This window comes from Balnearium lithotrophicum (assembly GCF_900182585.1).
Classification (GTDB): Bacteria; Aquificota; Aquificia; order Desulfurobacteriales; family Desulfurobacteriaceae; genus Balnearium; species Balnearium lithotrophicum.
The window spans coordinates 1-57,185 of sequence record NZ_FXTM01000010.1; the positions used below are offsets into that span (position 1 = coordinate 1).

The following is a 57,185-nucleotide window of genomic DNA, read 5'->3' on the forward strand; positions in this document are numbered from 1 at the left end:
ATCTGAGGTTGTCTTACTCTGTGAGGTCTTTTGTTTCTGTCTTTGAGGCCTTCTAAACCGTACTTTTTGTATCTATTTTTCCATTTGTAGAAGGTGGTTGGACTTATTCCGAAGTATCTGCAGGTTAGTCTTGCATTTTGGTGTTTTTCGTAGTGTTGAATCCATTTAAGTCTTTTTCTCACGTTTGGGTCTTTTGTTAGGTCGAGTTTGGTTTTGATTTTCGTTCCTCTTTTGATTGTTTTTTTGAAGGGTGTATTTGATATGTGCAGGGATGCACCTTTGAATTTCTTTAATTGTTTCATTGGTGGACACCTCCTTTTGTTGGAGTTCAAATCTTATTTTAGGGTGTCCACCTTCTTTCTGAACTTCAACATCCTATTTCTGGTTTAAGAAGAATTTTTTCGATAAAAACTTTTTTTGAAACAGTGAAAAATACATTGAAACTTTCTATTGCTATACTGGTAGGTTATTTTGTTTCCAAGTACATACTTAAAGATTTTTATTCCTTTTCCTTCATGTCTTTAAATAACCAGATAGAATTCCTAGTAAAAGGATTAATTCTTTTATTTTTTTCGTTTGGTTTATTATCAATTCCAATAGCAGGAGCTGATTTTCTATTTAGAAAGTGGGAATATGAAGAGAACCTAAAAATGTCTAAGGAAGAGATAAAGGAGGAGAGAAAACAGTATGAAGGACATCCCATAGTGAAATCTGCTATCAGGAAAAGGCAGAGAGAAATTGCCATGAAAAGAATGATGGCTGAAGTTCCCAAGGCAGACGTTGTTATTACAAACCCAACCCACTATGCTGTAGCCTTAAAGTATAAAAGGGGAAGGGATAGAGCTCCAAAAGTTATAGCAAAGGGGGTTGATTCTATAGCTCTAAAAATAAAGGAAATTGCAGTAGAAAACGGAATATTTATCGAGGAGAACCCTGAACTTGCCAGAACTCTCTACTACTCTTGTGATATTGGAGACTATATCCCTGAAGAACTATACAGAGTTGTAGCTAAAATCCTCGCTAAGGTTTATCGTTCAAAGAAAATTTTCTAATATTTGTAAGTATTTGAACAATTTTATCTACAACTTTTGGGTCTACATAGTTTAAAATTTCCCCTGCTTTTCTCGTTTTCATGTTGTACAAAATGTAAGCTGCCTCTGTTGGGTCAGTAAAGGCAGAGAGTTTTTGCCCTGCCAATTCAGGGTCCATTTTAGAAAATATCTCCGCTAGTTTTTTAAATCTTTCACTCTTAATCCTTCTTTCCTCTTCCCTAAGAGATTCTCTCTCCTTTCTTAAAAGCTTTCTCTCCTTTTCTATTTTTTTGAGTAACTCTTTATTTTTCCTTATTTCTTCCTCTACTTTAGACTTTAGTTGAGTTAGTTTTTTAATCTCTTTGTTAAGTTCCTTACATGTGACTTTCTCCTGGGAAAAAGAGTTGGAGTATAATAAACTAACTACGGTTATAATTATTATAAACCTCATTTAGAAACCTCTCTAATTGAATTTCCTCGTACCTTTCCTTCTCTTTTATCCTCTTTTCTTTAAGTTTTTCTATTATCTCCAATTCTGCTTTCTTTTTTAGAAACTTTTCCTTTTCAATTTCTAACTTCTTCGAAAGCTTTTTAACATTTTCCTTAAGATTGTTTACTTCTTCTAGTAGGAAGTTGGCAAATAGGAACTTTTGCTTATATTCTGAAACATTCTTTGAGGTTAAGAAATTGATTTCCCTTAGTTTGCTTTGCACTATTTCTATTCGCTTTTCTAGATTACTAATCTCAAGTTTAATATCTTTAATTCTCTTTTGAATCTCGTAAAGTTCGTATGTTTTTACCTTTAACACTAATTGAAATTTTCTCAAAAGCTTAACCTCTTAGCTTTGTCGATAGTTCAGCCAACTTTTGTTGTTCCCTTTTAACAAAATCTTGAATAAACTTTTGTTCCTCTGGAGTTAAATTCTCAAACTTTACTCCGTAGCATGTAGAATATCTATACGAATAGATATTGACAACCTCTGAAACAACATGAAAATTCCTATTTTCCAGTTTAAATTTAAGTTCCAACTTTGTTAATGGCTTAATCTCATTTGGGTAATCCTCCAGAGAAATACATACCTTAGCTCCACCAGCTGAGATGTCAACAATCTCGCCTTTAATCCATGTTAAACCATCTTTTATAGGAATTCCTACTTCAACAGGAAGTTCAACATCCACCCTTGCATATTCCCTTCTCTGATATCTGGTAAATTCAAAAGTGTGTGGTATTTTTAAAATTTGTTTTCCATTTTCAAAGTAAGAATCCACAACTTCTCCCTCTATTTTATAAATGCCATCTCCTTTCCTTATAAAAGAAATAGTAATCTTTTCCCCTTTAACGTTAGGAATTCTTTTATCATCTATTACTGCCCAATACATGAAGTATTCGTCCTTATCAAATAGGGAAACTTCATAAGGTTTATTCTCTTCAGTATAAAGTTTACCTGTTTGAAATAAATCAATATCCTTTGTAGAGACAATAGGTACGAAAGAAGGAACAAAATCGAATCCCAGCTTTGTCCTCATGTCCTTTACAAGATTTTCATCCGCTTGAGGGTCACTTTTTAAATATAAGTCAACTACCTTTTCAAAAGGAGCTTTAAACTCAATGCTGAGAAAAGGGTCTCTTCCCATTTCCAAAGAGTACTTCCAGAGAATCTCCACTTCTTCTTCGGTCAATCCCCTTTCAATGGCCTCTCTAAAGAAATATTCTTTAAGTCTTTTCTTCTTAATATATTCCCTTAAAAATCCAAGTAGTATAAAGAATATAATGAAGGATAGAACTACTATTATGAAAGTTATAACAGTTGTTATATTAGCCGATGGGAATTTTAAAAAACCTAATCTATTCATTTAAAACCTCTTAAGAATTTTGCTTATTGTAACAAACTTGTGAAAAAGTACATTCTTCACAGAGTGGCTTCTTTTTACATTTCAATTTACAGTGAATTACTATTAAAGCGTGAAACTCCTTGTAGATTTTAATATTTTCCTTTATCGGTTTAATCTCTTTTTCAACTATATCTTGAAGATTTTCATAAGATATTTTGCTGTTTTTAATCAATCCTAATCTTAAAAGTAGTCTTTTAGTGTAATTATCTACAACAAAAATGGGTTTGTTAAGAGCATAGAGGAGTATTGAATCTGATGTTTCTTTCCCTATTCCTTTAATCTCAAGGAGCTCGTTCCTTAATTCTTGAGTTTCTAAAGATTGTAAGCGACTTAAACCTCCTTTCCTTAGTAGAAATTCTGAAAAATTCTTAAGGTATAGAGCTTTTTTTCTGTAAAATCCCACAGGTTTAATTGCGGCCTGAAGTGTTTTAATGTTTACAGAAACCATTTTCTCTGGAGAGAGTAGATTCAGTAGTTTAAGATTTTCAATTGCCCTCTCAACATTCTTCCAGTTTGTGTTTTGGGTTAATATGGCTCCTACACAGACCTCAAAGGGAGTTTGGGCAGGCCACCAGCTTTGTTCTCCGTAGAAATTGAACAAAGTTTGGTATATTTCGAATATATTTACCATAGTTTAAATTTTACATAAGGGAGACTTCAAATGATAGACCTTCATACTCATACGATTTTTAGCGATGGAGAGCTCATTCCCAGTGAGCTTGTGAGGAGAGCTGAATCGATAGGTTACAGAGCTTTGGCTATAACTGACCACGTTGACTATTCCAACTACTCTTTCGTTTTGGAAAGGCTTTACGAAACTTTAGAGGTTTTAAATGAAAATACCTCTTTAGTTGTAATTCCAGGAGTAGAGATAACCCACGTTCCTCCCGTTAAAATTCCAGAACTTATAGAGAAATGCAGAGAGGCTGGTGCAAAAGTTGTTGTTGTTCACGGTGAAACCGTTGTTGAGCCAGTTTCTCCCGGAACAAACAGAGCTGCAATTGAGGGAAAGGCTGATATACTTGCCCATCCTGGGTTAATCACAAAGGATGAAGTTGAACTTGCAAAGGAAAATGGAGTGTACTTAGAAATAACAACGAGAAGAGGTCACAGTATTACCAATGGATACGTTGCTAAATTGGCATCCGAAGTTGGAGCTCCCCTGGTAATAAACACGGACTCCCACTCCCCCTCAGATTTGGTACCAAGGAGCTTTGCAATAACTGTAGGTATCGGGGCAGGTTTGAGCATTCAACAGGTGGAGGAGTGTTTCTCCAACAGTGAAACGTTAGTCAGAAAGTTGACAGGAAGGAAACTAAGATAAAATTTCCTCATTGGAGGCGGACGGGGGCTGGTGTCCCCCCCGGACTTCAAATCCGGTGGCCTCGCTTGGAGCGGGGTGGTGGGTTCGATTCCCATCCGCCTCCGCCAATCAAATCAGAACTTTCTCAGGAATCTGAGAGAGGTGTTTAATGTCCCTCAGAACTTTGAATCCGTTTTTCTGAGCTTCCCTTTCTCGGAGCTCCTCTAATTTAACCCTTCTAATTTCACCGGTAAGTCCCAACTCTCCAAATAGAACTAAGTTCTCCCTTACAGGCCTATCGAAGTAGCTTGAGACAATGGCCGTAGCGATTGGGAGGTCTATTGCAGGTTCATCAACTTTTACACCGCCAACTACGTTCACAAACACATCAAAGTTTCTAAGAGGGATTCCCAATTCCTTTTCTATCGTTGCAACGATTATAGAGAGCCTATTTACATTTATTCCTTTTGCCCTTCTTTGAGGAGTTGAAAAAACTGCTCTTGTAACAAGGGCTTGAACCTCTAAAAGGATAGGTCTGCTTCCCTCCATTCCTGCAAATATGGCTGAACCGGCCTTTCCAACAGGTCTTTCCGAGAGAAAAAATTCAGAGGGGTTAGGAACTTCCTTTAAACCTGCTTCTGTCATCTCAAATACGGCCAACTCTCCAGTTGAACCGAACCTGTTCTTTAAACTGCGAAATACACGAAAGTTGTAACCCTTATCCCCCTCAAAATGGAAAACGGCATCAACTATGTGTTCAAGAACCTTTGGTCCTGCAATTGTTCCTTCCTTTGTAACGTGACCAACTATGAAACTTGTTATTCCCCTACTCTTAGACATGTTTGTTATAAATGCTGCACACTCCCTTACCTGTGAAACCGAACCGGCTGCCGATTCAATGTAGGGAAGGAAGAACGTCTGAATTGAGTCGTAAATGGCCACTTCTGGTTTTATTTTTTCTAAATGTTGGGAGACCTTCTCTAAATCGTTCTGAGATAAAATCAGGAGGTTCCCCTTTAAAGCATTTAACCTTTTAGCTCTAAGGGCTATCTGCTCAGGTGATTCCTCCGCAGTAACGTAGAGAACTTTTCCTTTGTCTGCAAAGATACTTGCTATCTGGAGTAAAAGTGTTGACTTTCCAATTCCAGGTTCTCCGGAAATCAGGGAAACGGAGCCTTTAACAACCCCTCCTCCCAAAACCCTGTCAAACTCCCTGAGTCCGGTTTTCCTCCTCTCCTCCTGTTGACTTCCTATCTCCGTAATCGGAATTGGCGTTTCCCTTTCGTGTTTTACCCATGAGGAGCGGGGATTAGAGGATTTACTTGTCCTTTCCACCTCCTCAACAAAACTTCCCCATGAGCCACACTCAGGACACTTACCCACCCACTTAGGCGACCTGTAGCCACAGGATTGACAGACGTAAAAGGTCCTCTTTTTAGCCAAGAAATTCTCCTAAATTTGATTCAACCTAAAAGATAAGACTTCCTAAGTGGTAGGCCATAAATGCCATAATCCAAGCCGTTGTAAGCTCTATCAGGATTACTAAGGAGACGAACTTCCAGCTTCCACTCTCCTGCTTTATTGCGGCCATCGTGGCAACACAGGGAATGTAGAGAAGGGTAAATACCACGTAGGCTAATGCACTCTCAGGGGTAAATGTGCTTTGGAGGGAGCTAATTAGTCCAGATTCTCCTGAAGCGTAAAGAGTTCCAAGTGTTCCTATTACAACTTCCTTGGCAAGAGCCCCAAACATCAGTGCAACTACAGGCTTCCAGTCTTGAATTCCAAGGGGGGAAAACACAGGAACTAAAATGTTTCCTATCCTTCCAATAACCGTGTTTTCTCCTGCGTATTCTGTTCCAGAGGGAAGAGAGGCTAAGAGCCAGATAAAGACAGATACGGAGAAAATAACGGTTCCTGCCTTAGATATAAATTCCCTTACCTCAATCCAAGTTTGATTGAGGACAACGTTCCAGGCAGGTAGTTTGTACGGGGGGAGCTCTATGAAAAACTCCTCCTCCTCCCCTTTAGTTAGAAACCTTGAGAGAACTTTTGCAAGTAGAAGTGCAAGGAAAACTCCCAACATGTACAGACCTAAAATTACAAGGGATTGATTCTTTTTGAAGAAGGCAGCAGCAAAGAGTGTAAAAACAGGAAGCCTTGCACTACAGGACATCCAGGGAATAATTGCCATCGTAATCAACCTTTGAGTGGATGAGCGCATTGCCCTTGTAGCGTAAACTGCAGGAACGTTACACCCGAACCCGAGTATTAGGGGAATTACCGATGCTCCACTGAGTCCAAAGATCTTCATAAAGTTATCCCAGAGTGCAGCAGCCCTTGCCATGTAACCTGTATCCTCAAGGATTGACATTAGAAAGTAGAGAATTCCTAAAAGGGGAAGAAAGACCACGACTGCACCAATTCCCGATAGAACTCCATCGTTAATCAGTGAAAGGACAGAGTGTGGCAGAAATCCCAACTTACTCTTTATCAAATTGGGTAGAAAATCACTGAAAATTCCATCAATCCAGTCAGAAATTGGAGAACTTAGGTCGAAGGTTAGTTTAAAAACGAGCCACATTATGAAGAAGAAAATGGGAATACCGGTTATTGGATTTGTGATAAATTTGTCTATCCTATCGCTTAACGTCTCTTGAGGGAGCTCTACAATTCCGCTCTTAATTACGCTCTTAGCAATATTTGAAGCAAAGAGAAACCTCTCCCTTGCAACCAAACAGGGGAGTTCCGTTTTAAATTTATCCTTTGCTTCACCCTCTATTTTCTCCACTTCGGTAAGAATTTTCTGATAGTTTGGGAAATTTTCCTTTAAAATTTCAACTATTTCAGGGTCTTTTTCAAGAAGTTTTATTGAAAACCACCTGAGATTGTAGGGGAATCTTTCCGGAAGTTCCTTCTTCAGTTTTAACTCAATTAAATTAATAGCATTTTCAAGGAACTCCGAATAGCGGGGAACAATCCCCTCAAATTTTAAATCCCCAGAGGCTACTCTTAAAAATGTTTCTGACAGTTCCTCAAGTCCCTGCTTCTTTATAGCTGATACTTTAACAACGGGAAGATTGAGCAGTTCCTGAAGTTTCTCCGTATCAATGGAGTAACCAAAATTTTCAAGCTCATCAATTTTATTAAGAGCAATTACCGGTTTTAGCCCCATTTCTAAGAGTTCTATCGTTAAGTAGAGGTTCCTTCCAAGAAGCGTAGCATCTATAACGTTACAAACTACGTCGTAATCCCCCTCAAGTAGAAAGTCCCTTGCAACTCTCTCCTCCAACGTGTAAGAAGAGAGGCTGTAAATACCTGGTAGGTCAATAAGCTCTATCTCAAATCCCCTAAAGTTGTACGTTCCCGTTTTCTTCTGAACGGTAACTCCGGGCCAGTTTCCTATCTTTTCACTTGTACCTGCCAGAGCATTCAGTATTGCAGTCTTTCCAACGTTCGGATTTCCAGCGAGGGCAACTTTTACCTTTTTCATACTTCCTCCACTTCTATTTTGGCAGCCATTCCCTTTCCTATAGCAATTCTGCTCCCAGCAACCTCCAATATCATTGGCCCAGGTGGACGCTTAACAACTTTAACAATCCCTCCAGGGTATATCCCGATAGAAACAAGTCTATTTTTAAGCCCTACTCCGCCTTCAACGTGGGTTACTCTTACAGTTTTACCCTCTTCAACGTCAATAAGTCTCATCCTGACCTCCCTGAAGTTAGATAATATTAACTTTCTTTGTATGTGTCAAGTTAGACCCTTTTGATTATAATTCCCAAAAATAAACTTTGGGAGGTCAAATATGGATATAAAGAAAATCCCACCGGGTAAGAACCCACCTGACGACATCTTTGCAGTTATTGAAATACCTCAGGGGTCAAACGTTAAGTACGAGGTTGACAAGGAAAGCGGAGCTATTTTTGTAGATAGGTTTCTCTTTACACCAATGTTCTACCCGGCAAACTACGGCTTTGTCCCCAACACACTTGCCGACGATGGAGACCCTATCGACGTTTTGGTAATTTCAAGACAGCCTGTTGTTCCGGGAAGCGTTATAAGGTGCAGGCCCATAGGTGTATTAGTTATGGAGGATGAGAGCGGTAAGGACGAGAAAATTCTTGCCGTTCCGGTGGACAAGTTGGACTTAACATTTAAGAACGTTAAGGAGATAACGGACCTTCCTGAGGCAACCCTCAACGAAATTAAGCACTTCTTTGAACACTACAAGGATTTAGAGCCCGGTAAGTGGGTTAAGGTTAAGGAGTTTAGGGGAAGTGAAGAGGCTAAGGAGATGATAAAGAAAGCTATTGAAAATTTCTAAGTTAGGGCTATATTTTTCACTGCAAGTGGCGACGTGGCTCAGGTGGTTAGAGCGGGCGGCTCATACCCGCCAGGTCGGTGGTTCGACTCCACCCGTCGCCACCAATTTTTATTTCTTTAGATGGAAAACCTTAGAGATAAAGTTTTAAAAACGATAGATAAGTTTTCCCTCATTCACAAAGGTTCAAAGGTTCTTGTTGCCCTTTCCGGTGGTCCTGACTCTGTAACCCTCCTTCACTTGTTAAATCAATTGAAAGATAGATTATCCGTTGAAGTTGCAGCTGTTCACGTTAACCACATGTTAAGGGGGGAGGAGTCTGAAAGGGACGAGCAGTTTGTGAGAGAGCTCTGCAGAAGCTGGAAAGTTCCACTGTTTGTTGAAAGGGTAAACGTACCTGGAATATCCAAAGGAAAGAACGTCGAAGCTGTTGCAAGGAGGGAAAGGTACAGGAAGTTTAAAGAAGTTCTTGAAAGTTGGAAAGGGGATTTAGTTGCTTTAGGACATACTGCTTCAGACTTAACAGAAACTGTCCTCTTAAATTTAACAAGGGGAACGGGTCTTAAGGGATTGAGGGGTTTCCTTCCTAAGAGGGACGTTTTTATCAGGCCTTTATTTGAAGTTAAGAGAGAAGAAGTCGAGAACTATATTAGAGAGAACAAAATTCCCTTTGTTGTTGATAGCTCAAACTTAGAAACGAAGTACGAAAGAAACCTTTTGAGAATTGAGATTGTTCCCATTTTGAAGAAAATTAATCCATCTCTTGAAGATGCCATTTTGAGAGAAACTGAAATACTAAGGGAGATAGAGGACTTTGTCTCTTCCGAAGTAAAAAATTTGGTTTCAGCCTATTTAAAGAAAGAGAAGTTTTGCATTCCTATAAGTACTGTTAAGCAAATTCATCCATTCCTTTTTTCTGAGGTACTTAGAGAGGCTTACAGAAGAATTTCTACAAAGGAGCTCTCCTTTGAAAAGGTTCAACTTGTAAGAAAAATCCTTGAAAAGGAGGGCTACAGGGAAATTTTTCCCCACAGGGGATTTAAAATTTACAAGGAACAGGAATTCTTTTGTATAGAAAAAGAAGGAAAGTTTGAAAAGTTTTCCTTTAAAGTCGATAATCTGCCAACCACTGTTGAAACTCCCCTTTACAGGCTTTCATTCTACAAAAATAGAGGAATTCCTATCCTTACCGTCCGAGAGTTTGAAAAGAACGGTTTAATTGTTCGAAGCAGATTGCCAGGGGACAGACTAATGTTTAAGGACTTTTCCAAAAAGTTAAAGAAGTTTCTCATAGAAAAGAGAGTTCCATTTTCAATTCGGGATAAAATACCTATTGTTGAAACCTCAGGAAGAATTATCTTTATTCCTAACCTTTACGCACGAAGAGTCAATTCGCCAGAGTTTATAGGAGTTGAGTTTGAGGAGAAGGCTGAGAGTTCTAATTCCAGAGGAGAGGATTCGAAAGAGAGTTGAGGAGCTCGGAAGGGAAATTCCAAAATCTATGGATTCTCCAGTTATTACTGTTGTTTCCCTATTAAAGGGAGCTCTCATGTTCACCTCAGACCTAATAAGACACTTAAGGGCTGAAACTGAGGTTGATTTTTTTAGGGTAACGAGCTATTCAGGTAAAAGGAAAGGTAAACTTCAAATCACTTATAGACCTGAAATTCCATTAAAGGGGAAGCACGTTTTAATAGTTGATGATATATTTGATACGGGAGAAACTCTCCATGCAGTTTACAGTGAAATCCTGAAGGAAAAACCACTTACTGTTAAAACCTGCGTTCTACTCGACAAGGAAGTCAAAAAGAGAGTAAATTTAAAACCTGACTTTGTAGGTTTTAAAATACCAAACTACTTTGTTTTTGGTTATGGACTGGATTTAAACGAAATGTACAGAGACTTACCCTACATAGGATACTTTGAAGGAGATGGAAATGAATAAGTTCAAGGAAATAGGAAAGAACGTAGCCCTTTGGCTGGCAATTGCCCTTATGATTATCTTAGCCTTTAACTTCTTCAACTCAAACAGTTTTAAGAGACCTGTAGAGCCATTCTCAACATTTGTAACTCAAGTAGAAAAGGGAGAGGTTAAAAAGGTAGTTATTCAGGGACAAAAGATTGTAGGAGTTACAAAAAACGGAGAGACCTTTGAAACGTACCTTCCTCCCGGCTACAACGAAATTGTAAAGAAGATGACCAACAAAGGCGTTGAGATTGTTGTAAAACCTGAGGAGGGAAGTCCTTGGTATATAACAGTTTTAGTTTCATGGCTTCCTATGATTTTCCTCATCCTCCTCTGGCTCAGTATGATGAGGCAGATGAGTGCAGGAAGCAGCAAGGCGCTATCCTTTGCTAAGAGTAGGGCAAAAATCTTCATAGACAACAAGCCTAAAGTTACTTTTAAGGACGTTGCAGGAATTGAGGAGGTTAAGGAGGAAGTAGCCGAAATTGTCGATTTCCTGAGAAATCCGAAGAAGTACCAGCAGTTAGGGGGAAGGATTCCTAAAGGTGTTTTACTTGCTGGAGCTCCCGGAACCGGAAAGACGCTCCTTGCAAAAGCCATTGCAGGGGAGGCCAACGTTCCATTTCTATCTGTCAGCGGTTCTGAGTTCGTTGAAATGTTTGTAGGAGTTGGAGCTTCAAGGGTAAGGGACCTCTTCGAACAGGCGAAAAAACACGCTCCTTGCATCGTCTTTATAGACGAGATAGATGCAGTCGGAAGAAAAAGGGGAGCTGGAATAAGTGGCGGTCACGACGAGAGGGAGCAGACTTTAAATCAACTGTTGGTTGAAATGGACGGTTTTGAGAGCTCCGATGGAATAATTGTTATTGCAGCTACCAACAGACCGGACATTCTTGACCCTGCCCTCTTAAGGCCAGGAAGGTTTGACAGGCAGATTTACGTTCCACTTCCTGACGTTAGGGGAAGGTACGAAATTCTGAAGATACACACGAAAAACAAGCCCCTTGCTGAGGATGTTGACCTTGAAGTTATTGCCCGTTCAACTCCTGGATTCTCCGGGGCAGACCTTGCAAATATAGTTAACGAGGCAGCTCTCATAGCAGCAAGGAAGAACCACGGAAAGATAACGATGGAGGACTTTGAGGAGGCAAAGGACAAGGTTACGATGGGGATAGAGAGAAGGAGTATGGTTCTCTCTGAGCAGGAAAAGATAACAACTGCTTACCACGAGGCAGGTCATGCCCTTGTTGCAAAACTTCTTCCAAATGCAGACAAAGTTCACAAGGTTACGATAATACCAAGGGGTAGAGCTCTTGGTGTAACCCAGCAGTTACCTGAGGAGGATAGATACACGTACACCAAGGAGTACCTACTTGACAGGCTTGCAGTCCTCTTTGGAGGAAGGGTTGCAGAGGAGTTAGCCCTTGGAACGATTTCAACTGGAGCTGGGAACGACATTGAGAGGGCAACAGAAATTGCAAGGAAGATGGTGGCTGAATGGGGAATGAGCGAAAAAATAGGACCACTATCTGTTAAGTTGAAGGAACAGTTTGGAGAGCCTGTTGAATTTGTAAGTGAGGAGATGAGGAAGCTGATTGATAGAGAAGTTAAGAGAATAATAACTGAAACCTACAACAGAACAAAGGAAATACTCTCCCAGAATATGGATAAGTTGGAAAACCTTGCTAAGGCCCTTCTTGAGAGAGAAACTTTAACTGGTGATGAGATAGATAGGGCTATAAGGGGAGAGCTCTCAGAAACCCCAAAGGAACCTCCGAAGGGGGGAGGCTCTTTGAACACTGAAGGAAAGCAAAAGGACATAGGCAATTTAGGTCTTAATCCACAGCTGGAGGCTTAACCTGTGATAGATAGAGAGAGAATAGAAAAGGCTGTTAAGGAAATCCTCATTGCAATAGGAGAAGACCCAGACAGAGAAGGCCTTAAGGAAACGCCTAAAAGAGTTGCAAAAATGTACGAAGAAGTTTTGTCAGGTTACAGCGATAACCCTGAGAATCACCTGGTTTTATTTACGGAGAAGTACGATGAGATGATAATCGTTAAGGACATTCCCATCTACTCAATGTGCGAACATCACATGCTCCCGTTCTTTGGAAGAGCTCACGTTGCATACATTCCAAACGACAACAAGGTTACAGGGCTTTCTAAAATTGCAAGAATTGTTGATGTTTACGCTAAGAGGCTTCAGCTTCAGGAGAGGATGACGGAGCAGATAGCAAATGCAATTATGGAAAAACTCAGAGCAAAAGGGGTAATGGTTGTTATTGAAGCACAGCACCTCTGTATGATAATGAGGGGAGTGAAAAAAACAGGCTCTTACACGGTAACGAGTGCAGTGAAGGGCGTTATGAGAAACGAACCTACAAGAATGGAAGCCCTATTCCTGATAAAGGGTAGGCAATGAGAAAGTTTCTTCCCCTTTTTTTAATTGCTTCTTTTCTCCTATCTTCCTGCTCGTCAATCTTTGGAAGTTCAAAGGAAAGTGGGGTAAGAAAAGCTTCTCCCGTAATTCCTGAGGAAGTTAAGGAGAAGAAACCTACAAAGGAGGAGAAAGCGGAAGGGTATTACCAGATTGGCGTTTCCTATCTAAAGTTAGGTGAAATTCCCCTATCCCTTAACTACCTATTTAAAGCAAGGGAACTAAAACCTGACGACCCCAAAATCTACAATGCAATTGGCTTAGCCTTCATCGAGAGGGGGAACTTAGATAAGGCGGAAAAGTACATAAAGAAGGCCATTTCAATGAAGGAGGACTTCTCGGAGGCATGGTTAAACTTAGGTATTCTATACGAGGAGAAAAAGAAGTTTCAGAAAGCTAAAGAGTGTTACGAAAAGGCACTTTCAAATCCCCTCTACCTAACTCCAGAGGCGGCTTACTACAGGTTAGCTCTCCTCTATGAGAAGGAGGGAAATCTTGAGATGGCAAAGAGGGAACTTTCTCTGGCAATTAGAAACAATACAGATTTCTTTCCAGCCTATGTTGAGCTTGCAAAAATCTTAGAGAGGGAAGGAAAGAATGAAAAAGCTAAGGAGATTTACTACAACTTGATAGAGCTCTTTCCAAACAATCAGTATCCTTATTGTGCTCTTGGCGAACTTTACAAAAAGGAGGGTAAGTACAGGGAAGCAAAGAAGTATTTAGGTAAGTGTATTTCTATAGCTCCAAAATCTCCCCTATCTGCGAAGGCCAGAGCTGAGTTGGAGGAATTGGGTGAGTAGATTCTTTTTTTACATTCTAAGTTTCTTACTTCTATTAGTAATCTTTGTAAATTCAGTTATTTACATAAAGTTTTCCTCCATCGATAGGTCGTTTTCAAAAGACTTAACTTCGAAGGGAATTTTTGTTAGGCACTTAAGGAATAAATCGGCCTCTTTAGAGTCTCTGGAGAATGGAACAGAAAAACTTCCAACTTATGTCCTTAGACAAGTTTCCAATTTGGAAAATGTAATTTCAAATTACTTCATGAGGATAAAAAATGGAACAGATTACGTTTTAGCTCTTCCCTTTGATTTTGTACAATCAGAAGATTCCTATGCCTACTCCCTGTTAACCTTCTATCCTTTGGAATGGGAATTTGCAAAGCTTAACATTCAAGGGTTTAGTTTCTATCCTAAATATGTTCTTTACTGTAACGGATTTTTTCTGATAAGTTACAAATTAAAGGGGGTATTCCCCCGTCAAATTGAAAAAGGCAATTTAAACGAGTACGGGATAATTGCAGTACCGGTCTCACAGAATAAGGTTGAATTAAAACCGTTTGATTCGAATAAAGGTTGTTTAGAGGACGGGTTCGTATTTAACCTTGATGGTGACTTTTCAGGAATCTGTACAGGTGATAAATTTTTATCCACACAGGAAATTTATGACTTACTCAATTCAACGTGTAAATTAATTTACGGGGAGGGTGACTATGGCGATTTATAGAGCCAAAACTGACAGCTGGTACGTAGAGAGAATAACGTCTTTTCTTGCAGGCTTTTTCGTATTCTTCAGCGTAATTTTGGGACTTATTACTGGAAACAAGTATTTCTTCTACTTTACAGCTTTTGTTGGCTTTATGCTTATGTTTTATGCAGTCACAGGGATATGCCCATCATCCATCCTCATTCACAAGTTGGGAGTTCCTTCCCTTTTGGAAAGGTACTGTGGAAAAGAGAAGTAACTTGACAACGGATAATTCAAAAGTATTTAATCTTATTAAGCTGGCGTAGCTCAGTTGGCAGAGCGGGGCACTCGTAATGCCCAGGTCGGGGGTTCAAGTCCCCCCGCCAGCACCAGCTGTAAACCAAGGAAAATCCCTCTCTCTCAAAGATTATCCCGCCAAAACTCCATTTGGAATTACTTGGAATCTTTTTGGAATTATTCGGAATTTTTGAGTGCAGTTTTGCACCCAATTTGCACCCAGTTTTATGCCTAAGAGCTTTAGGAAGGTAGTGTACGATATTTTGTGTAAGAAAGAGAAATGGAGTAACCTCCTGGGGAATAACTCCGAAAAACCTAACCCCCCAGGAGGTAGAGATGAATCTTCCAGAGATTTTACCAGACCTTATTAAGGAAGTTGTAAAGCAAACGTTGGAAACCATCATGGTGGCAGAAAGAGAGGTGTTCATTAAAGAACACGGAGGAACGAAAAACGGGTTTTACGAGAGGAATCTGGATACGGCTCTTGGGAAGCTTGAAAACCTAAAAGTTCCAAGAGACAGAGAGGGAAGATTCAGAACGAAGCTGATAGAGCCGTACAAAAGAAGAGACATCAGCCTTGAGGACTTAATCCTCGGAATGTTTGCTTCAGGAATGAGTGCAAGGTCAGTAGCTCAAGCCCTTGAGAGCATATTTGAGCTTAAGTACTCCCCATCAACAATTAGTCAAATATCCCAAGTAACAGTAGAGGAGATAAACAAATGGAAGCAACGCAAACTTAAGAAGAGGTATGCAGTAATAATGCTTGACGGGATGTGGCTATCGGTCAGGAGGGACACAGTTGAGAAAGAAGTTGTTCTTTTCGTTCTCGGCATAGATAAGGAAGGATACAGAGAGATACTTGACTTTGATGTCAATCCGTCTGAGGGAGCCGAGAGCTGGTTGGAGATGATAAGAAGGCTTTATGAACGGGGAGTGAGAGAGGTTCTCCTTTTTGTAGCAGACGGAATTACCGGACTTGAGGAAAGGATAAAGGAGTACTTTCCGAAAGCTGACTTCCAGTCGTGCGTTGTTCACAAGGTCAGGAGCACTTTGAACAAAGTGAGAGCGAAGGACAGGAAGAAGATAGCAAAGGACTTGAAAAAGATATACCAGGTTTCTACAGAAGAAGAAGCTTTGAAAGGATTTGAGAAGTTTAAGAAGAAGTGGGAATCAAAGTATCCCAGAGTTGTGAAATCCTGGGAGCGGGAGATTTATAAACTCCTTACGTTTCTTAGGTATCCTGAGTCTGTGCAGAGAGTGATATATACAACGAACCTGATAGAGAGGACGATAAAGGAGATAAGAAAGAGGGTTAAGGTCATAGGAGCTTTACCGTCGGTCAGTTCTGTTGAAAAGTTTGTTTACTTAAGAGTAGCAATGCTTAACGATAGATGGTCTAACAGAGTGGTAAACGGCTTTCTGGAATCCAGAGAGGAGATTCAGGAGATGTTCCTCAGGAGATACTCCTAATGGCTTACACAAAATTATTGACACAACCTTTAGGAATCTTTACGAAAGTTGATGGAGCTCTGAGCTACGTTTAGTAGGCTCGGCGACGACACGACAAAACTTGGAGCAAAATTCGCTTGTTTTTTGCGGTTCTCCCACCCGCAACTGGAGGCTTCAGGAAGGACCCGCTTTATGTCGCAAATTTGCCGCTAAAATGTCGTTAATCCCGTTTTTAGGGAATAGACGACATTAATGTCCGTTTTTTGTCCGAGAAGTGTCCGAATCCTCAGTTGTTGTCATTTACAACGGAACTGTGGACCAGAAGCCCACAGTTGAAATACAACTTTCTCTCCTTTCGTTTCATAACCGTTGCATTAGCGTTGCAAATAGAATAAACGGTTAAGGATTTCCTCTATATTAGCCTTTCTCTTCTTATTAGGTATAAGACCTAAGAGAACAGCCGATATTCGCCAAATTCTTAAACGATTTAAGGACTTGATGGAGCTCTGCCTTTGCTAAATACCTATCAGCTGAGGAATAGACAAAATTGCCCAAATTTTGCCCGAAAATTGCCAATCCTCTACTTTCCCTGTTTTCCTAAGCTAACCAAATAGTGAACTACCTTCTCAGTTCCACACTTTAAGCACTTGCAGACAATCAGGATTTCATTTTCTAAATCAAGAATGTCAGCTCTTTCACACTTCTTAACTTGCACTTAGGACAGGTGAAGTCTAAATCGGAAATCACTGGAATCCCTTTGCTATCTCAGAATTACTAAAGGAAATTTTATTATTGTTGATTAGCTTTATTTTAGTCAACTTTAGCTGATAGGAGAGAAAACTAAGTTAATTCTCAGAAAGATAGTATTGTTTTATTCACTGTCTAATTATTTCCTCCCCTTCTTCAAGCTCCTGCATAGTTCTTTTAACTTCTTCCTCACTTATACTAATCCCTTCATTAGGGTTGTTAAGGGCTTCTAAGAGCTCCTCTATCTTCTCCTCATCCTTTAGAACGTGCCTTATGTAAAAGCTCAAGTTTGCCATAATAGAACCCTAAAGCTCATTAGCTTAGTTTATAGTAAAACCTAATTAACTCTAATTCGTGAGAGCTGAATTCATATAGTTCTCTAAAACCTATTTCTATATAGTGTTTTACCAGCTTTTTGTATTCACCTTTCTTAACCACGTCTAAGATTACTATTTTTCCACCTACTATCTTTGAAGCCTCCTGTATTTTTTCTAAAGCCACTTTTACAAGATAACCACTCAGTTTTTCAACTTTAGGAGCTTTTCCTACCTGACCTATGAGATAAACTGGAACTTGCTTATTATGTTCTCCTAAAGGAAATCCTTTAAGAAGGTCATCTAAGACTTTATTATAAGATTCACCTGCAGTTTCTTCTATGGCTTTAAGAACTTCCTCATCAAGAGAGAGCTTTTAGAGCTATCGTAAAATAGGCTACCACTTGGAGAGGTTCTTCTAAATACCAAAGATAAGTCCTTGCTAATCCCGTTAACTCAAACTTTATTGCTCTATTGTGAAGAAAACTTTCTATATCGTCATTTTGAGGGCATTTAAAGGTCTTTAAAAACTTCCTAACCTGAGTTTTAGAATAACGGACAAGAAGAGAGGACAGAGAAATAAACCGTACATCTTTTAGAGAAATCATAGTTTTTCAAGGAGCTCTCCAAGTTTATCAATAGAAGCCTTACCAGCTTTTTCCTGTTTTCTAAGTAATTCCCTTTCCTCTGGTGTTAAGCTAACAGGAGCTCCAGAATCTTTCAAAGCCTCTAAAACCCTTAGAGCTTTTTCCTTGTCTTTTATCTCAAATCCTGCAAAGAAACTTATTGTTGCCATTTTTGCCTCTCTAAATAATCAATTGCTTAATTGTAAAATATATTTAAGCCTACAATCAGGTGTTCTCGTTCAATACATGGTGGACACCCTGGAGTTTTTTAATATATTCCTCAAACTTCTCTACTGGAGTCTTATAACCAAGACTTTGATGAGGCCTAACGAAGTTGTAAAAGCTTAGATACCTAAATAGCTTTCTGTTCATCTCATCAACTTTCGGCTCAGTTCCTTCTATCATCCACAATTCCTTCTCCACCGTCTGTATGAACCTTTCAACGTGTGCATTGGTCTTGGGAGACCTCGGATAGCTGAAGTAGTGTTCTATTCCTCTCTCCTTAAGGTAGTCCTCTAACTCTCCTATAAACTCACTTCCGTTGTCAGTTTGAACCTTTTCTATTTTGAAGGGAAGAAACTTTTCAAGTTCTTGGAAAAATCGTTTCCCACTCCTGCTGCTTTTTGTAGAATAAACCTTAGCAAAGCCTATTCTGGTGAATTTATCTATTGCTGTGAATTGGTAGAAGGTTTTTCCGCACCAGTAGAGGTATTTGACATCTATGAGGATTGTTCCGGGTTTATCGGCTCTAAGTCCTCTTCTGGTGCGGTTCTTTTTCCCTATTTGTTTTCTTTTCTTAAAGTTCCATGTGAGTTTTCTGGTTCTTTCTATCAGATTGTTTCTCTTTAAAACTCTGTAGATGGTTGAAGGAGAGACTTTTATGTTGAGGTATTTTTCTATAAAGACTGATATTTTTTCTTTGCTCCAGGTAGGGAATTTTTCCCTTACTGTGATTATGAGGAATTCAAGTTCAGGTTCTATCTGAGGTTGTCTTACTCTGTGGGGTCTTTTGTTTCTGTCTTTGAGGCCTTCTAAACCGTACTTTTTGTATCTATTTTTCCACTTGTAGAAGGTGGTTGGACTTATTCCGAAGTATCTGCAGGTTAGTCTTGCATTTTGGTGTTTTTCGTAGTGTTGAATCCATTTAAGTCTTTTTCTCACGTTTGGGTCTTTTGTTAGGTCGAGTTTGGTTTTGATTTTTGTTCCTCTTTTGATTGTTTTTTTGAAGGGTGTATTTGATATGTGCAGGGATGCACCTTTGAATTTCTTTAATTGTTTCATTGGTGGACACCTCCTTTTGTTGGAGTTCAAATCTTATTTTAGGGTGTCCACCTTCTTTCTGAACTTCAACAACAACACAAACATAGTTAAAATGAAACTACAGAACGTCCTTTATCCTCTTTAAATAAGAGTGAATTTCGTCTATGGAAAATACTCCAGCCCAGCGATTTATCTCCCTTTCTCCATCAAGAATTAGAACGGTAGGTACTGAAAAGACAAGGAATTTGGTGGATACTTCTGGATTCTTTTGAATGTCAATAACTTCAAGAGGAATACTAAACTCTTTTGATATCCTCTCAATTTTGGGCTTAATGGATTGGCAAATACCACAGCTTTCAGAGGAAAAAAGTATGAGTCTTAACACTATTTTTCTCCTTTTGAGGATTTTCTCTTCTCATCGAGTAGTTTCACCGTTCCATAAACACACCTGTTGTAGGGAACGGGAATACCCTTCTTCTCTGCTTTTCTAATGAGAGCTCCGGTTATCCCCTCAATCTCTATAGGTTTACCCTTTTCAAAGTCTAGGAGCATACTTGTTTTGTAGTTCATAAGGTCTGGTGTTGATTTCAGGTAGTTTTCCATAGTCCTCAGCTTCAACTTAACACCGTAGGCCTCTGCAACCCTGTAGCACTCTAACATCAGATTTTTCAATATTTTGTACGTTTCTGGAAAGGAGAGCATCTCTCCGACAGTAGCTCTGGTTATTACAGAGTAAGGATTGAAAGCCACATTCCAGACCAATTTTTTCCAGAGAGTATAGTTAATATCTTTTGAAGCCCTTGCCTCTATTCCACACTTTTTCATCTCTTCAACTAATGTTTCAACCCTTTGTGATGGTTCTCCAGAGAGCTCTCCAATCTCTAAAAGTCCAGCTGCTTCGTGGACAACTACTCCGGGCTCAGAAACGTAAGTTCCGACAAATGCAGTTGCCCCTAAAACGTGTTCTTTCCCAAGGTACTTTGCCAAAATCTCCTCGTTCTCAATCCCATTCTGGACAGAAACAACTACAGTATCCTCCCTCAGCATTGGCTTTATCAGAGGAGCCACTTTTTCTGTATCGTACGATTTAACGCAGACCAAAACGACATCTGCCTTTCCTGCCTCTTTTGGATTATCTGTAAACTTGACCTTTTCATTTCCCTTTACGTTAAATTCACCGTGTTTAAAGCTCTTAACAGTTAATCCTTTATCCTTCATTGCCCTTAAGTGTTCACCACGGGCTATAAAAACAACCTCGTGACCGCACCTTGCAAGCATTCCGCCGTAAAAACCACCAACTCCACCAGCTCCAAATATTACAAACTTCATTGTAGTCTCCTCGACATTAAACTTTTAAAAATTTCGGTATTTTGAACTTTACTATTCTGAAGTATAACCAGACATAGATAACTATAAAAACAACTGTAAACAACATAAGTAAGTACTTATTGTTCCAAAAGAGCAAAGCAGGAATAGTTGCTACCATCTGAAGTAACCATGGGTAGAATGATGTAAAGGAATTTCTGATTCTTTCGTCTATGTTTTTAAATTTTGGTTTTACTATTCTTTTATAGACAAGCATATGGAAGTGTATAGCATCAGGTTCAAACGGATTCAAGTTACGAGCAAATTTCTTTCTCCATATGGAAAAGAGGGTTTCCCAGATTGGATATATTAACAGTAAAAGGGGGAACCAGGCAGAAACTTGAGGATGTCTGTTGACAAGTAGAATACCGTTTAATCCTGCAAAAAATCCTAACGTATATGCTCCGCCGTCTCCTAAGAATATTTTTCCTAATGGAAAATTCCAGAGGAAAAAGCCTACTACAGCGGCAAAAATTACCAAATTAAAGTAGAGTAAAAATTGGTCTCCTAGTAGAAATGAAAGGTAAGCGTAGGATAGGAAGATAATAACACTAATACCTGAAGCAAGTCCGTTAAAACCATCTATAATATTCATAGCATTGGAAATTCCTGCAAGGGCAAAGGCAGAAAGAAACATTGAAAGAATAAATGAATCCTTTAAAATACTATCTAAAACTGGTATATCTAACCTAATAATATTAGCTCCTAAGAGAAAACAGGATAGAACTCCCGATAGAAACCCCAAAGATAGGCGAACCCTTGGGCTTACCTTTTTAGTTATATCCTCAAGAGTTCCTCCTAAAAAGACCGGTACGGCAGAAATGATTAAAAGGACAACCTCTTTTGTGAAACTCTTCTTAGCTATGTAGAATGCAACAGAAACTACAACCAACGAGAAGAATATAGCAATTCCTCCAGTCCTTGGAACGTCCCATGTATGGAACTTCTGAACTCCTTGAGAAATATCCATAAATTTTTCCTGTTTCATTCTTATGAGAATCCAACACATAATGAAAGTTACTGAAAATGCCAGTATCAGGTATAACATTTCTACCTCTTACTGATGAAGAACTTCTTCTATCAACTCTACGTATTTCTTCAAAATTATCTGTTTACTAAATTTTTCTAAAATTAACTTTCTTCCAGATTTTCCCATAAACGTTCTTTTTTCTGGCGGTAACTTCACCATTTTTTTCATGGCTAAATATAGTTCCTCAGTATCCCTTGGTTTTACTACCAAACCGTTTAAACCGTCAAAGCATACGTCCTTACATCCTGGAACATCGGTCGTTATTATAGGTTTCTCCATAGACATAGCTTCTAAAAGTGTTCTTGAGAGACCTTCTCTGTACGAAGGTAATACGACACAATCGCTACCACAGATGTAGGGACGAACGTCCCTTGTAAATGGAAATATTTTTACAAAGGGAAATTTACGCAATTCTTCTAAGTTACTTTCTTTCAAGGAAGCAGGATTCCCCCTATCTACTCCTCCTAAAAGCCATAGCTGAAAATTTTTGTTATCGTTGTACAGCTTTTTTGATGCCTCTATAAGCTCAACTATCCCTTTGTCCTTGAGAAACCTTCCGATAAATAGAAATATAAATTTTCTCTTCTCTTCCCTTTTGCAAATATCAGGAGAAAAAAAGGAAGGATTCACTCCTTCGCCCGGGATTACAATTCCTTTACTTCCTGTTATATTCTTCAATTCTTGTAGGTCGTGCTTGTTTAAGAAAACAACATATCTATTGCATCTAAAAGCAGCCAAGTATAAGGCTTTAACCAAATTTTTCATAAAGCTTTTTCTAAGGAAAACGTATCCTAATCCAGAAAGAACGCTTATACTTGGTATACCTAAAAGTTTTGCTGCTATGGAACTGTAAATGTTAGGTTTAATAGTAAAGTTGATAACTAAATCAGGTTCTATTTCTCCATAGAGTTTTACAAACTCCATAAATAACTTGAAATCTTTAAATAAATTTGCCCCTTTTCTGTCAAGGTTCCTTAGATTGTAATGTCTGAATTCTCTTTCAAGATACTGTGAATAGTCATCTTTAGGAGCGACTGTGACTACATCAAAACCTGATTCTCTCAATGTACGCATAAGCTCTAAACGGAAGTTCCACAGCGACCAAGAAGTATTGGAAACAAAAACCAATCTTCTTTTCTTAGTAGCTACATCCATCTTTCCTTCCACATTTCAAATACAAACAAAAGCCAAAGTTTGTTATGGTTAACGCCTCTATCATTCAAGTAGTCATTTAGGAGTCTATTAACCTCCTGATGATTAAAAATACCTTCCCTTTTAATCCTTTCAAAATTTAGGTATTCCCTGTACAGCTCTTTAAGCTCACTTTTGAACCACTCGTAAACTGGAACTCCAAACCCCTGCTTAGGCCTATCAACAAGTTCCTTAGGAACGTATCTGTAGAGTAGCTTCCTTAAAAGATACTTACTTATACCGTTCCTCCACTTAAACTCCACGGGTAGACGTGAAGTCCATTCCAATATTTTATGGTCTAAGAAAGGTTCTCTTCCTTCAAGAGAAACAGACATTGTAGCTCTATCTACTTTTACCAGAATATCGTCAGGCAGGTACGTTTTAAGGTCGTAAAGCATCATAAATTCCATTGGATTATCAGGGTATACTTCAAGAAAGTCCAAATTGGTTGGATATCTCCCTTCAAATTTAACACCTAAATCACCTAAATCTTCCTCAAGGAAAAGTTTATTTGATATATCGTACTGTAGTCTGAAGTCCTGATAGGCTTCAAGTACTTTCCTTAATTTTGAATATTTATCCTTAAAGTTGTTCCACTTTGGGAACATAAAACTAAACGTTCTGTAAATCTCTGCAGCAAGACTTGGACTGATTAATCTAAAAGCACCCTTTAGAAGTGAAATAAAAGGTAATCTTGAAAGTTTCTTTATTCGCTCTCCTACTATCCAGTACCTTGTATATCCACAGAACTGTTCATCTCCACCATCTGCAGAGAGAGAGACTTTTACCTGACTCTTGGCAAGTTTTGAAACGAGGTACGTGGGAATTGCTGAGGAATCTCCAAAGGGTTCATCGTAAATTTCTGGAAGTTTATGAATTATATCAAGGGCCTCTTTAGGGGTACAGTAGAACTCTGTATGGTCTGTACCTAAGAATTCAGCTATTTTTTTTGCGTAGGGAGCTTCGTTGTAAGTTTCTTCGTAAAATCCTATAGTGAACGTTTTCGGTTTTACACCTTCCTTTACAAGGAGAGCCGAAACAATTGTTGAATCTATTCCTCCGCTTAAAAACATACCAACAGGGACATCAGAAACGAGCCTCAATTTGAAGCTATCTGTAAGGATTTCTTCAAGTTCGTCTATCAACTCCTCTTCAGGCCTGCTAAGCCACTTTTCCCTTTCCTTTTCTCCTTTAATAAAAAGTGACTCTACATCCCAGTACTTTGTTGTTTTTATATTTCCTTTAGAATCAATAGTGAGAAAGTGGCCTGGTGGTAGTTTGTACGTATTTTTAAAAATACTGTAGTTTCCCGATATGTACCCGTACTGCAGATATAGAGCAAGGGAGACTTCGTTTAGTTCCTTTCTAAATTTAGGATGCCTATGGAAGGACTTTATTTCGGATGCAAACATAAAAGTTCCGTCTCTATAGTAGAAATAGAGAGGTTTTACTCCTATTCTATCCCGGTATAGGTACAGTTTCCTTTCTCTCTTGTCCCAGATGGCAAAGGCAAACATTCCCCTAAACATGTGAACGGCATCTGTGCCCCACCTGTGAAAAGCCTTGAGAACAACTTCCGTATCGGAGTTGGAGGAGAACGTGTATCCCTCAGCTTCTAAATTTCTTTTTATTTCTGTAAAGTTATAGACCTCACCGTTGTAAACGATAACGAGGTTGTCAAACTCCATAGGTTGATGCCCTGAGGGAGAAAGGTCAATTATGGAGAGTCTCCTATGGCCTAATGCAAGGCCTCTTTCCGGTTCTAAATAAACTCCAGCATCGTCTGGACCACCATGGGTTAAGCTGTCTCTCATAGAGACAGCTACCCTTTCAAGGTCATAGTTTCCCCTGTATGTTAAATCCCAAAACCCTGCTATACGGCACATTCTAAACTTCCCTTAGTAATTTTTCCCAGTCCTTAACAATATTTTCGACATCAAAATCCCTAGCTCTCTCTAAAGCCTTTTTTGAATACTTCTTTCTTAATTCTTCATCTTGTAGAAGTTTTCCTAAAACTTCAACCCAAATTCTTTCCCTTTTCTCCAAAGGTTTATTAGCCTTCTTGAACTCCACATCAAACGGAGGCATGAGTACCCCGTACTCTGCAAACTCAGGCTCTTTAGTTTGATAGTTGAAGTCCGTATCTGGAGATAGAATCTCCCTTGGGCCACTTCTGCAGTCAGCTGAGACTACAGGAATTCCACAAGCCATAGCCTCAACTAAGGCATTAGGGAATCCCTCCCATAGGGATGGAAAAACAAACAGTTTTGAACGGGATATGTACTTAAATGGATTTTTTTTAAATCCCAAGAAGTAAACGTCAAAATCACCACTTAGCTTATCCCTATCCCATAGGTAGGTTCTAAGGCCTAAATTCTCTGATAGCTTTACCAAGTAATCCTTTAACTCACCATCTCCAAGTAGAAGGAGTTTTAGCTCTGGAAATTTCTTCTTCAGTTCTCTGAAAATTCTTAGTAAATACCATTGACCCTTTGGCTTTGTTAACCTGCCGACGGTAATAATAAAGGGAGCTCCCTCGAAAATTCCCTCTACAGGCTCTTCTGATAAATTCTGTATTAGATGAATGGGATACGGATTGTAAATTATCTTGATTTTCTCCTCTGGAACTCCAAGCTTTATAAGGCTGTTTTTTACTCCTTGGGAAACTGCTACAACAGTATCTGCTTTTGGATATAAAATTCTAACTAAAAATTTATTAACAACTCCAAATCCCCTGTGACCTTCTAATTGATTCATTCTCACCGATATTACAGTTTTGTGCTTTTTAAATAAATTTGAAACTATGTTAACAAAGTTTGCCCTTTCTAAGAAGGAAATGACGGTATCCTTATTTTTTAATTGGGAAGCCAGCCTCCATGAGTAAACAGGAATAAACAGCGTTTTATACAGCGAATTAGTTTTTATTGTATGTTCAGATAAAATAAAAATTTCTTCTTTGGAAACTTCAAACTTAACACCTTTTTCTAACAAAAATACCTTTTCTACATTTAAAAAAGGAAGAAGTCTTACTAAAGCTGCCTCTGCTCCACCACCTTCAAGAGAGTTAATCAGAAATTTTAAGGACATTAACGATTCTCCCGGCACATTAAAATCCCTTCCCAGTCCTTAACAATATTTTTAACATCAAAATCCCTAGCTCTCTCTAAAGCTTTTCTTGAATACTTCCTTCTTAGTTCTTCATCTTGTAGAAGTTCTCCTAAAACTTCAACCCAAACCTTTTCCCTTTCCCCTAAAGGTTCATTAGCCTTTTTGAATTCCACATCAAAAGGTGGCATAAGTACTCCGTACTCCGCAAACTCAGGCTCTTTAGTTTGATAGTTGAAATCCGTATCTGGAGATAGAATCTCCCTTGGGCCACTTCTGCAGTCAGCTGAGACTACAGGAATTCCACAAGCCATAGCCTCAACTAAGGCATTAGGGAATCCCTCCCAGAGAGATGGGAAAACAAAGACCTTCGAACGAGATATGTACTTGAATGGGTTCTTTCTGAACCCTAAAAAGTAAACGTCAAAATCTCCACTTAAGTCATCTCTATCCCATACGTAGGTTTTAAGGTTCAGGTCCTCAGATAGTTTTACCAAGTACTCCTTTAACTCTCCATCTCCAAGCAGGAGGAGTTTCAACTCTGGAAACTTTCTCTTAAGTTCCCTGTAAATCCTGAGTAAGTACCATTGTCCCTTTTGTTTTGTTAATCTACCAACTGTCGCTATTGTATCTCTGTTTTCGAAAACAATTTCATCGTTGTTAAGTCTTTCTTTGCTTAACTTTTGAATATTCTCAAAATAAAAGGGATTGTATATGGTAACAGTTTTTCTCTCATCAAGTCCAAAATTTTCTATCAAGTCACCTCTTGCGTTGTTTGATATTGTTACCATGAAATTGGCTCTGTTGTAAATGTGTTTAAACATAATCTTGTACAGGAAGACTGTGATTTTTCTCAGTAAACCTTTACCAAGAAAGGGGTCATTCTTCAGCGTTTCTGTATAGTTAACGCGAAATGAGGTTATACATAATTCTTTTCCCTTAGATAGAACGTTTATCAGGTTTGCTGGTTCAAGAAAACTTATGCAAACATCTATGTTCTTTTCCTTTTTTATTTTTTTAGTTAGATACACTCGTCTAATTAAATTTAGAAACTTTGTTCTTAGACCTTTAGACGGTGGAGCTCCCAAACATATTATTTTTTCCCTCGGGACATCGTAAGCTATGTCACTATCATCAAAAACTATTAAGTAATCGAAGTTTAGAGCTCTAAAGAGGTTTACAGCTACCCTCTCAGCTCCTCCCTTAGCCAAACTGTTAATCAAAATTGCCTTAGACATTCCTCAACCTTGCCTGAAAGTAAAGGTATATCCCTCTTCCCTTCAATTTGTAAGAGTATGCTAATGTCATAGGAAAAAGTAGTTTATTTCTGAAGCCTTTTAGTAGTTTTAAAATCCTATAGTAGGGTGATGGATTAATTTTATCCATATCCTCAACTTTTACTGCATTTGCAAGTTTTTGATTTTGCAGAGCTTTTCCCTTCAGGATTACTTTTAATCTATCAATACCACTTCCAAAAACTTTTTTTTCTATGTAGGCAGGGAGTTCTTCCTTTGGAAAGTCCAATTTATAAACCTCTACATTTGAGAAGCCTACTAATTTGAGGGTATTTTCGAGAGCTCCCTTTGAAAAACGAAGAAAGTGGTGGGGAGGATAATCACCATTGAAATACTTCCAGTCAACTTCACTAAACAGTCTTTCCCTATTTGGAACAGAACCGGCAATATATCCTCCCTCCTTGAGTAAACTTTTAACCATTTCTAAAAAATTCCTCAGTTTGTCCTGGTGTTCAAGAACCTCAAAGAACGTTACTACGTCAAACTTTACGTTTTTTTCTTTTGCAAACTCACAAAACTCCTCAAGACTCATAGGATAAACTGTCTCAACCCCTAACGATTTCTTTACTACCTCAACACTTTTTTTATCAAAGTCGATTCCCCAAACTTCAAAGCCATGTTTCTGGGCTTCTCTAAGAAAGATTCCATCACCACACCCAATGTCTAATAGTTTTCCTTTTATTTTCCCTGGAAAATACTTTAAAAAAGCTTTGTGATTTTGACCTATCTTTGTCCTGACTCCCTCATGAAAGGAGGTATACAAATTGAAGACGTCATTTTCGTAGAATTCTGGAACCATTCTAAGAGGTTCCCACCACTGAAGTTCACACTCAGGACACTCGTAAAGTTCGTACTTTTGATTATTAAAGGGTGATTCGTATGCCTCAATGAAACCATCCTTTTTAACTTCTGTTCTGCATATCGGACACTCAACGTAACTATTACTTTTCATAAGATTTATCTCCTAAATAGAGAATTAAATAACTAAATCCGCAAATTAAAAGATATGCTCCAAAGGTACCAAGGCATATTCCCATTATGCCAAGCTCATATACAACTACTAAAAAGTAATTTAAGAGGGCATTCACAACTACCCCAGCTACAGCAACAAAGAAAACAGGTTTAAGGTTCTCCTTTATCTGAAAAACCCTGTAGAATAGCGGCCACAAAAACATAAGAGGAATACTTAGAGAGTAGTACTTTGTAGCCTCGGCTGTGAGAGTTACATCTGTTTTAGAAAAAGCTCCATAGCCAAACAGGAGTTTAACAATAATCTTGGATAAAAAGAAGAAAATAAAAATTATTGGTATAGAAAAAATCAAAACTTTTTTTACATAAAAGTTTAATTTACTTAAACTTCCCCTTGTTTCCGAAAGGGATGTTATAGCCATATGCTCTAATCTCAGTATTACTCTTGGTATAGAAGCTATGGTAAGTCCATAGTAAAGGGAAGAAATTGATTTTTCACCAAGCAGTGAGGCAAAAGCTCTATCGACTACAACAAAGAGGTGAAAAACTCCGTAGAGTGCTGAAAGGAAGAAGAAGTGTTTTAGTAGTTTTTTTGTTGTTTGATTGAAAAAGAGAGATAAATGGATAAACTCTCTTCCGACGTAGAGCATATAGATAGTAGCAACAACTTGTGCAAGTGATAGAGAAATTGGTAGAACAATCCAGCTTTTAAAGAGTGCTAATCCAGTTACAGTGAATAGAAAAGTAACAAAGGAGAATATGAATTCCCCTATAAAGTAGGGAGTAAATCTCCTAACACTCCTTAAAATAGCTCCAAAGTGGTGAAACAAAAAGCTCAAAAGCAGATAGGGCATTAAAAGAAAGTAGGATAGTTTTGTATAGGTAACAGCTTTGGCCTTAAAACCCACTGGAATTTTTAGAATGAAGGGAAGGGAAACTACAGATAGAAATCCCACTGTAAAGATGAGAAAAAGGGTAAAACTGAAGAGTAGTCCTGTGAGTCTTTCAAACTCTTCCTGATTTTCTAACCTTGCTTTGACGAGGTTGGGGACCCCTATAGAGTCAAATACATCTGCAAATATAAGAAAGATTCCTATGAGGGAGAGAGCCATAAAAAAGGCATCTGTCTGGATACTAAAACCTAAAAGTACGGCAATGGCTATGTGTTTAAGATACCCAAATCCCCTTGCAACAATGCTAATAATCGAACTTCTTACTAATGCATCTAATATGTTTTCTTTGTCTGCTACATTAAAAATTGCACTAAAGAATTTAGTCACTTTAATCCCTAAGCCTTGGAATTTAAATCTTGGTTATGTTATAAAACGGAACTACTTTTGATAAGATTCTTTTTATGACTGTCAAATCAGGTTTTTCTTCAACAATCTTCTCCAAGTTATCTAAATATTGTTTTAACTCTTCAAAAGTTAATACTGTAGGATTTCTTGCTATGTATATTTTACTGTGGTAAGTTTTTTCTGTACCTTCCTCTGCGGTTAATAATTCTTCAAAGAGTTTTTCTCCGGGTCTTAAACCAGTAAATACAATATCTATATCTTTATAGGGTTCAAGTCCTTGCATTTTAATTAGCTCTTCTGCAAGGGTAACTATCTTAACAGGTTCTCCCATATCCAAAACGAAAACCTCTCCTCCATTTCCCATAGCTGCTGCTTGGAAGACAAGTAAAACTGCTTCGGGTATTGTCATGAAATACCTTTTCATCTCGGGATGGGTTACTGTCACAGGGCCACCTTTTTTTATCTGTTCGAGAAAAATAGGAATAACACTTCCTCTGCTTCCAAGAACATTGCCGAATCTAACAGATATAAACTTGGTTTTACCTAACTGATTAAAACTGTTGCAAATTATTTCTGCAAATCTCTTAGTAGCTCCCATAATACTCGTAGGGTTTACTGCTTTGTCTGTAGATATATTTACAAATTTCTTTACTCCGTACTTAACCGATAGTTCTGCAAGATTGTACGTTCCAAAAATGTTAGTTTTTACAGCTTCTTCTGGAAAATATTCCATCAGAGGAACGTGTTTATATGCTGCTGCATGGAAAATTATATCTGGTTTGTAATTCTGAAAGATTCTTTCAAGTTTCTTCTTGTCTCTAACATCGGCAACTATAGGAATAAAATTTGCTCCCTTTCTTCTTAATTTATCACTTAATTCTAAAGTTAAGTTATGGAGCTCCGTTTCATCAATTTCTAATGCTATCAGCGTGTCGGGATTAAATTCAATTAATTGTCTTACTATTTCGCTTCCTATGGAGCCTCCAGCTCCCGTAACTAATATTTTCTTTTTGGAGATTAAATCCGATATTCTTTCTCTTTCTATTTTTACCTCTTCTCTAAAGAGCAGGTCTTCTATTGATATATCTTTTAAGTCTTTAATAGGTAACTCTGCTCTATCTGGGAGGTGTTTTAAAGCCGGAATAATCTTTGTCTCTTTTACTCCTGAGTTCCTTAAGATATTGTAAATTTTTCTTATAGCTTTATGATTAAGACTGGGGATAGCTATTACTCCAACTTCTATCTTGTTTTCACTAACTATTTCTGGAATGTCATTTATTTTTCCTAATACCGGGATCCCATGAATTTCTGTTCCTATTTTATTTGGATCATCATCAACAAATGCTATTGGTTTGTAACCTTTTTCTTGAAGTAATCCTCTTGCAATTCTTTCTCCTGTTGTTCCTGCTCCAACAATTAAAGTATTTTTTCCTTGTTTATCTAATTTGAAACTTTCCAGATAAATTCTCTTGGATATTCTTAAAAATCCTGCAAGTACTAGTGAGATTAAGAAATCTATAATTACAACAGACTGAGGAATAGATATTTTGTTAAACTCCATCTGTAGTAAGGAATTGATAATAAAAACTATTAGCGAAAATGAACTTAACCCACCTAAAATTCTTAAAAGTTCTTTTATACTTACAAATCTCCAGTTTATGCTGTAGATTCTAAATAAATAAAAAAAGAAAACCTTAAATATAACAAAAATAGATAGCCATAAAATTATAATGTCTTTGTAATTCTGAGGAATTACAAACTCAAATCTGAGTAAAAAAGAAGCTATAAAACTAAGTATAAATATAAGAGTATCACTTAACAGAAAAAAAACTAAGCGCTTCTTTTTGGTAGGCTTCAGCCAAGTTTTAAGTTTGTTTTTCATCTTATAATCCTTAAGAGAGTCCTTAAAATTAGCTTCAAATCGGTAAAAAAGCCGATGTTTTTTAAATATTTTTTATAATATTCAATTTTTTCAGGTAAAACTCTCTCAATATATACTTTTTCTGTATTATCAGCATTCTCTAAAATTTTCTCTTCATCAATATACTCCAAAGCAGCGTAGTCGGTAATTCCTGGTTTTACTTTAAGGATTTGGTCATAATCATCCTTATACTTTTCAGCATACTTATAAACTTCGGGTCTCGGACCAACTAAACTCATATCACCTTTCAAAACATTTATGAGCTGGGGAAATTCATCTAACTTGTATTTTCTTAAGAATTTGCCTATTCTTGTAACCCTTGGGTCGTTTCCCTTTGTAACCAGAGCTCCCAATTTTTCCGCATTTTCAACCATGGTTCTGAACTTGAATATTTTAAAAGGTTTCCAGTTTTGTCCTACCCTTTCTTGCCTAAAAAAGATACTTCCACCATCTTCCAATTTTATAAGTAAGGCTATTACAGTGAAAAATGGAAACAGAAAAATTAAACCTATCAGAGATAAAGTAAAATCCATTAATCTTTTCATGTACTTTTGATACAGCATAACTTACCTTTTATTTCTCTTTGCTATATCTATTACATTTTCAATTACGTAATTAACTTCTTCTTTTGTCATTCCAGGAAATATAGGAAGTGACAAAACTCTTTCAAATATCCATTCACTGTTTGGGAATTCTTTCGTACTGTAATTAAATCTGCGCTTGTAGTAAGTAAACCGATAGAGAGGAATAAAATGAACACTTGTTCCTATACCCCTTCTCTTTAGTTTCTCTATAAATTGGTTTCTATCTATTTTTAAAGCCTTAAGGTTTAATTTGAGTGGATACAGGTGCCATGAAGAAACTCTATCTTTTTTAACTTTATAAGGAATTAATTCCTCACACTCTCCAAAAGCTTCATTATACTTATTTGCTATCTTTTCCCTTTCCTTCCACATCCACTCTAATTTTTTTAACTGAGCAAGTCCTAAAGCTGAGTTTATGTCGGTAGTATTGTACTTATAACCGTTATCTAAAACGTCGTACTCCCAGCTTCCCTCTTTTGTGTATCTCTTCCATGCATCCTTGCTTATTCCATGAAGTCTCAATACCTTCATCATCTCAGCCCATTCATCGTTATCCGTTGTAACCATTCCACCTTCACCTGTTGCAAGAGTTTTTGTGGCATAAAAACTAAAAGCAATTAAATCCCCTATAGTTCCAACTTTTCTACCTTTATACCATGCAGGAAGGGAATGTGCAGCATCCTCTACAACGTAGAGATTGTACTTTTCAGCTATTTCCAAAATTTCGTCCATATCTGCAGGTTGTCCTGAGTAGTGAACAGGAATTATTGCCTTTGTTTTTGGAGTAATCTCCTCCTCTATCTTTGATACATCTATAAGGTGTGTTTCCTTTTCTACATCCACCAAAATAGGCTTTGCCTTAAAATAATTTACTACTTCGGCAGTAGCAACAAATGTAATTGCAGGAACTATAACCTCTTCTCCTTCCTTTAGCCCTATAGCTCTTAGCGCTAGGTGGAGAGCTGCCGTACACGAATTAACAGCAACAGCATTTCTACAACCTATATAATCTTTAAACTGACTTTCAAACTCAATTGTTTTCTTTCCCATGGTAATCCAGCCTTTTTTCAGGCTGTCAACAACCTCATTAATTTCATCTTCTGTTATACATGGTTTATGGAAAGGGATTTGCATAACTTCACCTCTTTTACGACTTATAAATTTTCTAGAAGATTTGCATATTTCCTTGCTAATTTAGTGTAAGAATGATTTTCTATAACATATTTTCTACCATTTTCACCTAACCTTTTTCTTTCCTCAGGATTCATCTTATATAACTTCAAAATAGCATCTGCTATTGCTTCAGGATTCTCTGCTTCAACTGATAATCCACAATTCGCCATCGTTACAATATCATTTTTTGTATTTATTGCATGAATTATTGGTTTAGCTGCATACATATAGTCAAAAATTTTATTTGGAGAAACACCATATTTGAATAGATTTTTTTTCCTCAATCCTATGTAACACACATCTACTAGGCTTAGTAAACTTTGAATTTGATTTTTAGGAATAGCTGGTAAAAACTTAATATTACTGTAGCCTTGAGCTAATTTTTCTAATTTTCCTTTTTCTCCCCCTTTCCCTACTATCAGAATCAATATATCTTTATAATTTCTTAAAATTTTCCCCGCTTTAATTAAATATTCTAATGCATTGGCAATTCCAATGGTTCCAGTATAAGCAACTATAAACTTGTTTTGCGGAATTTTGTTTCTTATATCTTCAGATAAAGGTTCAATTCTTGACATTTCCTCCAAATCTATACCATTTGGTAAATATATAAAATTTCTATTAAATCCATTTTCCTTTAAATACTCTCCATAATTTGGCAAAACAGATACAACCAAATCAGCTTTTTTTATTGCTAAAGTTTCACAGTATTTAAGCAGTCTAATAAAAGGATGTTTTGGAGAATAGTTACCAAGTTCAACAATAGATAAAGGCCATATATCCTTAACTTCAAAAATAAACTTTGAAGAGAAATTTTTTACGAGTTTAATAGTCGGAATAACAGGTAAAGTTTCCATCGGAGAAAGAATAATATAGTCAGGTCTTGATAATTCGTTTAGGGGTAATTTAATTAGAGAATAAGTAAAATTAATCCACTTTAAAACTCTTCTTTTGTCCGTTGAATTTGAATATTTAGGAACTTTTATCCACAGGTAATTTATACCATCAATATTTTCTGATCTGAATTTATTATCTACCTTAGGAGGATTTCTAAAAAGATGAGAGAAAGATGCAGTTATTATAGTTACGTTATAGTTAAGTTTGGTTAATTCCTTTCCTAAATAGTAATGTCTGAATTCCATACCATGATATGGAGAACCAGCATACTCATTAATTATCCAAATATTCTTCTTCACGACTTTACTAAAACCTCCACTATTCTATCTGAAGCATTTCCCCTACCGTATAGAGAGCCAATATTTAATTTTTCCTCCATTTTAGTTACCATCTCTGTAACACATTTAACGATATCCTCCTTCTTGGTTCCAGTGAGTTTATTAAAACCTATTTCTATTAATTCGACCCATTCTGTTTCATTTCTTGGAATTACACAAGGAGTTCCCCAGAAATAACCCTCTTTTTGAACACCACCAGAGTCTGTTATTATAAGTCTTGCATTCTTTTCTAAAGCCAACATTTCAAAATAAGATACAGGAGGGATTAACAACAAATTTTTACTTTTAGAATGAACATCTATGCCAAAATTCCGCAATGCTTTCTCAGTTCTTGGATGAATAGGAAATAATATTTCCCATCCTATCAAAGCAATTTCATTTAATGCCTGCCAAATATTTTCTAAATTCTCTTTTACGTCTGTATTTTCAGCTCTGTGTATTGTAGCTAATATAAATCTCTTTGGTCTTACATTATGTTTTTCTAAAATTTCCTTCTCATTAACTCTCTGAATACTCTCCAAAGCAACATCGAACATAACATCACCAACATTATATATACCATTAAATATCCCTTCTTTATGAAGGTTTTTAACAGCTGTTTCTGTAGGTGCAAAAAGCCATTTAGAAACATGGTCCGTAAGAACTCTATTTATTTCCTCAGGCATTTCCTTATTAAAACTTCTTAATCCTGCTTCCACATGAGCTACAGATATATGAAGTTTAATCGCTGCTAAAGCACCAGCTAAAGTAGAATTTGTATCGCCGTAAACTATTACAACATCAGGTTTTTCTTTCAACAAAACTTTTTCTATTTCTATAAGCATTTTGCCAGTTTGTTCTCCGTGATTTCCAGAACCAATTCCAAGATAATATTCAGGCTTTGGTAGTTCCAATTCTGAAAAGAACACATCAGACATATTAAAATCGTAATGCTGTCCAGTATGAACAAGAATTTCCTTAATCCCTTTAGTTCTTAGCTTCTTGGAAACCAACGCAGCCTTTATAAATTGCGGCCGCGCTCCTACAATGGAAATAATTTTCATTCTTCAAGCTCCTTTATAGCTTCTTTGTAAGACACAAATTCAAATCTATTTTTTATAAGATATCTTATTAGCCAAATATACCAATTTTTCCAACTTAAAAACGAATCTGAAAAATATCTGTCGTGAAATAATATTGAAATATATTTGATATTTTTATTAAATAAAGCTTCTATTAATTTTTTTGTTTCATCTTTAATTTCACCAAAAGTTTTACTTTGCCATCTTTTTCCTCTTCCTTGAATCACATAACCATCCATAATGTGCAAAGGGAATTCCCACATATCTCCAATTTTAAACGGGTTTATCTCCTTAAAAACAGAAGAATCAAATAAATAACCGGCTTTGGAAAGATAATTTAATGTATCCTTTCCTACTCTTAAGTAATGCATGCGAATACCAAATCTATTTTTACCAGATATTTTTTTAAAGGTTTCAAATTCTCTTTTTATATCTAAAAAATCATTAAACGCTATACCATGAACACCAACATCAAAGCCAGAAAACTTGACAAGATTTATATAATCTCTAGCATCTTTTAAGTTGTAAGACAACCCTAATCCATTTGATACCCCAAAGAAAAAAGTAGCAGGAATATTGTACTGCTTATTAAACTCTATCAGTTCAGAAATATTGTTCCATTTATTTTTTATAAAATTTTTAAATCTATCAACATATTCATTTACTGAAATAGAACCAATTAACAACTCTATTGAAGACCTTACAATAAACTTTGGTATTATCAAATCCCTTTTATGTTCCCAAACAGTTAAGTGATCAACATCATGTGAGATTATGACTTTCATCTATCAATGTTCCTTCACACTAATTTTTGCATTTATGGTAGTATTTTAAATTAGCCTCTAAAATTATAAAAAACAATAGCAATATTGTAAATCTGTAAGGATCATAGGTTATAAATAATCCACGCAATATTACATAAATTATAATAAAATTAGATATAAATTTTAAATATTCGAATTTTTTGAGCGAGTAAAATAGGAAAAGAACTAAAGTCATAAAGTAGAAAAAAAATCCTAATAGTCCGTATTGGATTGTAAAGAAAAAAAACATATTATGATAATCTCTTCCACCTGTGAGTATTTTATTGGCTTGGTCACCTAAACCAGTTAAAATGCATTTATCTAAATTGGAAAAGTAGGTTTGAAAGATATAAGCTCTAGTTCTATCTCCAACTTTTGCAATGAAACTTAGCCAGTCTTGGAAATTCGAACTGAATATTAGATGATTAGCTAATAGAAGTTTTTTAATTTGCTCATTAGAGATAAGTAAATTATATTCTACATAGTGATTATTAAGGTATTTAAGTAGTATGACAAATATCAAGGTGAATAAAACTGCTAATCTATTTCTTTGTAAGATTAGAGTTATTAGTAAAGATAATAAATAAGCTACTAAGTGTGATTTAGAAAAATGGAGCAAGGGAAGAAAGTAGACAAAAGTTAGAAGTAATTTGTTAGGTTTGTAATATTTGTAGTATATCCAACCTGTTGTGAAAGTTATAAATATGATATATAAAGATAATTCATTAGATGAGAAATTAAAAATGGTGCTATTTTTCATTAAAATTTTCCCATGTTCTTTATCATAATGTCCAATGATAAATGAGAAGATGAATTGAAATAACAAAGATAAAATAAATAAAATTTTAATTATTAAGGATAAATTATATTTATATAGTACACTATAATTTAAAAAAAATAAAATTGGGGTTAGTACGAAGAGTATAGCTTTTATGGGAAGAAATAAAGAGGAGGATTGACCTGTAAATATAGTTATTATCATGGTTATTCCTACTAAGAAAATCAGTAAAAATAGTAGTTTAATATTTATTATTTGTTTATATATGTCAGAAATAAAAAAAGGTTTATGAATAAAAAGAAGTAAACTTAATGAATAAAAAAAGACTGTTAAAGTTAAATAGTTTATTGGAAAAATAATCATCGTATTAAAGAACCAAGATAAAATTAAAAAGGAAACTAACATATAAAGAACAACCTTAACTTTAATCCTGATCATTTTTAAATATACTAAGTAATTTTTTTTCAAATATGTAATTCGAATAATATTTCTCATAAATTTCTAAAGCCTTTTCCTTTAGTTTTCTTTTCAAGGATTTATTAAACAAAATTTGTGGTGAAAGATCCGTATATAACAATCCTCCTCCTAATTTTATCTTCTCATAAGTAGGAGGTCTTTCATTTCCTATTATGGGAATTCCTAGCGATAAATAATCAATATCTTTATTAGCTTCTTGGTAGAAGAAGCTTTTATTTTTTCCAGTAATTAAGCTTAAGCCATATAAAAAATGTTTTTGAGAAAAGTCAAAAAGCAAGTTAAATAAGTTCTTTGTAGAGGTTCGCGGATAAAATCTTACATTCTGAGGCAAAGAATCTTTATTTAATTTATAACAATAATCTCCTATTACAAAAATCGGAAAGTTATTAAATTCCAGTGCTAGTTTGATAATTTGTTCTGCACCTTTTTCTAACGAGAATTGACCTATGTAAATAAAGGCAGGAGGAAGATTTGGATTGTTGTTGAATTCTTTCTTTTCAAAAGGAGAAGTATAGGGAATATAAGAAACTTCCTTTTTAATTTTTTTAAATCTTTTATATAAAAACCAGGAATTTACAATTGCTTTAGAAACATACCTCCTTACTATTAAATCTTCTATTTTAACCAGAAGTTGTTTTACAGGATAAGAAATAATGGAATTCTTGGTAATTTTGTAAGAATAATAATAAGGAAAAATATCTATTATTTCATATATAATTTTTTTCTTTGTAGCAGTTTTAATATCATTAATTAAAAAAAGTAAGGTTAACATGTCATATATAACAAAATAATCATACATAACAATAAATTTCTCCATTTCCCTCTTAAGGTAAAGATTTCTACTTAATATTCCCTTTCCTTTAGGAGGATGCAATATGTCTACCTTAAAGCCATTTTTTTCTAATATCTCCCTTTCCTTCAAAATACGAGGATGAGGTGGGTTCATATGATATGGTGTTATCACAAGAATAGAGAGTTTGTTATACATCACATTTGCTTCCCTTTTTAATTGGACTTATATACCTATAATTTATTAACCAAGGTAAAGAGGAAAAAGCGATTAAATTTTTTTCTAGAAAAGAAAGTTTTTCTTGCCATTCCTTATCTAAATTTAAGTTTACTTTTCCTGTTTTAAACCTAAAAGGATTTCCAGCAAGAGTGTGATTAGCATGTAGTATAATACAATTTTCTTTACATATAATTTTTCTAACAACTGAATCCGATCTTAAATTTAGGAACTTAAAGATATTAATTAACATTTTTCCTGGATTTGATACTAAATCTTCATATTTAAGCCTTAAATACCTAACATTTTCTTTGGTAACTAATTTGTTAGCTATATAATTTGTAACGTTCCAATGAACTGTAGTCTTGAGAGAAGGATACTGTGGCATATAATCATACTTATTAGGGGCTATAGGTTTGAGTTTCTTCTTTTTCCAAGAATAAGCTACTCCTCTCGGATCTCTTATTAGATGGATAAAATATAGTTCCAAATTATCATTTAAAGACAATATATGAGCAAGAACAGGATGCTTTGACGAATCTATTAAATACTTCTTTTGAGAAACTTCTAAAATAGACTTATAAAATTCTGTATATATTTTATTTATAATAGTTGCATTAGTTTTATACCTATTGAAGAAATAATTCCTTATTCGTACAGTATTCTTAAGGAGATAAACAAATTTTTCAAAGTTAATATTCATTTTTTTTAAAGTTTTATTAAAATGACTATCTATTTTTTTCCAAATTTCGCATTCATAAAATGGGACCCCACAGCTACATAGTTGATTCTTAAGAAAAGCTCTTTCCCATCCATGAAAAGATTCTCCAATAGCAAAGACATCTTCATGTTGTCCAAGCATTCTTTCCAGAAGGGTACTTCCACTTCTTCCACTACCAACTATGTAAATTATTTTAAGTTTATTACTTAACATTATACCTCACCTCTTAAAAGGAACATAAAGAATCCAATTACCTAAGATATTTTTAATTTTTATAGAAAAGATGAAATTCCAAAAAACGACACTTATCGAACTTGCAATAGCAGCTCCTATAATACTATACATAGGAATTAGCAAATAATTTAAAATTATATTCAATATAGCCCCAATTAATATTACATTCTGATGGAATTTTTGATATCCTGTCATTCGTAAAATATAACCAACGCTTCCAGTAACAGCATTTACAAACTGTCCAAGGGTTAGAATAATTAGAGCCGTTGTTCCTGCTTTAAAGTCTTCTCCAAATATCCTAAGAATTAGCTTAGGAAAGACTAAAAATATTGATAATATTGGAAAAGAAGTCCAAAATATCAACTTGGTTGACTGCTGAGCAACTTTTGCTAATCCCTTTACATCTCCTTTCCCCCAGAACTCTGCAAATTTCGGAGCTGCTATTGTATTGATTGCCATTAATGTAATACTCGTTATCATAGACACCCTTAAAACTACATTATATATCCCAACTTCTCTTTCCGTTTTAAATATCCCTAACATTATAGTATCTGTCCAACCCATTATCAAGGCCAAAGAACTTGAAAAAAGCATCGGGATTGAAACGGAAAGAATAGTGGCGTAAGATAATGTTTCGTTAATTGGTCGCTTTATTTGCTCTTTAGTGTATTGGCTAATCGATGGATATGAATTAGTTAATTGTTTCTTCCATAAGAAAAATGCCATTAACGAAATTACAAACTCTGATAAAATATATATAAAAATTGGTATTTGGTTTATCTGTCTAATTGTTAACTGCTTTACTAATAATGTTATACATGCGAGTAAACTTGAAGCTAATATAAATATTCCTGCTTGTTGAAGGAGCATATATTCTTTTATCTTCTTTAATCCTCTTAAAGACTCTGTATGTATAAAAAGTAAAACAAAAGGAACTATTCCTATTGAAGCTATTTTAAAGTAACGTTCAAGATGAGGTTTTTTAAATACAATTTCTGCTATGTATCCAGAGAAAAAGAAAACAGTTACAGATAAAATTAGAGAAAAAGGAAAAACAAGCTTTATAGCTTTTTTATATACGTCTTTTACCACTTCCCATTTCCCCTGTGAAGAATACTCAGCCACAAATCTTAAAAGTGCCGTATCCATTCCAAGCCTTCCAATCACAGAGGAGATTTGAAGAAGAGTAAAAGAAAGAGCAAAAGCTCCCATTGCCTCTGCACCGTATCCACGGGTAATTAAAAGTGTGAAAATGTAACCTGCAACTATTCCAACTATTCTCAAAATAAAGGCAATAGAGGAGCCTTTTAAAATTTCCTTAAAATGTTCATCACTATTTATTTTGTCCCTTAACAATCCTATCTTATTAAACATCTTAATTTTTATCTTCCTGTCGCCCATTTTATTAATATTTCTGCAACTTCAGGTCTTGAAAACTCTCTAGGTAGTTTCTTCCCTTCCTTCAGCATTGCTCTTACTTTTGTTCCACTTAAGTGAACGTGAAATTCCTTTGAATGGGGACAGGTTTTAGCCGTTGCCATACTTTCGCACTTCTTACAGTAAAAGGCATGTTCAAACTTTAAAGGCTGTATTTCTAATTCATCTACAAATTGCTCTACAAACTCTTGGGCTTCGTAAGTTCCGTAGTAATCTCCAACTCCTGCATGGTCCCTTCCAATTATCATATGGGTAGCACCGTAATTTTTCCTCATAAGCATGTGATGAACAGCCTCCCTCGGTCCTGCATAGTGCATTGACGCAGGTAGAACAGATAAGTGAACTTTATCCTTATTAAAGTAATTGTCTATCAGAACTTCATAACACTTCATTCTTACATCTGCAGGAATGTCATCGGGTTTAGTTTCTCCTACAAGAGGATGTATCATTACTCCATCCATAGGTTCCAATGCTGTTTTTATTATGTACTCATGGGCTCTGTGAATGGGATTTCTTGTTTGGAATGCAACTATTTTTTTCCATCTCTTCCTTTTTATGTTTTCTCTAACTTGAGCAGGGTCTAAGTAGTACTTTTCGTCTATTCCCTGTCTAAGAGGTCTATTTAAGAGCCTAACTATTTCGCCACCAATGAAATTATTTCCTGCTTGTTTTACAACTCTCACTCCAGGATGCTCAATATCTGTAGTCTTAAAAACATTTTTACAGTAATTTTCAAGGTCAAGGTTAAACTTATCTTCAATTACCATTATTGCTATTGGCCTATTATTTTTATCATAAAGAGCCACTTCATCACCAATTTTAAGCTCTTTAAAAATTTCTTCTGAAACGGGTAAAACTATAGGTATTGACCACAAAAGTCCGTTCTTTAGGTGAATGTTATTTATTACTTCCTCTGCATCCTCCTTTGTCATAAAGCCCGTTAAAGGGGAAAATCCTCCGTTCGCAATCATTTCGCAGTCGCTAACGTATCTGTTGGCAATTACTATTTTTCTTAATGTTTCAGCCTTTTCTAACAGTTCTCTTCTTTCTTCCTCTTTAGCCATTTTGTTTATTAGTTTTCCACCGTGTGGATTTAACATTATTCAGCCTCCAAGTACTTGTTTTCTTTTAAATAGTTAATGATTTTCGTAACACACTCTTCTAAACTCTCTTTGTGAGTTTCTACAACTATTTCTGGATTTTCAGGCTCCTCGTACGGGTCATCTATCCCTGTGAAATTTTTGATAATTCCTTTCCTTGCCTTTTTATAAAGTCCTTTTACGTCTCTTCTTTCACAGACTTCAAGAGGACATTTTACATAAACCTCAATAAACTCTCCTTCTTTTACTAAACTCCTTACGAACTGTCTATCCTGTCTATATGGAGAAATAAATGCTGTTAATGTCATGATTCCAGCATCTACAAATAGTTTTGCTACCTCTCCTATTCTTCTAATATTTTCCTTTCTATCCTCTGCAGAAAAACCTAAATCCTTATTCAGTCCAGTTCTAATGTTATCTCCATCTAAAACATAAGTGTGTACTCCCATTTCAAAGAGTTTCTCCTCTACCGCATGGGCAAGGGTCGATTTTCCACTACCAGACAGTCCCGTAAACCATAAAATGGCTGACTTGTGTCCCTTTTGCCTTTGTCTGTCCTCTTTTTTTATTCTTCCCTCGTGAGGAATAATAATTTTATTTTCTTCCATCTTTCCTCCTTAAAAGTATAAAAAGTAAAGGCCAATTATACACACCAGTCCATATACTATAGAGATAGGAATACCGATTTTGAGAAAATCACCAAATTTGTAATTACCTACACTGTAAACCATCAAATTCGTTTGATATCCTATAGGAGTAATAAAACTTGCAGAAGCTCCAAAGGCTACAGCAAGGATAAAAGGTTTTGGGTTAACAGATAATAGGCTTGCAGAAGAAACGGCAATCGGAAAGGTTATTGAAGCTGCTGCAACGTTTGTTACAAACTCTGTTAAAAGGTTTGTAATTACGTAAACTGCTGCTAAACTACCTATTATTCCGATTGGAGAAAATACTTCCTGAATACCTTTTGCAATAGTATCTGAAAAACCAGAATTTATAATACCTTTCCCAATTCCTACTGCCAATGCAGCAATTATTGCAAGGTTTAAATCAAGTCCCTTTTTTATTTCTGAATAGGTGGCTACTTTTGTAAGAATGAATAGGGTTATTATGAGTAACAATCCGGTAAATAACGGAATTATATTAAAAGCTGAAAAAAAAATAAGAATTAGGAAACTGAGAAATACAAAGTTCCCCTTTTTCCTATCAATATTGAAGATTTCCTTAACTTTAGAAATTACATAAAAATCGGTTGTATCCTCTGCTCTTTTCCAGAAATCTTTACCTGCTAACAAGAGAAGTAAATCTCCAGGTTTCAGAATTATTTCTCCAATTTTTCCCTTGAGTTTCTCACCATTCCTGTGGATTGCTAAAATAGCAGCATCGTATTTTGCTCTAAAATCGGTTTCTTTAATTTTTTTATTTATTAACGAAGAATTATTCGAAATTACAATCTCAACAATATTCATTCTCTCATCATTTATATTACAATAATTGGGAAGTGATATTCCTATATTTGACGATATTAAATCTGTAATTGCTTCTGTTTGACCAACAAATATTAAGATATCTCCACTTTCTATAATCTCTTCAGGAGAAACTGGAGATATAACTTTTCCTCTTTTAATAATCTCAGCTAAAAATAATCCTTTCAAATTTCTTAGTTTAGCCTCTTTAATGCTCTTACCAATCAACCTTGAATTATCTCTAACAATTGTTTCTACGATATACTCTTTTTTCCTCTCTAAAAAAGTTTTTATCGGGTCTTCTCTATCGGGGAGAAGCTTGTAACCAAAAAGGTATATGTATAAAAATCCCACAAGAGTTGCTGGAATACCTATATAGGCAAAGTCAAAGATACTTAGAGGGTTTAATCCTTTCTCTATTGCAAGTCCATTAACTACGAGGTTTGTCGAAGTTCCAATTAAAGTTATTGTTCCTCCTAAAATTGAAGCGTACGATAAAGGAATTAGAAGTTTTGATGGAGATATGCTCTTTTTTTTACTCCACTGATACACATACGGAAGGAGCATTGCAACTATAGGAGTATTATTAAAAAATGCAGATATTGTAGATGTAGATAAAAACATCCTTCCTAAAAAGGATTTGTAGGACAGATTTTCTCCAAGAATTTTGGAGAAGTAAAAATTTATTACTCCTGTTTTTTGTATGACATTACTCACTATTAGAAGAAGAAGAATGGAGGCAATAGAAGGATTTGAAAAGCCAGATAATGTTTCCTGGGGTGTTATGATATTGAATACATTCAATAAAGAAACTGCAATGAGAAAGGTTGCAGCAGGGTGAAACTTTTCTGAATATAACCCCCATAAGAGAAAGAATAACGTAAAGATTATAATCAGATGATTAAAACACATTTGGTCTCAAAGCTATAAAGTAAGGGTTTATTAAGTTAGGTTTATTGTATTCAAGTTCAGGCAGTTTGTTTAAGTCCTTTAAATCCTTAGTTTTAGAATATTTCACAATTCTTCCACCAGCAGCTTTTAGAACTGCATGAGCTGCCGCTGTGTCCCACTCCATAGTTGGTGCCAACCTGGGATAAATATCTGCTTTTCCTTCTGCCACAAGGCATATTTTAAGGGAAGAACCGATTGATACTGTTCTAATCTTGTCATAATAATTCTCAAGAAATCTTATAAAATCTTTGGTTTCTTCATTTAAGTGAGATTTACTTGATACTACTGCTAAATGGTCTTTTACTGGGTTATTTTTTAAATTCAGTTTAATGTTTTTTTCATTTTCTATCTTAAATGCTCCTGATTCTTTACTGCCATAATATATTATACTTTTAGCAGGAGCATAAACTATTCCTAAAATAGGCTGATCTTTGTAAATTAGTGCAATATTTACAGTAAATTCATCATTCCTCTTTATAAATTCTTTTGTTCCGTCTAAAGGATCAACCAACCAAAAGTATTTCCAGTTTTTTCTTTTCTTAAAAGAAATATTCTTTCCCTCCTCGCTTAGAATAGGATAATCTGAAAAACTTCTTAAACCTTCTTCAATTATTTTGTGAGCTCTTCTATCTGCGTCTGTTAGAGGAGATTTGTCCTCTTTGTATTTTATGTCCAGGTTTGAGTTGTATATATCTAAAATGGCATTTCCAGCAAATTTTATAATCGAAATTAGTTTCTCAAAAAGGTTGCTGTTCATATTAAATTTCTCTTAAAGTTTCTAAAATTTTGGAAATTTGAAATTCTCTTATTAAAGGTTCTATTGGTAAACTTAAAACGCTCTGTGAAGCTAATTCACTATTTTTTAAACTTTCAGAAATTTCCATACTGCTGTTTATAAATACTTTCATTTTATGCAATGGTATAGGATAGTAAACCATTGAGGATATGCCATTCTCCTTTAATTTTTTCTGTACATCATCTCTATTTCTATTTAATACTCTCACAGTATACTGGTGATAAACATGATGAGCTTTGGAATGTTCAAAGGGTATTTCAATCCAGTTTAAATCCTTTAATTTCTCACTGTAATTATTTGCTATTTTTCTTCGTCTTTTATTAAACTCATCTATATATTTAAACTTAGCAAGCAATATTGCAGCTTGAATTGTGTCAAGCCTTGCGTTATAGCCTATATAATCAACATTGTATTTGTCTTTACCTCCGTGTTTCCTAAGCATTAAAAGGAGTTCGTAAAGTTCATCATCATTGGTGGTTACCATCCCTCCATCGCCAAATCCACCTAAGTTCTTAGAAGGGAAAAAACTAAAACACCCCGTATCCCCAAAAGAGCCTGTCTGTTTACCGTCCCACCGAGCTCCAAAACTCTGAGCACAGTCTTCAACTACAAATAAATCGTTTTCTCTGGCAATTTTCATTATTTCGTCCATATTTGCAGGATGACCATACAAGTGAACAGGAATTATACCCTTTACTTTCCTTCCGTATTTTTTAACCGCTTTTTCTATCAATTCTGGATCTATAGTGTAAGTTTCTAAGTCAATATCAACAAAAAGAGGGGTAGCTCCAGCTCTTAAAATAGCTTCTCCTGTTGCAGTAAACGTGAATGGAGTGGTTATTATAAGGTCTTCCTTATCCCAGAATTCTTTACCGGTATTTTTTATGGCGAGAGCTCTCAAAGATAAAACAAGGGCATCTGTTCCAGAAGATACTCCAACTGCATACTTTGTCCCTATATATTGAGCCACTTTTGTCTCAAGCTCTTTAACTTCATCACCAAGAATATATTTTGCTTTAGACATGCACTTTAAAACGGCTTCATCAATTTTTTCCATCATAGACCTATATTCCATAGGTAAATCAAGCATAGGCACAGTACCTGAAAATGAAGAAGATTCGAACAATTCCTTCTTTTTTAGAGCCTCATCTGGAGTTAAAACTGGCAACCCCATTGATGGAAAATCTTTGTCGTTTGAGATTATAATTCCATCGTTAGCAATTCTCTTAAAGCTCAGCACTATTAAAGCATCTTCACCGTCTTCAAAATCTAACGCCTTTGAAGCATCCATACCTGAGGTTGTGACTATCTTGAATTTTGTTAGTAGCTCTTTTTTAAACTTTTTTTTATCAACTTTATACTTATTAAGAAAATAGTCCAACGTCGCTACCATAGAAGAGGTTATAAACAGTTCATTATAGGAATTTACTAACCTATCAACTAATTCCTTACTAATTTTATTCCTGTTAAGTACTGCATCTAAAATTACATTGATATCTACTAAAATTTTACTCACCGTATTTCTCCTCCAAATGTTTATACCACTCTTCCTTAAAGTTAACTTTAGAAAGTGGAAATTCTCCTACAGTTTCTCTTAGTTTCTCAACAAATGATTCCATATTTGTAGTGGGAATTACTTCTTTTACTATTATCCCTTCATCGCGGAATAATGATAAAATACGCAAAATTTTCTTTCCGATGTCTCTATCTTTAACTTCTATCACTATTTGCATAACTAATCACCTCCTGTCTAAGTAATATTTTTTACTTTTAACTCCCTTCTTTTCATTTACCTTTAAAAAATTATGTTGTTATCTTTGTTCATATTTACTTCTGAGCACATATTCCAATGCCTCCTCATCGGTCAAATTAGATATATTTTCCCTTCCTCCGTAAATTTCACTTAAATACTGCAAAAACTCGGTTAGCGGTTCCTTTTCAGTCTTATCCTTGATCTCAACTTCCATTTCTTGTTTGTTTTCTAAACCTTTTAACATCGGAATTAGAAATCCATTCTCTACTCTTTTAGCCTTAATTCTCCTACTTTTCCTCTATAACACTTTTCTATATCTTCTCTTCCAAAGGATAGAATAAATTCTTCTCAAAAATATAAACGCTTCCACAGTTGGGACAAGTAATCATTAATCCATTCCCACTTGTCTTTGCATTTCCCTTAATTTCTTCTTTATGAATTAGAACTACTCCACACTTGCAGACCCAGCCAACTCTTTTTGCTGGAACTCCAACGTAAAGGGCATAATCCTCAACGTCTGATGTAACTACTGCTCCTGCTCCTATCATAGCGTACTTACCAATTGTATTTCCACAAACTACAGTTGCATTCGCTCCTATCGTTGCACCAGTCTTTACTAAAGTCTTTTTGAATTCATGTTTTCTTTCTACAAAAGCTCTCGGAGTTAAAACGTTTGTAAAGACACAGGAAGGTCCACAAAAAACAAAATCTTCAAGTTCTACTCCTTTGTAAACTGATACGTTATTTTGAATCTTACATCCGTCACCTATCTTTACATCAGGGCCAATCATACAATTTTGACCAACTATGCAGTTTTTACCAATTTTGGTATTTGGCAATACATGGGAGAAATGCCAAATTTTTGTTCCCTCTCCTATTTCTACGGGAGAATCTATATAGGATGATTCATGAACAAAGTAATTTTTACCCTTCATACAACTTCTCCACTGCAAGAGGATGTGCTCTTTCATTAAAACCAACCGGTTTTATGTTCCTTATTCTATAAACCAACTCTATAGAAGGTCTTGCCTCCTCTATTCCAAAGCCATTGCCATCTAATATATTCTGGTAAACAACAGTGTGTAAATCTGTGAAGCCACCCGAAAATTCTATTTCTTCTCCATCAAAAGTTATAGACCTATAGGTTCTTTGACCTTTCTGTTTTATTTCTTCTGGAAGATCCTTACGGTCAACTGATAGAAACCACCTTACGTTTGCTCTTTCAAGTTCTATGTAACCTGTCATTTTTCTTAATGGTTCGGAGTAATGGACTTCCTGGTGTTGTACGTTCCCAAAAATCCAGATGAGCATGTCAAAAAAGTGAATTCCAATATTCGTGGCCACTCCTCCAGACTTATTCAAGTCACCTTTCCAGGATATGAAATACCATTTCCCTCGGGATGTAATGTACGTAAGGTCAATATTGTATTTTTTATCCCTTTTTGGGTATTCCTCTTCTACTCTTTTTTTTAGTTCTAATATTGAAGGGTGAACTCTAAGCTGCAAAATGTTGTAAACTCTTTTACCTGTTTCTTCCTCTATGTCGGATAAGGCGTCTAAATTCCAAGGATTCAAGACAAGGGGTTTTTCACATATTGCATCTGCACCGTTTCTAAGGGCAAATCTAATGTGAGCATCATGAAGGTAATTAGGCGAACATATAGACACATAATCTATTTTTGTTCCCCTTCTCCTCAGTTTATCAATGTGTCTATCAAACCTTTCAAATTCTGTGAAAAAATCGGCATCTGGAAAGAAATTGTCTAAAACTCCAACACTATCACATCTATCTAATGCTGCTACAAGCTTATTACCTGTGTCCTTTATTGCCTTCATATGTCTTGGTGCTATGTATCCAGCTACTCCAATAAGAGCGAAATTTTTCATTACAACCTCCAGTAAAGAAAGCCTTCTTTCTCTGCTTTTTCTCTATCATAAATTCCCTTTATATCTATTAAAATTGGCTTACCGTCATCCTTTGTAAGCTTTTTATAGTCTTTAAGAGTCAAATTGTCAATAAAAGTTTTATGTTTTACAGCTACTATTACTGCATCGTAGGGAGCATAACTTTCCATATTTTCTATTAACTCAATTCCATACTCTTTTTTAACTTCATCCGGATAAGCAAATGGGTCATAAATATAAACATCTACTCCAAAGTCTTTAAGCTCGTTATAAACATCAATAACCTTTGTGTTTCTGATATCCGATATGTTTTCTTTGAATGTTATTCCCAATATCAAAACTTTACTTCCTTTTACTGCCTTTCCTGCCTTAATTAATTCCTTTACCGTATTCTCTGCTACAAATTTTCCCATATAGTCGTTTATTCTTCTCCCTGCGAGAACAACTTCTGGATGGTATCCTATAGCTTGTGCCTTAAAGGTTAAATAGTAGGGGTCAACACCTATACAGTGTCCTCCTACAAGGCCAGGTTCAAATTTTAAGAAGTTCCACTTTGTCCCAGCTGCCTCCAAGACAGCCTTTGTGTCTATTCCCAATTTATTGAAAATCACAGAAAGTTCGTTCATAAGAGCAATGTTTAAATCCCTTTGCGTATTCTCTATAACTTTAGCAGCTTCGGCTGTTTTTATATTAGGAGCTTTATGAATACCTGCAGTTATTACGGAACCGTAGAGCTCCGCCAAAAATTCCATCGTTTCAGGAGTGTCACCTGCAACTACTTTTTGGATTTTATCTATTGTATGCTCTTTATCTCCAGGGTTTACTCTTTCAGGAGAATATCCTACGTTAAAGTTCTCTTTCCACTTTAAACCACTTTCCTTTTCAAGAATTGGAATACATTCCTCCTCTGTAAGTCCAGGGTAAACTGTTGATTCATATACTATGATTGAACCAGGTTTCATGTATTTCCCTACTGTTTTTGTAGCAGAAAGAATAGGCCTTAAATCAGGGATATTATGCTCATCAATAGGGGTTGGAACTGTAACAATTATTACTTTAGCTTCAGATATTTTCTCTGGATTATTTGTAAATTCTATTTGGCAGTTTTTGAGTTTTTCAGGTTCTACTTCCTTTGTTCTGTCATAGCTTTCTTTTAACTCTTTTACTCTTTGAGGGTTTATGTCAAACCCTATTACGTTATATTTTGTATCAAATAAAACTGCCAAAGGAAGTCCAACATAACCAAGACCTACTACCACAATTTTTTCTTTGTTGCCTTTTTTAAAACTTTTGATATTCATGTTATTCCTCCAGAAGATTAACAGTAATTCATTTTTTCTGTGTATTCATTAATTTTTTTGATAGTGTCAATTAATATCGGCACTTTTTCAAGAACTTCCTTAAATTCTTCGATTAAATTTTCTTGGATGTATTCATGAGCTAATTCGTTTCTTAAATCTTTCAATTCTATCAGCAGTTTGTAGTCATCTACGAAGCCTCTTTTTTCTGCTCTTATTACAACATCCGGTTTTCTACCTACATCTTCTAATTCCAGTAAATCCAAACTCCTTAAAACCCTGTTAATAAACATATCTATAGTTCTACCAAACCCATTTGATAGCGTTTCCAAAATTTCTAATTCACTTTCTGTTAACCCCTTTTTTGAAAAATCTATGTTCTGAGCTTTTCTATAAGACTTCAACAACCAATCCAGATTTTTATTTAGAAGTTTTAAATTTTCACAGAAAATTGCCTTTCTCTCCTCAAAAGTCATATCTTAACTCCATATTTATAAGCTACTTTTGTAAACTCTGTCTTTTCTGGATTATCAGTCACTATCAAATCTATCTTTCTATTGCCCAATGAAAGCTGTAAATCAACTCTTATTTTTCTCCTGATTCTGTAGTCTATATCTTTTGATATTATCAAGATATCAATATCCCCACCTTTTTTTGTTAAATCTGTCCTACTTCCAAATATTAGTATTTCAGCCTGTGGATCATACTTTGTTATTATATCCTTTATTGTCCTTATTTCTTCCTGAGATAGCCTGATTTTTTCCTTGTTTTCCATTATTTCCTTAATCTTTCAAGGACTTTTTTAAGCTGAATTATATACGTATTCAACTTAGAAAACAACTGTTCGGCAACTTCTTCTCTGTAGGTGTGGGAGGTTAAGTTTCTATCGTCTATCATTTTAAGGAACGTAATGGCTTCTCCTTCCGTTAGATAACCTAAGGAGAAGAATTCTCTTACGCAGGATTTGGGACTTCTGCATTCAATCCCCTCTTTTTCTCTTAAATAGGTTTTAATACATTTCCAAAATATCTCAACGGTAAATTCAAATCTTTGGATGGCACTATCCCTGAAAAAAGGATAGTCGCTTTCGTTTGAATTCCTTGCTCTTAAATAAGCTTCTTCTAATCTTTCTAACGCTTTTTCAAAGTCTTTTACTAATTTTTCTAAAGCCATCTCTTCCCTTCTTTTAGGGCAATTTTTAGGAGCTCCCCGTTTGACGAAAGGTCCACCAAGTCAACCTTGTATGGAAAGTTACTCTCCTCAAGAACTTCTCTTAAGAGAACCAATTTATCCGAAATATCGTGGTCTGCCAAGAAACCAATATCCACATCAGAAAATGGCGTATTGTCTTCTCTTGCCCTTGAACCGAACAGATAGATGTTCACCTGTTCATTTTTGAAAAATTCCTTTAGAAACCTCTTTAAATCTTCAATGGTCTCCAATCTTAAATTTTTAAGATTCTCCTTAATTTCAAATTTCACGGCTCTTTCCTAAAAGCTATAGAATTAGCTATTCCCTAAATTATTTATAGATAGCATTTTACAAAATGGAAGAAAGTAAATGGGGATACTGAAAACTTCCAAGGAAAAGTTGGGTTTAAGAGAGCTCCTGGCTCTCGGCATAGGAGGAATGATTGGAGGGGGTATATTCTCCGTTTTGGGAATCTCTGTAAGCTTTGCCGGAAACGGAGCTCCCTTCTCGTTTCTGATAGACCTTCTGATAGCCCTTGCTGCAGGATACCACTACGTTAAACTGGCACTTACGTTTAGGGACGATGGGGCAAGTTACACGTACCTAAGAAGGGCATTTCCGGAAAAGCCATGGATATCGGGATTGGAGGGGTGGACCGTTATTATCGGATATATAGGGACACTTTCCCTCTACTCATTCACATTTGGCGCTTACGGTGCAGACCTTTTGGGGTTTCCAGATTCAAACTTTCTAAGGGTGTTTCTCTCTGTATTTGTTCTCCTCTTCTTCTACTACATCAACGTTAGGGGAGTTGTTACGTCGGGAATAACTGAGGACATAATTGTTTACGGGAAAATACTGATTCTCAGCTTATTTGCTGCCATTGGACTTTCTCAGATAGAGTGGAGCAGATTCTATCCACCTTTCAATAAGGGTGTCCCTTCTGTCTTCTTAGGTGCAGCGGTTATATTTGTTGCTTACGAGGGATTTCAGCTTATTACAAATGCAGTTCTTGAAACAGAAAATCCAGATAAGAATATTCCAAGGGGAATTTACGGTTCGATAGTTATAACTGGAACAATTTACTTCTTACTATCTTTAATTGCAGTTGGCGTTCTGACCTACGACCAAATAGTTTCTGCGAAGGAGTACGCACTTGCCGTTGTAGCCCAGCCGATTTTGGGGGATTGGGGAAGACTCCTTATAGGATTTGCAGCACTACTTGCAACGAGCTCTGCGATTAACTCAACCCTCTTTGGGGCCTCAAGGATGGCAGCTGAGATGGCAGAGGAAGGCATGATGCCGGGATTTCTAGCAAAGAGAAACAAAAAGTTTATTCCAGTTAACTCCCTTGCTCTATTAACGGTCTCAGCTCTCCTCTTTACATCCCTTTCGGGACTTACAGTAATAGCTGAATTTTCGAGCGTAACGTTTCTCCTGGTATCAATAGGAGTTTCAATAGCAAACATTAAGTTAAGGGACTTAACAAAGGCAAACGTTAAAACGGCTCTAACTGGCCTTGTATTAATGGTAGTTACAACGTTAACAATTCTTGTTTATTTGGCACTGGAAAACAGGAAGGAGCTCCTCTCCATCCTCCTCATCTACTTAATAACGGCAGTTCTCTTCTTTGTCTACTACAGGACTAAGAAATCAGGAGTTCTCCGCTCTCCATAATTTTTAACTCTCTATCCTTGAATTTCAAAACGACTGTTGGTTTATCTATCAGTAAATCTATGTGGACGTTGGCCTTGACTCTTCCCCCAAAGGAGCTGTTGTCACCTATTGCAATATGGCACGTTCCAAGTATCTTTTCAGCCTCTAAGATGTTGTCAAATCTCTCTGCCCTTTCGTTCGTACCTATTCCAAATTCAGCTATGTTATCGGCGTTCTTCTCGTGGTAGAGGAGGTTGGTTAAGAAGTCTGAAAACTCCTCTTCACCTTCAACGTTTTTAACCTTTCCATCCTCAACTGTGAGCCTTACAGGTTCTCTGAGCTTCCTGTCTGGAGCATACTTTGTTACAAAAATCCCCTCTGCACTTCCCTCGACTGGTGCTATGAAGGCCTCTCCTGCAGGAAGGTTTCCAAAATCGCCGGGAGAACAGATTTTTCCGGTATCCGCAAGTCCCTCCCTTCCCTCAACGGAAAACCTGATATCCGTTCCTAATGGACAGGTTACGTGAACCTCTCTGGCATCTGTGAGGAGGGAGGCAATCTCCCTTGAAAGCCTTGAAACTCTGCTCCAGTTGGCCTGAAGGGATGTGTAGAACATAAAGGGCTCAAAGAGGGGCATACTTGCAAAGCGAATTGAGAGAAACTCCGTGCAGAGTTTCCTGTAGAGTGTATGGCTTATTGAAAACTGGTTTACAGCAACAACGGCCGTTGGGAGCTCCGACGGAGAGGTCGTTTCGAGTAAGAGCTCCTTTACTTCCAATTCGTCTCCCTCACTAATCTCCTTCTTTAGTATTTTTTCAAGGAGCTCCCTCTCCTTAATCTCTGAAACAAACTCCTCTCCGAACGTTGCCCTCCAGACCTCTTCAGGGGGTTCTATTCCGTGCCTTCCCGTCGGAGAGTAGGTTAGGTGGGAGATTTGGGGAACAAGGTTGGAGCCGAAGTAGAAGAGGAGCTCCCCTACTTTCTCCTTGTACTTATCTGTCAGTATTAAAACCTTATCCTCCCTCCTGACGCACAGGTTGTTCAAAAAGAGGTTTCTTATTCCCCTCTTCAGTTCCTCATCCCTCCAGTCAAACATTCCTTCCTCCCTTTTTAAAGTGGACTGTAAACGTTGTTCCTTTTCCCTCTTTACTCTCCACATCTATCTTCCAGTTGTGAAATTTAACTATCTCCCTGACGATTGAAAGACCAACTCCCTGGCCGGAGCTCTCCTCTCCCTTTACAAACCTATCAAAGATTTTAGGAAGTAGCTCTTTGCTGATTCCCCTTCCCGTGTCCAAAACCCTCAGGTAGTTTTCTGTAAGTTCAACTTCAACCCTACCTCTATTTGTAAAATTTATTGCATTGCTCAGGAGGTTTCTCACCATTTGACTGTAGAGAACCTTGTCGGCTGGTAAGCTGACGTCTACCAACTTGTAGATTAGCTTGATTCCTTTATTCTCTGCCTCTTTCCTCAGTTCGTTGATAACTTCCTCTGTTATAGGTCTAAGATTAATCCAGCTAAAGTTTAAGTGGGAGTACTTAAAGAGGTTCTCTATACCTCCAACGATTGAGTTAAGTTCCCTCAATTTTTCAAGAACCTCCTCCAAGATTTCTCTCTCCTCGCAGTTTCCGTAAAGAAGAAGGTACTCAAGATTTCCTACTGCGCTTGATAGGGGAGTCTTTATCTCGTGAGAAAGGGTTGAAACTACGCTTTTCTTAATGTTTTCAAACTCCTCGTTGAGTGAAACATCGCTCTTAAGAATAAGGATAAAGTCCCTGACCCTCTTAAACTTTAACAGGTAAGTTTTCTCCTCCTTAACTTTACAGGAACTCCTTCCCCCCTTTAAGACTTCCTCAAAAGAGGATATAACCTCCGGAAATGGAAAGATGTCCCAGAGTTTCTTGTAGTTACTTCCTAAGATGTATCCCTTTTCATCAACAACCGTTATCTCCTCAAACTCATTCTGAATCTCAGCCAGTAAACTTGTATCCAACTCCCCAGACCGTTTCAATTCTATCTCCGATTTTGTCCCTTAGGTGTTTAATGTGAACGTCAACAACCCTCTTAGAGACCGACTCTCCCTTCCAAACCTTCCTTAGGAGCTCCTCCTTTGAGACAGTCCTCCCTCTGTTTTCAAGTAAAATCTTAAGGAGTTCCCTCTCCCTGCTTGTCAACTTAACTTCCCTTCCATCCACTATGACACCAGAGTCTGTGATTCTAAGTGAGTTTTTCGGTACTTCAAAATTTAAAGCTTTTCCTCTTCTTAGGAGAGCTCTAACCCTTGCTACAAACTCCCTGATTCCAAACGGCTTTGTCAGATAGTCGTCGGCTCCACTCTCAAGGCCGTAAACTTTGTCATCCTCGGTAGATAGGGCAGTCAGGATTAAAATTGGGGTGTTAACTCCCCGTTCCCTCAAAAACGTGCAGGCTTCAAATCCGTTGACTCCCGGAAGCATTAAGTCTAAAACTATTAAGTCAAACTCCTCTCCGTAGTCAAAGAGTGAGCTAAATAAAGATTCGGCAGTTGAAAACTCCCTGACGGAGAATCCCTCCTTTAACAAAACCCTCTTAATTAGGCTGGAGATTGAGACATCGTCCTCAACAACTGCTATTTTCAAACTTACCTCTTACTGTGTTTTGGAATAAAATAATTCCAAAATTTAGGGATTCGTTAAAATGCTTTCTGACGAGTTTATTGTAGCCGTTGAGAGGACATTTTCACTGAAGGGGTTTGACCTTAACGTTGAGTTTCCTGACGTTGAAACGTGGGATGAGGCAATTTTCCTCACCAAAAGTTTAATCTCTGAAAAGAGTGTTAATTACGTCTCCTACCACCATACGTTTAAGGTTGAGTTTCTCCTTGAAAACGGAAATTTAATTTCACTTTCGTTTAAACCACAGATGGGAGATTTCTATGGACAGGGTTATTGATACGGCCTTAAGGGCATCGGAGAGGGCAAGTGAAGTCCTACTTGGCTACTTTGAAAAGTTAAGTTCCCTTGAAGTTGAGGAGAAGGCAAGGAACGACTTTGTTACAGAGGCTGACAAAAAATCAGAAATGATTATTATTAAGACTATACAGGAAGTTTTCCCTCAACACTCTATAGTTGCTGAGGAAACGGGAAGATACGAGGGAAACGACTGGAAGTGGTACATAGACCCCCTTGACGGGACAAAGAACTTTATCCACGGACTTCCTGTTTTTTGCATATCCATTGGAGTTGAGTTTAGAGGAGAGTTGGTTGCGGCCGTTGTTAGAGCTCCACTCCTTGACCAAACTTTTGTAGCCGAAAAGGGGGAAGGAGCCTACTGTAACGGAAAGAGGATGAAGGTAAGTGAGAGACCCTTTGAAAATGGATTGATTGCAACGGGATTTCCCTTCAGGGGAAAGGACCTACTCAACGACTATTTGAAGTGTTTTAAGGAGGTTTTTCTCAAGGTTTCCGGAATAAGGAGGTGTGGTTCTGCTGCCATCGACCTTGCATACACTGCAAAGGGAGTTTTTGACGGTTTTTGGGAAATGTCTCTCCATCCTTGGGACATAGCTGCCGGTGTTCTACTGATTGAGGAAGCAGGTGGAGTAGTTTCAGATTTTGAGGGGAAAAAGGGCTACCTAAAGACTGGAAACATTATAGGAGCTTCTCCAAAAACTTACGAGAAATTACTTGAGATAGTTCAAAGACACCAAAGGAGGTAAGAGAATGGCTTACGATGAGAAAAAGTGTGAGGGATGTGCCCACAAGGACAAGTGCTCAACAGCTCAGGACCCTATGGACGTTAAACTTACGTGCAATTTGTCTAAGATAAAACACAGAATAGGAGTTCTTAGCGGTAAAGGAGGTGTTGGAAAGACAACGGTAGCTACAAACCTTGCAGCGGAGCTTGCGAAGAAGGGTTACAAGGTAGGACTGTTGGATGCAGACATTCACGGACCCAACGTTGCAAAGATGTTGGGGGCAGAAGGACAGAGGCTCTTTGCAGACCCTAACAGTCAAACGATAAAGCCGTTTATTCCCCTTGGCATTCCAAACCTAAAAATTGTTTCAATGGCTTTTCTACTTGAAAATCCAGACCAGCCTGTTGTTTGGAGAGGACCACTAAAACACCAGGTAATAAAGCAGTTCTTAGCAGACATAGACTGGGGAGAACTTGACTTCCTCATCATTGACCTTCCTCCAGGAACAGGAGATGAAGCCTTGAGTATTGCCCAGCTGATTAAACCTATGGATGGATTTGTAATTGTAACCACACCTCAGGAAGTTTCCCTCCTT

At 36.5% G+C, this 57,185-nt stretch carries 63 protein-coding genes and 3 tRNA genes (1 of these 66 running past the window's edge); 18 read left to right on the forward strand and 48 right to left on the reverse strand.

What is annotated here, in order from left to right; translation table 11 throughout:
• A partial coding sequence (locus FN732_RS04470; protein WP_142934556.1) for a helix-turn-helix domain-containing protein occupies positions 1–302 on the reverse strand: 302 nt, incomplete at its 3' end.
• 123 nt (positions 303–425) lie between these two features.
• On the opposite strand from FN732_RS04470, the gene FN732_RS04475 reads away from it, so the two are divergent.
• Positions 426–1,052 carry an EscU/YscU/HrcU family type III secretion system export apparatus switch protein gene (locus FN732_RS04475; protein ID WP_246051334.1) on the forward strand — a complete coding sequence of 209 codons (627 nt, stop codon included), beginning with the start codon at positions 426–428 and terminating at the stop codon, positions 1,050–1,052.
• Here FN732_RS04475 and FN732_RS04480 read toward each other — a convergent pair.
• The 4 genes from FN732_RS04480 to FN732_RS04495 are packed head-to-tail and all read right to left on the reverse strand — an operon-like array spanning position 1,021 to position 3,555.
• Complete coding sequence (locus tag FN732_RS04480) at positions 1,021–1,482, reverse strand: MotE family protein (protein WP_142935196.1); 462 nt, start codon at positions 1,480–1,482, stop codon at positions 1,021–1,023. The two genes, FN732_RS04475 and FN732_RS04480, sit on opposite strands and share 32 nt — an antisense overlap.
• A complete protein-coding gene (locus tag FN732_RS04485; protein ID WP_142935198.1) occupies positions 1,451–1,840 on the reverse strand; it encodes a coiled-coil domain-containing protein in 390 nt (129 codons plus the stop codon). The genes FN732_RS04480 and FN732_RS04485 overlap by 32 nt, the downstream gene beginning before the upstream one ends.
• Before the next feature lie 22 nt (positions 1,841–1,862).
• Positions 1,863–2,885: a flagellar brake protein gene (locus tag FN732_RS04490; protein ID WP_142935201.1), complete on the reverse strand. Its 1,023-nt coding sequence runs from the start codon at positions 2,883–2,885 to the stop codon at positions 1,863–1,865.
• A gap of 10 nt (positions 2,886–2,895) precedes the next feature.
• The gene (locus tag FN732_RS04495; protein WP_142935203.1) at positions 2,896–3,555 is read right to left on the reverse strand and encodes an endonuclease III domain-containing protein; all 660 of its coding nucleotides are present in this window, start codon (positions 3,553–3,555) and stop codon (positions 2,896–2,898) included.
• 30 nt (positions 3,556–3,585) lie between these two features.
• On the opposite strand from FN732_RS04495, the gene FN732_RS04500 reads away from it, so the two are divergent.
• Positions 3,586–4,248: a histidinol phosphate phosphatase domain-containing protein gene (locus FN732_RS04500; RefSeq protein ID WP_142935205.1), complete on the forward strand. Its 663-nt coding sequence runs from the start codon at positions 3,586–3,588 to the stop codon at positions 4,246–4,248.
• A gap of 12 nt (positions 4,249–4,260) precedes the next feature.
• Positions 4,261–4,355: transfer RNA gene (locus tag FN732_RS04505), tRNA-Sec, on the forward strand.
• 1 nt (position 4,356) lies between these two features.
• Here the strand turns inward: FN732_RS04505 and radA are convergent.
• Genes radA through FN732_RS04520 form a run of 3 tightly spaced genes read right to left on the reverse strand, consistent with a single transcriptional unit; the run spans position 4,357 to position 7,935 of the window.
• Positions 4,357–5,670 carry a DNA repair protein RadA gene (gene radA / locus FN732_RS04510; protein ID WP_142935207.1) on the reverse strand — a complete coding sequence of 438 codons (1,314 nt, stop codon included), beginning with the start codon at positions 5,668–5,670 and terminating at the stop codon, positions 4,357–4,359.
• A gap of 25 nt (positions 5,671–5,695) precedes the next feature.
• Positions 5,696–7,720 carry a ferrous iron transport protein B gene (gene feoB / locus FN732_RS04515; RefSeq protein ID WP_142935209.1) on the reverse strand — a complete coding sequence of 675 codons (2,025 nt, stop codon included), beginning with the start codon at positions 7,718–7,720 and terminating at the stop codon, positions 5,696–5,698.
• Positions 7,717–7,935 carry a FeoA family protein gene (locus FN732_RS04520; RefSeq protein ID WP_142935211.1) on the reverse strand — a complete coding sequence of 73 codons (219 nt, stop codon included), beginning with the start codon at positions 7,933–7,935 and terminating at the stop codon, positions 7,717–7,719. Before FN732_RS04520 ends, feoB begins: the two co-directional genes overlap by 4 nt.
• A gap of 100 nt (positions 7,936–8,035) precedes the next feature.
• Between FN732_RS04520 and ppa the strand changes: the two genes are divergently transcribed.
• From ppa to FN732_RS04575, 11 genes are all read left to right on the forward strand, one after another.
• A complete protein-coding gene (ppa, locus tag FN732_RS04525; protein WP_142935214.1) occupies positions 8,036–8,554 on the forward strand; it encodes an inorganic diphosphatase in 519 nt (172 codons plus the stop codon).
• A gap of 27 nt (positions 8,555–8,581) precedes the next feature.
• Positions 8,582–8,658, forward strand: a tRNA-Met gene (locus FN732_RS04530).
• Positions 8,659–8,674: 16 nt separating this feature from the next.
• A complete protein-coding gene (gene tilS / locus FN732_RS04535) occupies positions 8,675–10,024 on the forward strand; it encodes a tRNA lysidine(34) synthetase TilS (RefSeq protein WP_142935216.1) in 1,350 nt (449 codons plus the stop codon).
• Positions 9,969–10,496 carry a hypoxanthine phosphoribosyltransferase gene (gene hpt / locus FN732_RS04540; protein WP_142935218.1) on the forward strand — a complete coding sequence of 176 codons (528 nt, stop codon included), beginning with the start codon at positions 9,969–9,971 and terminating at the stop codon, positions 10,494–10,496. The genes tilS and hpt overlap by 56 nt, the downstream gene beginning before the upstream one ends.
• Positions 10,489–12,375, forward strand: coding sequence for an ATP-dependent zinc metalloprotease FtsH (gene ftsH / locus FN732_RS04545; RefSeq protein WP_142935220.1), 1,887 nt, complete (start codon positions 10,489–10,491; stop codon positions 12,373–12,375). The genes hpt and ftsH overlap by 8 nt, the downstream gene beginning before the upstream one ends.
• A 3-nt stretch (positions 12,376–12,378) precedes the next feature.
• Positions 12,379–12,939: a GTP cyclohydrolase I FolE gene (gene folE, locus FN732_RS04550; protein WP_185954243.1), complete on the forward strand. Its 561-nt coding sequence runs from the start codon at positions 12,379–12,381 to the stop codon at positions 12,937–12,939.
• On the forward strand, positions 12,936–13,754 hold the full coding sequence (locus tag FN732_RS04555; protein WP_142935223.1) for a tetratricopeptide repeat protein: 819 nt from the start codon (positions 12,936–12,938) through the stop codon (positions 13,752–13,754). The genes folE and FN732_RS04555 overlap by 4 nt, the downstream gene beginning before the upstream one ends.
• Positions 13,747–14,460 (forward strand): hypothetical protein, encoded by a 714-nt coding sequence (locus tag FN732_RS04560; protein WP_142935225.1) that lies wholly within the window; start codon positions 13,747–13,749, stop codon positions 14,458–14,460. Before FN732_RS04555 ends, FN732_RS04560 begins: the two co-directional genes overlap by 8 nt.
• Positions 14,447–14,698: a YgaP family membrane protein gene (locus FN732_RS04565; protein WP_142935227.1), complete on the forward strand. Its 252-nt coding sequence runs from the start codon at positions 14,447–14,449 to the stop codon at positions 14,696–14,698. Before FN732_RS04560 ends, FN732_RS04565 begins: the two co-directional genes overlap by 14 nt.
• A gap of 39 nt (positions 14,699–14,737) precedes the next feature.
• Positions 14,738–14,813: transfer RNA gene (locus tag FN732_RS04570), tRNA-Thr, on the forward strand.
• 241 nt (positions 14,814–15,054) lie between these two features.
• Positions 15,055–16,188, forward strand: a complete 1,134-nt coding sequence (locus FN732_RS04575) for an IS256 family transposase (protein ID WP_142935229.1) — start codon at positions 15,055–15,057, stop codon at positions 16,186–16,188.
• 559 nt (positions 16,189–16,747) lie between these two features.
• Here the strand turns inward: FN732_RS04575 and FN732_RS09805 are convergent.
• From FN732_RS09805 to FN732_RS04750, 37 genes are all read right to left on the reverse strand, one after another.
• Positions 16,748–16,882 (reverse strand): hypothetical protein, encoded by a 135-nt coding sequence (locus FN732_RS09805; RefSeq protein WP_281279907.1) that lies wholly within the window; start codon positions 16,880–16,882, stop codon positions 16,748–16,750.
• Between the two features lie 160 nt (positions 16,883–17,042).
• Positions 17,043–17,210 (reverse strand): hypothetical protein, encoded by a 168-nt coding sequence (locus tag FN732_RS09560; protein WP_185954244.1) that lies wholly within the window; start codon positions 17,208–17,210, stop codon positions 17,043–17,045.
• Positions 17,211–17,229: 19 nt separating this feature from the next.
• A complete protein-coding gene (locus tag FN732_RS04580) occupies positions 17,230–17,415 on the reverse strand; it encodes a hypothetical protein (protein WP_142935231.1) in 186 nt (61 codons plus the stop codon).
• Positions 17,416–17,832: 417 nt separating this feature from the next.
• Positions 17,833–18,024, reverse strand: coding sequence for a hypothetical protein (locus tag FN732_RS04585; RefSeq protein WP_142935233.1), 192 nt, complete (start codon positions 18,022–18,024; stop codon positions 17,833–17,835).
• 55 nt (positions 18,025–18,079) lie between these two features.
• Entirely contained in the window at positions 18,080–19,135 is a 1,056-nt protein-coding gene (locus tag FN732_RS04590; protein WP_142935235.1) for an IS481 family transposase, read from the reverse strand.
• Between the two features lie 97 nt (positions 19,136–19,232).
• The gene (locus FN732_RS04595; protein WP_185954245.1) at positions 19,233–19,499 is read right to left on the reverse strand and encodes a thioredoxin family protein; all 267 of its coding nucleotides are present in this window, start codon (positions 19,497–19,499) and stop codon (positions 19,233–19,235) included.
• Positions 19,499–20,443 (reverse strand): ketopantoate reductase family protein, encoded by a 945-nt coding sequence (locus FN732_RS04600; protein WP_142935239.1) that lies wholly within the window; start codon positions 20,441–20,443, stop codon positions 19,499–19,501. The genes FN732_RS04595 and FN732_RS04600 overlap by 1 nt, the downstream gene beginning before the upstream one ends.
• A gap of 16 nt (positions 20,444–20,459) precedes the next feature.
• Positions 20,460–21,527 carry an MraY family glycosyltransferase gene (locus tag FN732_RS04605; protein WP_142935241.1) on the reverse strand — a complete coding sequence of 356 codons (1,068 nt, stop codon included), beginning with the start codon at positions 21,525–21,527 and terminating at the stop codon, positions 20,460–20,462.
• Positions 21,528–21,536: 9 nt separating this feature from the next.
• A complete protein-coding gene (locus FN732_RS04610) occupies positions 21,537–22,664 on the reverse strand; it encodes a glycosyltransferase family 4 protein (protein WP_142935243.1) in 1,128 nt (375 codons plus the stop codon).
• Positions 22,655–24,586, reverse strand: a complete 1,932-nt coding sequence (gene asnB, locus FN732_RS04615) for an asparagine synthase (glutamine-hydrolyzing) (protein WP_142935246.1) — start codon at positions 24,584–24,586, stop codon at positions 22,655–22,657. Before asnB ends, FN732_RS04610 begins: the two co-directional genes overlap by 10 nt.
• Position 24,587: 1 nt before the next feature.
• Entirely contained in the window at positions 24,588–25,787 is a 1,200-nt protein-coding gene (locus tag FN732_RS04620) for a glycosyltransferase (RefSeq protein WP_142935248.1), read from the reverse strand.
• Positions 25,787–27,043 (reverse strand): glycosyltransferase, encoded by a 1,257-nt coding sequence (locus FN732_RS04625; RefSeq protein ID WP_142935251.1) that lies wholly within the window; start codon positions 27,041–27,043, stop codon positions 25,787–25,789. The genes FN732_RS04620 and FN732_RS04625 overlap by 1 nt, the downstream gene beginning before the upstream one ends.
• Positions 27,036–28,052, reverse strand: coding sequence for a class I SAM-dependent methyltransferase (locus tag FN732_RS04630; protein WP_142935253.1), 1,017 nt, complete (start codon positions 28,050–28,052; stop codon positions 27,036–27,038). Before FN732_RS04630 ends, FN732_RS04625 begins: the two co-directional genes overlap by 8 nt.
• Positions 28,042–29,349 (reverse strand): lipid II flippase MurJ, encoded by a 1,308-nt coding sequence (locus FN732_RS04635; RefSeq protein WP_221928597.1) that lies wholly within the window; start codon positions 29,347–29,349, stop codon positions 28,042–28,044. Before FN732_RS04635 ends, FN732_RS04630 begins: the two co-directional genes overlap by 11 nt.
• 22 nt (positions 29,350–29,371) lie before the next feature.
• A complete protein-coding gene (locus FN732_RS04640) occupies positions 29,372–31,249 on the reverse strand; it encodes a polysaccharide biosynthesis protein (protein ID WP_142935257.1) in 1,878 nt (625 codons plus the stop codon).
• The gene (locus tag FN732_RS04645) at positions 31,246–31,833 is read right to left on the reverse strand and encodes a sugar transferase (protein WP_221928598.1); all 588 of its coding nucleotides are present in this window, start codon (positions 31,831–31,833) and stop codon (positions 31,246–31,248) included. The genes FN732_RS04640 and FN732_RS04645 overlap by 4 nt, the downstream gene beginning before the upstream one ends.
• 21 nt (positions 31,834–31,854) lie before the next feature.
• A complete protein-coding gene (locus FN732_RS04650; protein WP_142935264.1) occupies positions 31,855–33,006 on the reverse strand; it encodes a DegT/DnrJ/EryC1/StrS family aminotransferase in 1,152 nt (383 codons plus the stop codon).
• A gap of 20 nt (positions 33,007–33,026) precedes the next feature.
• Positions 33,027–34,241: a glycosyltransferase family 4 protein gene (locus tag FN732_RS04655; protein WP_221928599.1), complete on the reverse strand. Its 1,215-nt coding sequence runs from the start codon at positions 34,239–34,241 to the stop codon at positions 33,027–33,029.
• Complete coding sequence (gene wecB, locus FN732_RS04660) at positions 34,238–35,323, reverse strand: non-hydrolyzing UDP-N-acetylglucosamine 2-epimerase (protein ID WP_142935266.1); 1,086 nt, start codon at positions 35,321–35,323, stop codon at positions 34,238–34,240. The genes FN732_RS04655 and wecB overlap by 4 nt, the downstream gene beginning before the upstream one ends.
• Positions 35,320–36,126 carry a polysaccharide deacetylase family protein gene (locus FN732_RS04665; protein ID WP_142935268.1) on the reverse strand — a complete coding sequence of 269 codons (807 nt, stop codon included), beginning with the start codon at positions 36,124–36,126 and terminating at the stop codon, positions 35,320–35,322. Before FN732_RS04665 ends, wecB begins: the two co-directional genes overlap by 4 nt.
• Positions 36,127–37,346: 1,220 nt before the next feature.
• A complete protein-coding gene (locus FN732_RS04670) occupies positions 37,347–38,321 on the reverse strand; it encodes a glycosyltransferase family protein (RefSeq protein WP_185954247.1) in 975 nt (324 codons plus the stop codon).
• 58 nt (positions 38,322–38,379) lie between these two features.
• Entirely contained in the window at positions 38,380–39,339 is a 960-nt protein-coding gene (locus tag FN732_RS04675; protein WP_142935272.1) for a sulfotransferase family protein, read from the reverse strand.
• A 6-nt stretch (positions 39,340–39,345) separates the two neighbouring features.
• Complete coding sequence (locus FN732_RS04680; RefSeq protein ID WP_142935274.1) at positions 39,346–40,761, reverse strand: flippase; 1,416 nt, start codon at positions 40,759–40,761, stop codon at positions 39,346–39,348.
• Complete coding sequence (gene sat / locus FN732_RS04685; RefSeq protein ID WP_142935277.1) at positions 40,743–41,897, reverse strand: sulfate adenylyltransferase; 1,155 nt, start codon at positions 41,895–41,897, stop codon at positions 40,743–40,745. Before sat ends, FN732_RS04680 begins: the two co-directional genes overlap by 19 nt.
• Positions 41,897–42,505, reverse strand: coding sequence for an adenylyl-sulfate kinase (cysC, locus tag FN732_RS04690; RefSeq protein ID WP_142935279.1), 609 nt, complete (start codon positions 42,503–42,505; stop codon positions 41,897–41,899). The genes sat and cysC overlap by 1 nt, the downstream gene beginning before the upstream one ends.
• 9 nt (positions 42,506–42,514) lie before the next feature.
• The gene (locus FN732_RS04695; protein WP_142935281.1) at positions 42,515–44,275 is read right to left on the reverse strand and encodes an SLC13 family permease; all 1,761 of its coding nucleotides are present in this window, start codon (positions 44,273–44,275) and stop codon (positions 42,515–42,517) included.
• Complete coding sequence (cysQ, locus tag FN732_RS04700; RefSeq protein ID WP_142935284.1) at positions 44,265–45,071, reverse strand: 3'(2'),5'-bisphosphate nucleotidase CysQ; 807 nt, start codon at positions 45,069–45,071, stop codon at positions 44,265–44,267. The genes FN732_RS04695 and cysQ overlap by 11 nt, the downstream gene beginning before the upstream one ends.
• A gap of 1 nt (position 45,072) precedes the next feature.
• Positions 45,073–46,626 carry a DegT/DnrJ/EryC1/StrS aminotransferase family protein gene (locus tag FN732_RS04705; protein WP_221928600.1) on the reverse strand — a complete coding sequence of 518 codons (1,554 nt, stop codon included), beginning with the start codon at positions 46,624–46,626 and terminating at the stop codon, positions 45,073–45,075.
• On the reverse strand, positions 46,619–46,843 hold the full coding sequence (locus FN732_RS04710; protein WP_142935286.1) for a hypothetical protein: 225 nt from the start codon (positions 46,841–46,843) through the stop codon (positions 46,619–46,621). The genes FN732_RS04705 and FN732_RS04710 overlap by 8 nt, the downstream gene beginning before the upstream one ends.
• Positions 46,844–46,921: 78 nt before the next feature.
• Positions 46,922–47,107 carry a hypothetical protein gene (locus tag FN732_RS04715; protein WP_142935288.1) on the reverse strand — a complete coding sequence of 62 codons (186 nt, stop codon included), beginning with the start codon at positions 47,105–47,107 and terminating at the stop codon, positions 46,922–46,924.
• 67 nt (positions 47,108–47,174) lie between these two features.
• Positions 47,175–47,798, reverse strand: a complete 624-nt coding sequence (locus FN732_RS04720) for an acyltransferase (protein ID WP_142935290.1) — start codon at positions 47,796–47,798, stop codon at positions 47,175–47,177.
• Positions 47,788–48,750, reverse strand: coding sequence for a Gfo/Idh/MocA family oxidoreductase (locus FN732_RS04725; protein ID WP_142935292.1), 963 nt, complete (start codon positions 48,748–48,750; stop codon positions 47,788–47,790). The genes FN732_RS04720 and FN732_RS04725 overlap by 11 nt, the downstream gene beginning before the upstream one ends.
• Positions 48,750–50,069, reverse strand: coding sequence for a nucleotide sugar dehydrogenase (locus tag FN732_RS04730; protein ID WP_142935295.1), 1,320 nt, complete (start codon positions 50,067–50,069; stop codon positions 48,750–48,752). Before FN732_RS04730 ends, FN732_RS04725 begins: the two co-directional genes overlap by 1 nt.
• 17 nt (positions 50,070–50,086) lie before the next feature.
• Positions 50,087–50,542, reverse strand: coding sequence for a hypothetical protein (locus tag FN732_RS09640; protein ID WP_221928601.1), 456 nt, complete (start codon positions 50,540–50,542; stop codon positions 50,087–50,089).
• Positions 50,539–50,841, reverse strand: a complete 303-nt coding sequence (locus FN732_RS04740) for a nucleotidyltransferase domain-containing protein (RefSeq protein ID WP_142935297.1) — start codon at positions 50,839–50,841, stop codon at positions 50,539–50,541. The genes FN732_RS09640 and FN732_RS04740 overlap by 4 nt, the downstream gene beginning before the upstream one ends.
• Positions 50,841–51,239, reverse strand: coding sequence for an HI0074 family nucleotidyltransferase substrate-binding subunit (locus FN732_RS04745; protein WP_142935299.1), 399 nt, complete (start codon positions 51,237–51,239; stop codon positions 50,841–50,843). Before FN732_RS04745 ends, FN732_RS04740 begins: the two co-directional genes overlap by 1 nt.
• Positions 51,230–51,508: a nucleotidyltransferase family protein gene (locus FN732_RS04750; protein WP_221928602.1), complete on the reverse strand. Its 279-nt coding sequence runs from the start codon at positions 51,506–51,508 to the stop codon at positions 51,230–51,232. Before FN732_RS04750 ends, FN732_RS04745 begins: the two co-directional genes overlap by 10 nt.
• A gap of 118 nt (positions 51,509–51,626) precedes the next feature.
• On the opposite strand from FN732_RS04750, the gene FN732_RS04755 reads away from it, so the two are divergent.
• Positions 51,627–52,934 carry an APC family permease gene (locus FN732_RS04755; protein ID WP_142935301.1) on the forward strand — a complete coding sequence of 436 codons (1,308 nt, stop codon included), beginning with the start codon at positions 51,627–51,629 and terminating at the stop codon, positions 52,932–52,934.
• On the opposite strand, the gene FN732_RS04760 is transcribed toward FN732_RS04755, so the two are convergent.
• From FN732_RS04760 to FN732_RS04770, 3 genes are read right to left on the reverse strand one after another with little or no spacing between them, the layout of a single operon-like run.
• Positions 52,903–54,009, reverse strand: a complete 1,107-nt coding sequence (locus FN732_RS04760) for an aminopeptidase (RefSeq protein WP_185954249.1) — start codon at positions 54,007–54,009, stop codon at positions 52,903–52,905. The genes FN732_RS04755 and FN732_RS04760 overlap by 32 nt on opposite strands.
• A complete protein-coding gene (locus FN732_RS04765) occupies positions 54,002–54,925 on the reverse strand; it encodes a sensor histidine kinase (RefSeq protein ID WP_142935306.1) in 924 nt (307 codons plus the stop codon). Before FN732_RS04765 ends, FN732_RS04760 begins: the two co-directional genes overlap by 8 nt.
• On the reverse strand, positions 54,885–55,532 hold the full coding sequence (locus FN732_RS04770) for a response regulator transcription factor (protein ID WP_142935308.1): 648 nt from the start codon (positions 55,530–55,532) through the stop codon (positions 54,885–54,887). The genes FN732_RS04765 and FN732_RS04770 overlap by 41 nt, the downstream gene beginning before the upstream one ends.
• A 58-nt stretch (positions 55,533–55,590) precedes the next feature.
• On the opposite strand from FN732_RS04770, the gene FN732_RS04775 reads away from it, so the two are divergent.
• The 3 genes in view from FN732_RS04775 to FN732_RS04785 are tightly spaced (at most 4 nt apart) and all read left to right on the forward strand, a layout consistent with a single transcriptional unit that may run on beyond the window.
• On the forward strand, positions 55,591–55,845 hold the full coding sequence (locus FN732_RS04775) for a hypothetical protein (protein WP_142935310.1): 255 nt from the start codon (positions 55,591–55,593) through the stop codon (positions 55,843–55,845).
• Positions 55,829–56,611: an inositol monophosphatase family protein gene (locus FN732_RS04780; RefSeq protein WP_142935312.1), complete on the forward strand. Its 783-nt coding sequence runs from the start codon at positions 55,829–55,831 to the stop codon at positions 56,609–56,611. Before FN732_RS04775 ends, FN732_RS04780 begins: the two co-directional genes overlap by 17 nt.
• Positions 56,612–56,615: 4 nt before the next feature.
• On the forward strand, positions 56,616–57,185 hold the 5' portion of the coding sequence (locus FN732_RS04785; protein WP_142935314.1) for an Mrp/NBP35 family ATP-binding protein. It continues 315 nt past the right edge of the window; the window shows 570 of its 885 coding nt (coding positions 1–570); its start codon is at positions 56,616–56,618; its stop codon lies off the right edge, out of view.

Coding starts and splice junctions, on each gene's coding strand:
- FN732_RS04480 (WP_142935196.1), bottom strand. CDS start 1,482: ATGAGGTTTATAATAATTATAACCGTAGTTAGTTTATTATACTCCAAC.
- FN732_RS04490 (WP_142935201.1), bottom strand. CDS start 2,885: ATGAATAGATTAGGTTTTTTAAAATTCCCATCGGCTAATATAACAACT.
- FN732_RS04495 (WP_142935203.1), bottom strand. CDS start 3,555: ATGGTAAATATATTCGAAATATACCAAACTTTGTTCAATTTCTACGGA.
- FN732_RS04500 (WP_142935205.1), top strand. CDS start 3,586: ATGATAGACCTTCATACTCATACGATTTTTAGCGATGGAGAGCTCATT.
- feoB (WP_142935209.1), bottom strand. CDS start 7,720: ATGAAAAAGGTAAAAGTTGCCCTCGCTGGAAATCCGAACGTTGGAAAG.
- FN732_RS04520 (WP_142935211.1), bottom strand. CDS start 7,935: ATGAGACTTATTGACGTTGAAGAGGGTAAAACTGTAAGAGTAACCCAC.
- ppa (WP_142935214.1), top strand. CDS start 8,036: ATGGATATAAAGAAAATCCCACCGGGTAAGAACCCACCTGACGACATC.
- tilS (WP_142935216.1), top strand. CDS start 8,675: ATGGAAAACCTTAGAGATAAAGTTTTAAAAACGATAGATAAGTTTTCC.
- ftsH (WP_142935220.1), top strand. CDS start 10,489: ATGAATAAGTTCAAGGAAATAGGAAAGAACGTAGCCCTTTGGCTGGCA.
- FN732_RS04555 (WP_142935223.1), top strand. CDS start 12,936: ATGAGAAAGTTTCTTCCCCTTTTTTTAATTGCTTCTTTTCTCCTATCT.
- FN732_RS04565 (WP_142935227.1), top strand. CDS start 14,447: ATGGCGATTTATAGAGCCAAAACTGACAGCTGGTACGTAGAGAGAATA.
- FN732_RS04575 (WP_142935229.1), top strand. CDS start 15,055: ATGAATCTTCCAGAGATTTTACCAGACCTTATTAAGGAAGTTGTAAAG.
- FN732_RS09560 (WP_185954244.1), bottom strand. CDS start 17,210: ATGGCAAACTTGAGCTTTTACATAAGGCACGTTCTAAAGGATGAGGAG.
- FN732_RS04585 (WP_142935233.1), bottom strand. CDS start 18,024: ATGGCAACAATAAGTTTCTTTGCAGGATTTGAGATAAAAGACAAGGAA.
- FN732_RS04590 (WP_142935235.1), bottom strand. CDS start 19,135: ATGAAACAATTAAAGAAATTCAAAGGTGCATCCCTGCACATATCAAAT.
- FN732_RS04600 (WP_142935239.1), bottom strand. CDS start 20,443: ATGAAGTTTGTAATATTTGGAGCTGGTGGAGTTGGTGGTTTTTACGGC.
- FN732_RS04605 (WP_142935241.1), bottom strand. CDS start 21,527: ATGTTATACCTGATACTGGCATTTTCAGTAACTTTCATTATGTGTTGG.
- FN732_RS04610 (WP_142935243.1), bottom strand. CDS start 22,664: ATGGATGTAGCTACTAAGAAAAGAAGATTGGTTTTTGTTTCCAATACT.
- asnB (WP_142935246.1), bottom strand. CDS start 24,586: ATGTGCCGTATAGCAGGGTTTTGGGATTTAACATACAGGGGAAACTAT.
- FN732_RS04620 (WP_142935248.1), bottom strand. CDS start 25,787: ATGTCCTTAAAATTTCTGATTAACTCTCTTGAAGGTGGTGGAGCAGAG.
- FN732_RS04625 (WP_142935251.1), bottom strand. CDS start 27,043: ATGTCTAAGGCAATTTTGATTAACAGTTTGGCTAAGGGAGGAGCTGAG.
- FN732_RS04630 (WP_142935253.1), bottom strand. CDS start 28,052: ATGAAAAGTAATAGTTACGTTGAGTGTCCGATATGCAGAACAGAAGTT.
- FN732_RS04640 (WP_142935257.1), bottom strand. CDS start 31,249: ATGAAAAACAAACTTAAAACTTGGCTGAAGCCTACCAAAAAGAAGCGC.
- FN732_RS04645 (WP_221928598.1), bottom strand. CDS start 31,833: ATGAAAAGATTAATGGATTTTACTTTATCTCTGATAGGTTTAATTTTT.
- FN732_RS04650 (WP_142935264.1), bottom strand. CDS start 33,006: ATGCAAATCCCTTTCCATAAACCATGTATAACAGAAGATGAAATTAAT.
- wecB (WP_142935266.1), bottom strand. CDS start 35,323: ATGAAAATTATTTCCATTGTAGGAGCGCGGCCGCAATTTATAAAGGCT.
- FN732_RS04665 (WP_142935268.1), bottom strand. CDS start 36,126: ATGAAAGTCATAATCTCACATGATGTTGATCACTTAACTGTTTGGGAA.
- FN732_RS04675 (WP_142935272.1), bottom strand. CDS start 39,339: ATGTTAAGTAATAAACTTAAAATAATTTACATAGTTGGTAGTGGAAGA.
- FN732_RS04680 (WP_142935274.1), bottom strand. CDS start 40,761: ATGGGCGACAGGAAGATAAAAATTAAGATGTTTAATAAGATAGGATTG.
- sat (WP_142935277.1), bottom strand. CDS start 41,897: ATGTTAAATCCACACGGTGGAAAACTAATAAACAAAATGGCTAAAGAG.
- cysC (WP_142935279.1), bottom strand. CDS start 42,505: ATGGAAGAAAATAAAATTATTATTCCTCACGAGGGAAGAATAAAAAAA.
- FN732_RS04695 (WP_142935281.1), bottom strand. CDS start 44,275: ATGTGTTTTAATCATCTGATTATAATCTTTACGTTATTCTTTCTCTTA.
- cysQ (WP_142935284.1), bottom strand. CDS start 45,071: ATGAACAGCAACCTTTTTGAGAAACTAATTTCGATTATAAAATTTGCT.
- FN732_RS04710 (WP_142935286.1), bottom strand. CDS start 46,843: ATGCAAATAGTGATAGAAGTTAAAGATAGAGACATCGGAAAGAAAATT.
- FN732_RS04715 (WP_142935288.1), bottom strand. CDS start 47,107: ATGTTAAAAGGTTTAGAAAACAAACAAGAAATGGAAGTTGAGATCAAG.
- FN732_RS04720 (WP_142935290.1), bottom strand. CDS start 47,798: ATGAAGGGTAAAAATTACTTTGTTCATGAATCATCCTATATAGATTCT.
- FN732_RS04725 (WP_142935292.1), bottom strand. CDS start 48,750: ATGAAAAATTTCGCTCTTATTGGAGTAGCTGGATACATAGCACCAAGA.
- FN732_RS04730 (WP_142935295.1), bottom strand. CDS start 50,069: ATGAATATCAAAAGTTTTAAAAAAGGCAACAAAGAAAAAATTGTGGTA.
- FN732_RS09640 (WP_221928601.1), bottom strand. CDS start 50,542: ATGACTTTTGAGGAGAGAAAGGCAATTTTCTGTGAAAATTTAAAACTT.
- FN732_RS04740 (WP_142935297.1), bottom strand. CDS start 50,841: ATGGAAAACAAGGAAAAAATCAGGCTATCTCAGGAAGAAATAAGGACA.
- FN732_RS04745 (WP_142935299.1), bottom strand. CDS start 51,239: ATGGCTTTAGAAAAATTAGTAAAAGACTTTGAAAAAGCGTTAGAAAGA.
- FN732_RS04755 (WP_142935301.1), top strand. CDS start 51,627: ATGGGGATACTGAAAACTTCCAAGGAAAAGTTGGGTTTAAGAGAGCTC.
- FN732_RS04760 (WP_185954249.1), bottom strand. CDS start 54,009: ATGTTTGACTGGAGGGATGAGGAACTGAAGAGGGGAATAAGAAACCTC.
- FN732_RS04775 (WP_142935310.1), top strand. CDS start 55,591: ATGCTTTCTGACGAGTTTATTGTAGCCGTTGAGAGGACATTTTCACTG.
- FN732_RS04780 (WP_142935312.1), top strand. CDS start 55,829: ATGGACAGGGTTATTGATACGGCCTTAAGGGCATCGGAGAGGGCAAGT.